This is a genomic window from Vibrio albus (assembly GCF_003144035.1).
Lineage (GTDB): Bacteria > Pseudomonadota > Gammaproteobacteria > Enterobacterales > Vibrionaceae > Vibrio > Vibrio albus.
Genome location: NZ_QFWT01000002.1, coordinates 346,029 through 403,699, shown reverse-complemented (window position 1 = coordinate 403,699; position 57,671 = coordinate 346,029). Strand labels below are relative to the sequence as shown.

Genomic DNA, 57,671 nt, shown 5'->3' with positions numbered 1-57,671 from the left:
GATAAAAAGTTACATTCTAACGCTTCATATAAAGAAAAAGTAAATATTTGCTCAGGTTTTGAAAGTGTTATTTTTACTGTACCTTCCCAGTTTTTAAAAAATGAGTTAATTAACAATTTTGAGATAGATAAAGAAAAAATAATAGTTGTTCCAAACTGTTATACACAAAATATTATCCATAATAGTTGTTCTGATATTGATAATGATAACCCTGTCTATTTGATTAATATAGGTAGGCTTGTTACATGGAAGGGGCAAGCATATCTTATTCATTTGTTACGTAAGTTGCATGATAATGGTTTTACTAATGTCTATCTGAAAATTATTGGCTATGGTCCATTAAAAGATGAATTACAAAATTTAGCCAGAAGTTTGAATATCGAATCTTTTATACACTTTTATGATGCCTTACCTCATAAAGAGGTATTTGAGGAACTTGAATCAAGCCATATCTATATTCAGTCATCAATAAAAGATCCTGACACAGAGCAGGAAGAAAGTTTTGGGATAGCTGTTCTTGAAGCATTATCTGTGCATCTGCCGGTAATTGTTTCAAATACAGGAGGTTTGCCTGAAACTGTACTAAATATAAGTGAACCACCGTATATTCAGATAGTTGATATAAAGTCTGAGCTGTATGAAGCTACCCTAAACTGTTTAAATTTAAAACGGGATAATGAAAAAATGAAGGGTTATGCTAATAAAATATTGACGACTTTTTCTAAGGATAAGCACCGGAAAACCATTCGCAATCTTTACATAAATTAATATGAAAATTCTAATAATTAATACACTGTATTCTCCCCATAAATTCGGTGGTGCCGAAGTTTCAGTCCAACTTTTGGCTGAAAGCCTAGTCTCACAAGGTCATACTGTAAAGGTATTGTCTTTATCAGAGAATAAAGAAGAAAGCTTATCATCTATTAATGGTGTTGATGTGTGTTATTTACCCTTAAAAAACATCTATTGGCCATATAGTGCAACATATCAATCTACGTGGAAAAGGTTGCTTTGGCATTTAATTGATCAGTATAATCCATTAATGTCCAGAGCAGTAGCGAAGCATCTTGATGAATTTCAACCTGATGTTGTACACACAAATAATCTTGCCGGATTTACTGTTTCTGTATGGAATGAGGTGAAAAAACGTGGGATTCGTTTGGTTCATACAGGTCGTGATTATTATTTGTTTCATCCTAATTGCACCTTGTTTAAAGGTGACCATAATATGGAAGTATCGAGCTTTTCTGTAAAAGGTTGGTCTTTTTTTAAGAAAAGACTTTCTAGAAAGATAGATGCATTTGTTGGTATTAGCAAATTTATAGCTGATCTACACCAGAAAAATGGCTATGCACCGACGGCAACCTTTCATACAATTTATAATCCGGTAAAACCCGTTCATATTGAAAAGAATATACATATTAAGAAAGAAAAAGTGATTGGATTTATTGGAAGACTATCAGTAGAGAAAGGGTTTGATGTTTTCTGTGATATTGCGGAGAAATATAAAGAACGTACCGATGTTCGATTTGTAGCTGCAGGTGAGTTTTCAGGCTCGGATACGGGCAGTAAGTTGAAAAACAGAGCTGAAAAAGTAGGGGTCAATCTGCTTGGTTTTACACCATTGGAAACTTTTCTATCACAAGTCGATGCAGTTTTATTACCGACTAAGTGGCGAGAACCCTTTGGAAGGGTGGTAGTTGAATGCTCTTCTTACGTCCCTGTATTTGTTCAACCTGTTGGTGGAATTAGTGAGCTTTTGGAATTAATTGATACTGTCTATGATACCGCTCTTTTAGAAAAGTTTATAGTAGGTGAGTTAAAGGCTAGTTCATATTGCCCTGATCCGGTGTTTAGCACTAGGTCTAATTGCCACCTCTATGAGAGAGTGTATGATGAAAATAGCTCAAAATGATTTTTTGAAAACACATCTTTTGTATCCATTTTATAGAGGACTATTTTTTTTACTTATATGGTTTATAGTATTTGATGGAATTCGAGATTCTTTAGTATTTTCACCCTACTTGTCGCTTTTAAGAGAAGCAACTATTGCTTTGGTGTTTTTTTCTTCTCTTTTTACTATTAATTTTTCATTTCGTGTAAACTATTTTTCTATATCAATTGTCTGTTTGTTCTTTATTTTTGTTTATGGGTCAGTGTACTCAGTTTCCCCGATTTATCCCAATTTGCCGTCAGTATCGAACTCAGTCACAGTATTGTATAAGCACTTTCAATTTTTTATGTTGTTATTTTCGTTTATGCATATTGAAAAGCTTACGGGGAAATCTATTGAACATTATGCAAAATTGATGGTTTACCTTTTGTTTTTTGCTTCAATTATTACACCGTTGGTTTACCTTCATCCTCCTTTCTTTTTTAAAGATAATTTTCTTCAATGGGGACGAATTGGTATAGGTTATCCAACAATGGATGCTCAGGTCTTTTGTTTTGGGATAGTAATTACATTATATCTTTTGGATTTTTCATATTTAAAAAAGAATGTGTTGGTTGGAACCTTAGTTTTAGGTGTTTTGATGCAGGTTACTGGTACCGGTTTCGCGACCCTGGCCTTTTTAATTGTTTTCTTTGTTTTTATAGATAAGAAAAATAAGTTATTAAGCTTTTCACCATTGTTTTTTATATTGTTTCTTACAGTTACGTTTGTAGTATCCAAGTTTGGTGATGAATTAAAAAAAATATTGTATTTGTTGAATGAAAAAATTGATGATCTAATGAATTTTGGTCAGGGTGTATCAACAGAGATAAGGCAAAAGCAGTTCGAGAAACTATATGATATAGTTAGTGGTTATGATGACCAGTTATTGTTGGGTATCGGTTCTAATATTTATGTGGAAAACCAATATTCATTTTTTATTATTGGGTTTGGTCTGGTTGGATTTATAGTTTTTGCTCTATATCTACTATCTATGATGTTTAGTGGATTAATGTTTATAAAGTATGATAAAGGTTTTTTTTTATTAAGTACGGTGATTTTTTCACTGGCATCATATAGCTTAGTCTCGTTCTATCTGTATCCACTTTATTCTGCATATGCCTTTATTACTTCATGTCACATAGTCCAAGTACGCAGGAGCCTAAATTTTGACAAACTTAAAAAAAACTAATGTAGTGATAGATTCCTCATGGAAGGAATTTGGGGGGATTGGTAGGTTCACAGAAGAGATTTCTAAAAGATTAATATTGTCTCGAGAATTGCTTTTTTCTAGGACCCCTGCATCTCCTATAGCAACATTGCATAATATGTTTTCATCTTATTTGAATACTAAATCAAATGAGATTTTATTTTTTACAGGATATATACCACCTTTAAGTTGTAATAACAAATATATTGTTACACTTCATGATTTAAATCATCTAGATATAGAAAGTAATGCTACTTTATTAAAAACGATATTTTACAATACGGTTATTAAGAGCGGATGTAAACGAGCTTATCGAGTTTTTACAGTGTCTGAATTTTCAAAAAACCGCATTATCGAGTGGGCAAAACTAAAAGAAGATATGGTTATAAATATCGGAAATGGTGTTGATGAGAAATTTTCTCCAGATGTTGATGCCTATAATCCCGGGTATAAATATATTCTTTGTGTTAGTAACAGAAAAGCACATAAAAATGAAACTCGTTTAATAGAAGCTTTTTCAAAGGCTAGTTTTGATGAAGATGTAAAATTAGCCTTTAGTGGCAATCCAAATTCAGAGCTTCAACATTTGATCGATGAACTGGGAGTTCAGGAAAAGGTAACATTCTTAGGTTATGTGCAAGAAGATGAATTGCCGTCAGTATATAAAGGTGCGGTAGCTCTTGCTTTTCCTTCACTATATGAGGGATTTGGTCTACCTGTAGTTGAAGCTATGGCATGTGGTACTCCTGTTCTAACTTCAAACGTAACTTCACTACCTGAGGTTGCCGGTGATGCTGCATATCTAGTTGATCCTTATTCTATAGATGAAATCAAAGATGGTTTGGAAGTCGTAGTTAATGATTCAAGCTTCAGAGAGCAAGCAATTGAAAAAGGCCTAAGACAAGCATCAAAATTTACCTGGGAAGCCGTAGTTGATCGAATCCAGGGGCAAATAGAAAAATTATCAGGTTAAGGATAAGGTATTACTTATGCGTGTAGCAATAATTCATTATTGGTTAGTTAATGTTAGAGGTGGTGAAAAGGTCATAGAATCTTTATGTGAACTCTTCCCCCAAGCTGATATTTTTACCCATGTTTACAACCCTGATAACTTTAAAAATTCGATTATCAGCCAGCATAATGTTCAAACCTCTTTTATTTCCGGGTTGCCAAAAGCTAAAACCAAATATCAGTCTTATTTGCCATTGATGCCTATGGCTTTAGAAGAACTCGATCTATCTGGGTATGATCTGGTTATTTCCAGTGAATCAGGCCCAGCAAAAGGTGTTATTGTTCCTCCTGGTGTGCCTCATATTTGCTACTGTCATTCACCAATGCGTTATGCGTGGGATATGTATCATGACTATAAGCAGAACGCGGGGTGGCTGAAAAGAAAACTGATGACTCCTCTAATGCATTATATTCGTCGTTGGGATCAGCTCAGTGCTCAACAAGTGACACACTATATTGCTAATAGTAGCTTTGTCGCAAAAAGAATATCATCCTATTATGGGAAACAAGCCGAAGTTATTCACCCTCCTGTTTCTGTAGATGATTTTGAGGTTTCTGAAAATACAGATGAATATTATCTAATGCTTGGGCAGTTGGTTGCTTATAAAAAGGCTGATCTTGCGGTGAGAGCATTTAATGAATCGGGTAAAAAACTCATTATTGTGGGAGAAGGTGAGCAACTGGATGAGCTAAGAAAACAGGCTAATTCCAATATCCAGCTATTGGGGCGACAGCCATTTTCAGAGATTAAACGTTATTTGTCTAACTGTAAGGCTCTGATTTTTCCTGGTGTCGAAGACTTTGGTATTGTACCCGTAGAAGCCATGGCATGCGGCAAGCCTGTCATTGCTTATGCGAAAGGGGGGGCTTTAGAAACCGTTGTTGATGGCAAAACCGGGTTATATTTTCATGAGCAGACGGAAAAGGCCCTAAACGAAGCTATCGAAAAGCTTGAGGATGAAGTAGAATTCACCTCACGAGAAATTCGAAACCATGCTGAGTCTTTCTCAAAGGAAATTTTTAAGCAGAATATTCAATCTGCAATTAAAAACTTTATATAAAGAACACGAGAGCTTTTGGCTAACTTGCTGATTTTTATAGTCTGTTGTTGGTCGGTGATTCTGGTCGTCAGCTTTTGCCTAGTCACGCAGTTGGATGGCACGATATTAACTATATGATTATTAAATATGATAAATATGACTCAAACTAAAGAGCTTCAGGTGGACACTAAGAAGCCAAGGAGCCACTTTTCTTCGAAGATTAATTCAACCGTGCTGGTACTTATGGATGCCCTTGCCCTTGTTTGCGCCTGGCTGCTAAACAGCATGTTTGGTAATACGGGATTCATGGCAACTTTAGACGGTTCTTCTACGATTCAGGTCATTATGCATTTTCTCATGACTGGTATCGTAATTTTGTGGTTATGGGGAAGTAAGCGGCACTATACATATCGAAAGCCTTTTTGGGATGAGCTACAAGATACGTGGTACGTAGTATCAATAACAGCATTGATAAACGTAGCGGTTCTGGCCGTTTTGGAGCAAGGTTATTCAGTTGAGGTTTGGCTTGTTTCCTGGGGATCGGCACTGGTTTTGCTTCCTTTATATCGTTTTTTTGCAAAAAAGATATTGAATGCATTTGGGTGCTGGGCCATGCCAAGTATTATCATTGGTAATGCGGCTAATGCATCTGAAGCGTATCAGGCTATTTTAAGTGAGCCGTCAACGGGTTTTGAAGTTACCGCTTTTGTCGATCCATCGGGAGTGATTCAGTCCGGCAGTATTTCAGGTATTCCCTATATTGGGAAGGCGGAATATTTCTCGAGGAGAAAAGAATTTTCAAAAGTATTTATTGCCTTAGAAAAGCACCAAAGTGAATTGCGAGAGGTGTGGTTACGTGAGTTAACAAGAAATGGTATTCGCGATATTTCTATAGTGCCGGCATTACGAGGTATACCGCTTTATGGAACCGATATCTCGCACTTTTTCAGCCATGAAATCATGATGTTACGGGTAAAAAATAACCTTTCACGTAATTCTTCACGGTTCATTAAGCGTGGTTTTGATATCTTCGCATCTTCAGTTCTCCTTATTTTATTGTCTCCTTTTTTCGCATTTATTGCTCGTAAAGTTAAGAGCGATGGTGGGTCGGCTACTTATGGGCATGAACGTATTGGGTTAAATGGTAAAAAGTTCAAATGCCTGAAATTCCGCTCAATGGTTACAAATTCGAAGGAGGTTCTTGAGGATTTATTAGCGACTGATCCTGCGGCTAAAGAAGAATGGGAACGTGAGTTCAAGCTGAAGGATGATCCGCGTGTTACTCCAATCGGCAGTTTCTTACGTAAGACGAGTTTGGATGAGTTACCTCAGTTATGGAACGTATTAAAAGGTGAGATGAGTTTAGTTGGTCCTCGTCCCGTGATCGATGAAGAGCTTGAACGCTATGCGGATGATGTTGACTATTATCTTATGGCAAAGCCAGGTATGTCCGGTTTATGGCAGGTGAGTGGACGTAGTGATACTGATTATGCAACTCGAGTGTATCTGGATAGCTGGTATGTAAAAAACTGGTCTCTGTGGTACGACATTGTTATTTTGTTCAAAACAGTGAGTGTCGTATTAAAAAAAGATGGGGCTTATTAATACCTGGTTTATGCATCTAAAAGTATGATTAGCTAGGTTTGTATTGAATGAAAAAGATACAGAATAAAACAAATTTTAACGATTAGATATTTATAATGACTACAATTCTCCCTGTTATTATGGCTGGCGGCTCTGGTAGCCGCCTTTGGCCTATGTCCAGAACTCATTTTCCTAAGCAGTTTCTTTCTCTTTCCGGAGACCGTACGATGCTGCAGGAAACCATTACTCGCCTAAGCAATATAGAGCATTTACCTCCTTCTCTCATTTGTAACGAAGAGCATAGGTTTTTAGTTGCGGAACAGTTGAGACAGGCGGAATTTTCTCATAGCGGTATTATCCTAGAGCCAGTTGGGCGCAATACTGCACCTGCAATTGCTTTGGCCGCTCTAAAATCCCGGATGGATGGTAACGATCCACTGCTACTGGTTTTAGCTGCAGATCATTTGATTAAAAATATTGAGGCGTTTACTCGTTCAGTGGAGTCGGCTCAATTATACGCTGAAAGTGGGAAGTTAGTGACTTTTGGTATTGTTCCTACTGCACCTGAAACAGGTTATGGCTATATTCGACGTGGCGATGCCATGGATGAAAATATCGCCGATGCTTTTGTAGTGGATTCTTTCGTCGAAAAGCCGGATCTAACGACAGCTCAGGAATATTTGGCATCACAAAAATATTACTGGAATAGTGGTATGTTCTTATTTAAGGCATCCCGGTACTTAGAAGAACTAGAAAAATATCAACCGGAGATTTTGTCGGCCTGTAAAGCGGCTATTGAGGATGCGAAAGAAGATCTTGAGTTTATTCGTATTGATGAGCAAGCTTTCTTCCGTTGTCCGGACGATTCTATTGATTATGCTGTAATGGAAAAAACTGGCGATGCAGTAGTCGTACCGATGGATGCCGGATGGAGTGATGTCGGTGCTTGGTCTTCCTTGTGGGAAGTGAGTGATAAAGATGAACAAGGTAATGTCATCCGTGGTGATGTGATTGCTGATGATACTCATAATTGCTATGTAGCCGCACCAGAGCGCCTGGTGGCAACAGTTGGTGTGGACGATCTGGTCATCGTAGATACTAAAGATGCACTATTGGTGGCTCATCGTGACAAAGTGCAAGACGTTAAGAACATTGTTAATAATCTTAAGCAGCAGGATAGACCTGAATTCCTAAATCACCGCGAAGTTTACCGCCCGTGGGGTAAGCATGATCATATTGCTGAAGGCTCTCGTTATCACGTTAAAAAAGTATCGGTTAAGCCTGGTGAGAAAACTGCAATGCAGGTGCACTACCATCGTTCTGAGCACTGGATTGTGGTATCGGGCACCGCAAGAATATATAAAGGTAATGAAGCCCATATTGTTGGCGAAAATGAATCTATTTATATCCCTGTAGGTGTTAAACACTGTTTCGAAAACCCGGGGAAAATACCATTAGAAGTCATTGAAGTCCGGACCGGTGGCTACTTGGGGGAAGACGATATAGTGCGTATAGATTCCACCGGCGAAGGATACTAAGGTTTTTAATAAATAGGTTTATTTAAGATGTTAATCACTACTAAAGAAATACAAACTTCAGGTGTTCAATTTGGCACCAGTGGTGCTCGTGGATTGGTCACCCAGTTTAGTTCAAATGCTTGTGCTGCATTTACTCATGCTTTTATCAGTAGCATTACAGACAAATTTGAATTTAAAAGAGTGGCTATTGCTATAGATAATAGACCAAGTAGTCCGGCAATGGCCCAGGCCTGTATTCAGGCTATTCACGATTCCGGCTTGGAAGCGGTTTATTATGGTGTTATACCAACACCAGCTCTGGCCTATTCTGCTATGCAGGATAATATCCCTTGTATTATGGTGACAGGGAGCCATATTCCTTTCGATCGTAATGGTCTTAAGTTCTATCGTCCTGATGGGGAAATAACCAAAGCAGATGAGCAAGCAATATTAAATGCTAATGTTGAATTTACTCCGGTTACTGCTTTGCCTGAACTTGAAGTAAACCCTAAGGCAGCTCAGCAGTATGTAGAGCGTTATACTAGTCTGTTTGAGACTGGCTTGTTATCAGGTAAGCGTATTGGAATTTATGAGCACTCCAGTGCGGGACGCGATCTTTATCCTGAAATATTCACTCAATTAGGGGCGGAAGTGATCTCAATTGCTCGTAGTGATGAGTTCGTTCCTATTGATACAGAAGCGGTTTCAGATGAAGATAAAGCTAAGGCTAAAGCCTGGTTGAAAGAGTACGAACTCGATTTTATTTTCTCGACAGATGGCGATGGCGACAGACCCCTGGTAGCCGATGAAAATGGTGACTGGTTACGGGGCGATATTCTTGGCCTGCTATGCGCGAAAGCGATGGGGGTTGATGCGTTAGCGATACCTGTGAGTTGTAATACGGTTATTAGTACTTCTGGTGAGTTTTCTCGTGTATCACTGACTAAGATTGGCTCTCCTTATGTGATTGCTGAGTTTGATACTCTGGCCAAAGAGTATCCGGCATTTGTTGGTTTTGAAGCGAATGGTGGGTTCTTACTGGGTAGTGACATCAGCGTTAACGGTAATACACTGAAAGCATTACCGACTCGAGATGCGGTATTACCAGCATTGATGGTATTGGTTGCAGGTCTGGAAGATGGGATTGCTCCACTGGTTAATCAGGTATCGACTCGCTTTACCGACAGTGACCGGGTCCAGAATTTTGCGACTGAAAAAAGCCGTGAAATTTTGGCTAAAGCTGAAGGGCAGGAAAGTAAGCTTCTTAAACTGTTAGGATATGAGACTGAAGTTACAGAAGTAGATACTACAGATGGTCTGCGGATGACATTAGCTAATAGCGATATTATTCATCTAAGGCCTTCAGGCAATGCCCCTGAATTGCGCTGTTATGCGGAATCTGATTCTGTGGAGAAGGCAAAGCAGTTAGTGCAAACGGTGTTGAGTAAAGTCCAGACATTGGATACTTCTTTGCTGTAGAAGAATTTATATATGCAGGTTGAACAATTGACAGTGAGTGTTGATCTGTACGTCACCCTGGCTGTTTTTGTTCTTACAACTGCAGGCTTGCTTTGGTTTCAGAGCAAGCCTGCAGTTGTTTTCGCGGTTGCATTACTGGTGCTGTATACCGGTAATATTGTTGATACTTAGCAGCTATTAGACAGTGGCGCTAATCAGGGGCTGTTGACCCTGATTTTACTGATGCTCTGCTCTCTGGCACTGGAGAAAACCCGCTTTTTACGGGTGATAGCCAGCAAGGTCATTACCTCATCATACCGAAGTTCCTGGCTGCGGTTGTATGGGCTTACGGCTATATCATCGGCGTTTTTGAATAATACGGCGATAGTCTCTACGATGCTGGCACCTATCCGTAATAACCCTCACCACCCGGCAAGCCGTTTACTGATTCCTCTTTCATATGCTGCCATTTTAGGTGGTACATTAACCCTGGTTGGTACCTCAACCAACCTGATAGTGAACAGTCTGGTGGTCGATGCCGGGTACCCCACTCTTGGCTTTTTTGACTTCTTCCCTATTGGTGCAAGTGTGACAGTGGTGTGCGGTGTTGCACTCTTTTTCTCCAGTCGGCTATTACCAGAGTATAAAAACGATACTGTCAGCGCTGAGCGGTATTTCATTGACGCCAAAGTTGACTCTGGCTCAAAAATGATAGGGAAAACCATCGAGCAGAATGGCTTACGTCACCTTGAGTCTCTGTTTCTGACCGAAGTGCTCCGAGGCGAACAATTACTCAGCCCTGTCTCTCCCAAAGAAGTGTTGCAGCCAGACGACAGGCTAATTTTTAGTGGTGACATAAAAAAGGTGATGCAGCTTAACCAGTTTGACGGGCTGGTGATGTTTGCCCATAAGAATGGGCTACCGCTGGACAACTTAACGGAAGTCGTTGTCCGGACCAACAGCAGTCTGGTCGGTAATACTCTGAAATCCTCAGGGTTCCGGGCATTATTTGATGCTGCTGTGGTTGCGGTAAAACGGCAGGGGGAGCAGGTGTCCGGCAAGCTGGGAGAAGTCGTGATTAAGCCTAGTGACTATCTGGTTCTGACGGTAGGGGAAAACTTTAAAACCCGAAAAAATGTAGCCAAAAACTTTATTGTCATCAGCGGGGTAGAGCCGGATAATATGCTATCTGGTCACCGGGAATGGTTGGTGCTGTTGGGCTTTTTCGCCGCTATCGGTTTGGCGGCCTGTGGCGTAGTCTCTCTGTTTAAGAGTATGTTTATCCTGCTGAGCCTGTTTTTGATTACCCGGTGTTTGTCTGTATCGGAACTTGTCCGGCGCTTACCTAAAGAGATCTGGCTGATCATTGCCTCGGCATTGCTACTTTCTAAGGCGCTGAGTGAGCACGGCTTAGCGGAGGTATTAGGTGTATTAGTTAGCCATAGTACTGGCCTTACTCCTTTAGTTGGATTAATCAGTATCTATATCATGACCTGGCTGCTGACCGAATTAGTCACGAATAACGCGGCGGCGGCCTTAATCTTTCCCATCGCCTTTAATCTGGCGGAAAGTTTATCGGTAAACCCGACTGCATATATTTTTGCCGTCGCCTTTGGTGCTAGTGCCAGTTTTATCAGCCCATACGGTTATCAGACTAACCTGATGGTGTTTAATACCGGTCAGTACCGGATAATGGATTTTATAAAAGTCGGTCTTCCCATCAGCATCTGTTATGGGTTGACAGTCATATCAGTGATTGTATTGTTTATCGGTCTGTAGGATCGGAGATATAAAAACTAGGAAATAACATGAAGATTACTCCTGAACGTATGACTCACCTTAAACAGCTGGAAGCTGAGTCTATCCATATTATGCGCGAAGTCGCCGCCGAGTTTGATAACCCGGTGATGCTGTACTCAGTTGGTAAAGACTCCTCGGTGATGCTGCATCTGGCGAAAAAAGCCTTTGCGCCGGGAGTGCCTCCTTTCCCACTGATGCATGTGGATACTACATGGAAGTTCAAAGAGATGATTGAATTTCGCGACCACATGGCTGAAAAACTGGGCATGAAACTGATTGTTCACCAGAATCCTGAAGGGCTGGCAATGAACATTAACCTGTTCGTACATGGTAGCTCCAAGCATACTGATATTATGAAAACTCAGGGCCTGAAGCAGGCTCTGGATAAATACGGCTTTGATGCCGCCTTTGGTGGTGCACGCCGGGATGAAGAAAAATCCCGGGCCAAAGAGCGTGTGTATTCTTTCCGTGATGAGCATCATCGCTGGGATCCGAAAAACCAGCGTCCGGAGCTGTGGAACGTGTACAACGGCCGGGTAAACAAGGGCGAAAGCATCCGGGTGTTCCCGCTTTCAAACTGGACTGAGCTGGACATCTGGCAATACATCTATCTGGAAAGCATTGAAATTCCGAGCCTGTATCTGGCGAAGAAACGCCCGGTGGTAGAGCGCGACGGTATTCTTATTATGGTCGATGACGATCGTATGGATATCAAAGAAGGTGAAGTAGTAGAAGAGAAGATGGTTCGCTTCCGTACGCTTGGCTGTTACCCGCTGACTGGTGCGGTAGAGTCAGAAGCAACGACGTTACCTGAGATCATTCAGGAAATGCTGCTGACCACCACATCAGAGCGTCAGGGGCGCGCCATTGACCACGACAGTTCCGGCTCGATGGAGAAGAAGAAACGTGAGGGATATTTCTAATACTATGAGCCCTTACGAGAAGAAACACAACGAATCGGTCAGTGATGATGTGGTCTGGCACCACAGTACGGTGACGCACGCCGATCGGGTTCAGCTTAAACAGCAAAAACCGGTTGTGCTCTGGTTTACCGGTCTGAGTGGCTCAGGTAAATCGACTATTGCCAATGCGGTAGAAAGCAAACTGCTGAGCCTTGGCAAACACAGTTATCTGCTAGATGGTGACAATGTTCGTCATGGTCTGAATAAAGATCTTGGTTTCAGCGATGAAGATCGGGTGGAAAATATCCGGCGCATTGGTGAAGTCGCGAAACTGTTTGTCGATTCTGGTGCTATTGTGCTGACGGCATTTATCTCTCCGTTTATTTCTGATCGGCAACAAGCCCGGGCTCTGGTGGAAAAAGGCGAATTTCTGGAAGTGTTTATCGACACGCCATTAGCTATCTGTGAGCAGCGGGATCCGAAAGGGCTGTATAAAAAAGCTCGTGCCGGTGAAATTAAACACTTTACGGGGATTGATTCTGCCTATGAGGCACCGGAACAACCTGAAATTCATGTGCATACTGACAACCTGTCAGTTGATGAGTGTGCGGAATTTGTGGTAGCCAGACTTGAAGCCATGGGCTACCTGACTGCGGAGGAGCGAAAGTTTCAGGAGGACAACAGTCATGCATTATGATGTCTTTAACGGCGATGCCGATGGCATTATTGCCTTGCTGCAATTGCGCCTGGCTGAGCCGAAGCCGGCAACCTTAGTCACTGGTGTTAAGCGCGATATAAAGCTGGTTGATAAAGTGGTGGTGGCTGGTGATGCGACTACAGCGACCGTGCTGGATATCTCCATGGAAAAAAACAGTGCGGCCCTGCAATCATTACTGGCGTCCGGTGTTGAGGTGTTCTACTGCGACCACCACCGGGCTGGAGATATTCCTGAATCCGAACATCTGACCGCTTTGATTGATTTGGATGCTGAGGCCTGTACCAGCCTGCTTATTAATCAGCACCTGAAAGGTCAATATGTGAACTGGGCGATAGCGGCGGCGTTCGGTGATAACCTGATTGCCACGGCAACCAAGCTGGCTCATGAACAGGGGGTTGCCGACGCGGATATTGAGTACCTAAAAGAGCTGGGAACGCTGATTAACTATAACGGTTATGGTGCAACCATTGAGGATCTGCATATTGCGCCTCAGGATTTGTATGAACAGCTGCTAGCTTACCCTGACCCGTTTATGCTGCGTGATAATCCGGACTCACCTTACTTTCTGCTGAAAAAAGGCTATGAAGCCGATTCGGCTCATATTGCTGCTTTGAAGCCTGTTGCCGATACCGACAGCAGCCAGGTATTTGAGTTGCCTTGTGAAGCGTGGGCTCGCCGGATTAGCGGGGTGTTTGGTAATCAACTGGCAAACGATGCACCAGCCAAGGCACACGCCGTGCTGACTCTGAATCAGAGCGGCGACGATTATACGGTCAGTGTTCGTGCGCCTCTGGAAAACCGCACCGGAGCTGATGAGGTATGTTCTCAGTTTCCGACCGGCGGTGGCCGAAAAGCTGCGGCAGGCATTAATGCTCTGCCCGTCGATGATAAGCAGTCGTTTACTGATACCTTGGATCGATTTTATAACTAATTAGAAAAGGAGAGGTGATAAGACAAAGCCTCTCTTTGGACAGGATATATAGACTATGTAACATTCGTCAGAACTTATTGCACAGGATATCGAAGCGTATCTGAAAGTGCATGAAAACAAAGACCTATTACGCTTTCTTACCTGTGGTAACGTGGATGATGGTAAATCGACCCTGATTGGTCGTCTTCTGTACGATAGTAAGCTGATTTATGAAGATCAGATGGCTGCGATTGAACGTGATTCCCAGAAGTTTAATACTACGGATGAAGCGTTTGATTTGGCGCTGCTGGTGGACGGCCTGCAGTCTGAGCGTGAACAAGGCATTACCATTGATGTGGCTTACCGTTATTTCTCTACGGATAAGCGTAAGTTTATTATCGCCGACACTCCGGGGCACGAGCAGTATACCCGTAATATGGTTACCGGTGCTTCTACCTGTGAACTGGCTATTGTTATGGTGGATGCCCGTCACGGTATTCAGACCCAGACCCGTCGTCACAGCTATATTTGTAGCCTATTAGGTATTAAGCACATTATTGTCGCTATCAACAAAATGGATCTGATGGGTTACAGTCAGGAAGTGTATCAGCAGATCAAAGCGGATTACCGCAAGATGGCTGAGCACTTTAACTTCAAAGATCTGCGTTTTGTGCCGATTTCAGCATTGAAAGGCGATAATGTGGTTCAGCCAAGTGAGAATATGGACTGGTACCCCGGCGCGACACTGATGAAACTGCTGGAAACGGTGAAAGTAAATCAGGATAAAGATCTGGAGCATATGCGCTTCCCTGTGCAGTATGTGAACCGTCCTAACCTGGACTTCCGTGGCTTCTGTGGTACGTTAGCTTCCGGGGTTGTTCAGGTGGGAGATGAAGTGACAGCCCTGCCTTCAGGAAAAGTATCCCGGATTAAATCTATTTACACCTACGACGCTGAACTCAGCACTGCACAGCCGGGACAGGCCATCACCATTACTCTTGATGATGAGATTGATCTCTCCCGGGGGGATATGCTGGTGCATACCGGATTTGAGCCTCAAGTCACCAATAAGGTAGCGGCTAATGTGGTTTGGATGGGTGAAGATCCGATGCGTTCGCATAAAGAGTATATCTTTAAGTTCGCGACGAAATCCTGCTTTGGTAAGATTGCTAACATTGATTATAAAGTGGATGTTAACACGCTTGAGAAGCACGCTCAGAATGCAGAGACGTTGGAACTGAATGAGATTGCTTCAGCATCAGTGACGCTGACCGATAAGGTGGCTGTCGATAAATATCAGCAATTGCCTAAGACCGGCTCTTTTATCATTATCGATCGCCATTCAAATGTGACCGTTGGAGCTGGTATGGTGGAACTGATTAACGGTGAAAGCCAATTGGAAGAACGCACTTACTCGCCGGCAGAAAAAGAACTGAATGCCTATGCAGGGCAAGATTATGAAAACCCCTTATCGAATAAGGGCTCAGGCTTAATGAGATTTTGATAAAAAGTACCGTCAATCACTCAAAAATGCAAATCAAACAAGGATCGATTTGACGATCTAAACCGGCTGTGATCATATGCTGATTTTTGCAGTAATGAACCAGCAACCATGAACGGATTAAGCCTTTTGGACCATATTTCAGTTATTCAAGATCCACGACAAGCCTGGAAAGTCGAGCATACCTTGTCGGACATAATTTTCCTGACGATTGCGGCCGTTATTGCTGGTGCCGAAGGCTGGGAAGATATTCAGGATTTTGGTGAAGATAACCTTGAGTGGCTTCAGAAGTATGGTGATTTTGACAATGGTGTTCCGGTTCATGACACCATTGCCAGGGTGATGAATCTGATTTCAGCAAAACAGCTTCAAAAGAGTTTTGCAGCTTGGATGAAAGATTGTCATGAGGCGACAGGTGGCGACGTCGTTGCCATTGACGGAAAGACGATTCGAGGGACTTACGACAAGAACAAACGTAGCGGTGCTATCCATATGGTCAGCGCTTTTAGTGCTGAAAATCAGGTGGTTCTTGGACAGGTCAAAACAGCAGAAAAGTCGAATGAGATCACCGCGATACCAGAGCTTTTGAAATTATTAGAGCTGCGTGGATGCCTTGTCAGCATTGATGCGATGGGCTGTCAGAAGGATATTGCTCAGCAAATCGTCGATAAAAGCGCGGACTATCTTTTAGCGGTAAAAGGTAATCAGAAAAAGCTCGAAGAGGCGATGGGAAAGGTATTTAACTCAAGTATGCTGAATAGCTATGAGGGTGATAAATACAGTATTCAGGAAAAAGGTCATGGTCGAACAGAGACTCGACTTGCTTTAGTCAGTCATAACCCTTCTGAATTGGGTGATATTGAGTTTGACTGGCCGGAATTAAAAACACTGGGTGTCGTTGTTTCAGTGAGACAAGAAGGTAATAAGCCAGCAGAAACGATGACAATCAGACATTACATCAGTTCTGCGGAGTTAAGTGCTCAGGAACTACTAGAGAAGTCCAGAGCGCACTGGAGCATAGAGGTTCAAATGCACTGGCGACTTGATGTAGGTATGAACGAAGATAGCTGTCGGATCCAGCGAGAACAAGCGGGTGAAAATCTGGCGGTATTCCGGCATATTGCTTTAAACTTGCTTACAGAAGAAAAAACATTTAAAGCGGGGATAAAGCGGAAGCAGAAGAAGGCGAACAGAAGTAACGCCTATCTTTCTCAAGTCCTTGCAGGGCAAGGGGCTTCGTAATCTTGCCCTGAATGCCTATGTGAGAAAACATTTCCCAGAGTGGGGGTGTTTAGAAGTGTAGTTCTTTACTTAGATCACGATATATTGAGAAGAGAGCTGTCCTAGTGGCAGCTCTCAGATTGCTGACGAACCCTACCTTTTATGGAAGGGGCTGTTTTAGGTTATTAAAAGGACAAGCATCTAAAAGCCTCACTTTTTATAGACCCGGCATTATCCTAAGCATAAACTGATCAAATAGCGGAACTGTAAAGCTTGTATCTCCATGGTTTGGCATCCAGAGCATACCTTTGTTAATCAGGTTGTTTCGTACCGGAGCAACATCGGATACTTTTTTATTCAGTACCGCTGCAATGTCTCCAGAGCGGTGTGGACCTTCGCCCAGAGTGGCCATGGCATACAGGTAATTTTTTTCTTTTGGTGTCAGCCGGTCAAAGCGGACTCTGAAAAAACTTTCATCCATAGCGGCAATGGCGAGTTCAGATGCCTCCAGAACATCTTTACTGGTGATAGGGCTCTGTTGTGCCACATCCCATGAATGTTTCCCCCATTCCTGAAGAAAGTAAGGGTATCCGCGGGTTTTTTCATAGATGATATTGATAGCATCTGCGTCAAACTCAACATCTTCATCCAAAGCCGGTTTGACCAGTGCATCTGTAGCCGCTTGTTTATCCAATGCCCCTACTTCAGGGTAGTCAAATAGCCGTTCAGCGTAAGATTTGGCATTGCCAGCCTTGCCTCGCAGCTGAGGCAACCCTGCACCTACGAGCACGACGGGTAATTTCAGTTGAGCACAGCGATGAAGTGCTGTGATTAATGCTGCAAATTGCTCCGATTTTATATATTGAAGCTCATCAATAAAAAGTGCGATTGCGGTTTGTCCGGCTTTTGCTGTTTTTCCAACCTCAACAAACAGAGTGGTTAAATCAGCTTCAAGATCACCGTTATCAGCCAGTCCCAGTTCTTCCTCATAATCAAGCCCAACTTCAATATCTCCGTAAGTGACTTTCAGGCCTTTTACAAAACCGGCTAATGCCCGTAATGAGCGAATAGCAGCTTCTTTCGATTTTTCTATTCGGCTGAGTTTTAACATTGCTAGTCTTAACTGAGGGCAAATAATCGCTGGGAGAGATCGGTTTTCCGGAGCCTCAATAAAAATCGTATGGATACGTTGCTCTTCTGTATCGCGTAGCATTTGCTCTAATAATACCGTTTTCCCTACACCACGCAGGCCAACCAATAACATGCTTTTTGCCGGGCGGTCTTTAAGAATACGGGCAATAGTGATCTTTAGCTTATCCCGTAATTCATTACGGCCTGAAAGTTCAGGTGGTGGAGTACCTGCTCCTGGTGCGTATGGGTTTAAAATAGGGTCCATCAGAGTTATACCGGAATTAGTTAAATTATCGATAATAAATAATTTTGATAACTTAACTATAAACCAACCAAAATAAGTGTCAACTGGAGAGGTTTTATCGATTTTAGATTACAGAGCGGACGCAAGCGTCCTTGAGACTACAGAAGAGAGACTAGAAGCTAGATCGCTGCGCTTCTAGAAACTATAAAGTCACATTTAACCATTGTTATTCCTGAGTAAGCCAAAATCGGGCAAATATGTCAGTAATGGTTTGGTAGGTCCCTGCCTTCGCAGGGATGACGAGAATAATGTTTGCTCCCTGCGGGAATGAATTCCGGTTTTAACAACGAAGTAAAACTAGAGACTAGACCGCTTCGCTTCTAGACGCTATAAAAGAGAGCTCTTGACGGAATTTGTTAACTAAATAGAAAAATTCTAGTCTCTAGTCTCTAGTCTCTAGTCTCTAGTCTCAGTTACTTCGAATAAAATTCCCTGTACCAGCTTACAAACTCCGCTACCCCTTCTTTCACGCTCACCTTCGGCTGATAGCCTGTCGCTTTAAACAGGTCTTCAGTATCGGCATAGGTCTGGTACACATCACCCGGCTGCATTTCACGGAAGTTTTTCTTCGCTTCGATGCCCAGTTCATCTTCGATGGCTTTAACAAAATCCATCAGGTTGATTGGCGAGCCGTGGCCGATATTATATACAGCGTAAGGAGCGGAGCTTCCGGCAGGGGTGCCGTCTTCGACCGTCCAGGTATTGTCACGCTCAGGAATCACATCCGCCACACGGACCACACCTTCGACAATATCATCTACGTGGGTGAAATCGCGCCACATATCGCCGTTGTTGTTGATGTCAATGGTGTCACCGTCCAGGATCTTCTTAGTGAAGATAAACGGAGCCATATCCGGGCGTCCCCATGAGCCGTATACCGTAAAGAAACGCAGGCCGCTGGTAGGAATGTTGTACAGGTGTGAATAGCTGTGAGCCATCAGCTCGTTGGATTTTTTCGTTGCTGCGTAAAGAGAAACAGGGTGATCGACCGAGTCGGCCGTGGAGAACGGGACTTTGGCATTCAGGCCATACACAGAACTGGAAGAGGCGTAGACTAGGTGTTTGACCTTTTCCTGTCGGCAGCCTTCCAGAATATTAAGGTGACCCACCAGATTGGAATCGGCATAGGCGTGTGGATTTTCCAGAGAGTAACGAACGCCAGCCTGAGCGGCCAGGTGAATAACCCTATCAAACTGCTCGGTGGCAAACAGTTCTGCAACCGAAGCGCGGTCAGCGATATCCAGTCTGATAAAACGGAAATCCGGATGCTCGATGCGCTTCAGGCGCGCTTCTTTCAGAGCAACATCATAGTAGTCGTTCATATTGTCGATACCCACAACGGTATCGCCTTTCGCTGTCAGCTTTTCTACGACAGCACTGCCAATAAATCCGGCCGCACCGGTCACCAGGTATTTCATGTTATCTCTCACAGTTTAATCTTGTTTTTTCGTTCTTATGCATAGCAGTCTTAAACAAGGTACGCATTCCCACGCAGGAGCATGGGAACGAGGGGGGAGTGGGATGCAAATAAAAGCCTAAACCGTTTAACCCCTCATCCCTTAAAGCGAAGCGCCCTTTATCCTGTTTTAGCAATTAATCACTGCCAAACAGATCGCGGGTATACACCTTATCCGCAACGTCTTTCAGCTCTTCCGCCATACGGTTGGAGACAATCACATCACAGGACGCTTTGAACTCTTCCAGGTCACGGTAGACTTTTGAGTTAAAGAAGTCGTCTTCTTTCAGTACTGGTTCGTATACCACCACTTCGACACCTTTCGCTTTGATGCGTTTCATAATGCCCTGAATCGAAGAGGCGCGGAAGTTATCTGAACCGGATTTCATGATCAGGCGGTAGATACCGACGCGCTTAGGCTGACGGCTGAGAATAGAATCGGCAACAAAGTCTTTACGGGTGGTGTTGGCATCCACAATGGCTCCGATAATGTTGTTCGGCACATTTTCATAGTTGGCACGCAGCTGCTTGGTATCTTTTGGCAGACAGTAACCGCCGTAACCGAAGGACGGGTTGTTATAGTGAGAGCCGATGCGCGGATCCAGGCCGACACCTTCAATAATCTGGCGGGCATTCAGACCGTGGGTTTCTGCGTAGGAGTCCAGCTCGTTAAAGTAGGCCACACGCAGAGCAAGATAGGTATTGGAGAACAGCTTAACTGCTTCCGCTTCGGTAGAGTTGGTAAACAGTACGTCAATATTTTCTTTTTGTGCGCCTTCAACCAGCAGGTCAGCGAATCTCTTCGCTCTGTCGCTGGTTTCGCCCACGATAATGCGGGAAGGGTACAGGTTGTCATACAACGCCTTACCTTCACGCAGAAATTCTGGCGAAAAGATAATATTATCGCTGTTAAACTTCTCTTTAACGCTCTTGGTGTAGCCCACAGGAATGGTAGATTTAATCACCATTACCGCATCCGGGTTAATTGCCATCACATCCTTAATTACCGCCTCTACTGAGTTGGTATTAAAGTAGTTGGTTTCAACATCGTAATCAGTTGGAGTGGCAATCACCACGAATTCTGCATCCTGATACGCCTGCTGCTTATCTAAAGTTGCAGTCAGATTCAGCTCTTTATTAGCCAGAAAATCTTCAATCTCAGTATCGACAATCGGTGACTGCTTGTTATTAATCAGGTTTACTTTTTCTTCGATAATATCTACCGCAAACACTTCATGGTGCTGTGCCAGCAGAACAGCGTTGGACAGGCCAACATAGCCGGTTCCGGCAATTGCAATTTTCATTATGAGACTCTTCTTCTGTCTGTATATTCCGTGATTATGCCCTGATTGGATGACATAAAAAATAGCAACTGACTATCAGGGATGATGGCGGTTATGGTACTGCACTTATACCGCATAGCCAAGTGACTCATTTTTAGATTATTTTTCGCTGCTCATTTATGAGACTAAATGAGTAAGGTGTCAGTGTTGCCTAAGTTAAAAAATGCGATGTTATAGCCATTGTTGACCATATTTTTCGATATGTTCCAGCAACACCGGATTTTTTATCCAGTGAGTAACCTGTCTATCGACTTTGAATAGGGCTCACGGATGATGGAGTCTTGAATTCCCTCGACAATATCGTTTCTACTTTATTTCCCCGTATCTAACTGTGATTAACTGACCTCATAAATGTGCAGGGAGGAATAGTGATGCAGGTTATTCATCATGGCGGAAAGCAGACGGTGACCGGATCGTGTCATGAACTCCGGTTGGGGAAAAGCGGAGTTCTGATTGATTGTGGTCAGTTTCAGGGGCAAGAGCGGGCTGCGACAGGCCGGTATTCACAAAAGGTGGATTTTCCAGTTGCGCATATTGAAGCTTTGCTGGTGACTCATGCCCATATCGACCATATTGGCCGGATTCCCTGGCTACTGGCGGCAGGGTTTAAAGGGCCAATCTATTGCAGTGAGGCAACCGCAGAACTGATCCCACTGATGCTGGAAGACGGGTTGAAGATTCAGGGTTTCAGCTACGGGCAGTGCCAGCAGATCCTGCAAGTGATCCGAAAACGCATCAGGCCTGTTTCTTATCGGCGTTGGCTTCGTATTTCTCTGACGGATGCTTTTGTCTATATCCGTTTTCAGCCTGCCGGGCATATTTTGGGTTCGGTTTACATAGAGATAAAGCTGCCGGATGGACAGGTGGTGGTATTTTCTGGAGATTTGGGGGCCTGCCATACGCCTCTGTTGCCGGATCCGGCTTCACCAGCACGCGCCGATTATCTATATCTGGAATCGACTTATGGCGACAGGCAACATGAAGGCGTTGCTGAGCGGGGAGAAAGGCTCAAGCGCATTATCCAACGATCATTACGCGACGGCGGCACGATTATTATTCCGGCTTTTAGTGTCGGGCGAACGCAGGAGCTGCTGTTTGATATCGAGCAGTTGATGCATACGGAGCAGCTGGATGGTGAACTGCCCATTATTATTGATTCTCCGCTGGCACATAAGGTTACTAAGCTATACCGCCGTTACCGTAAATTGTGGGCGAAAGAAGCAAAGCTGCGGGTGGGCAGTTTGCGCCGTCCGCTGGCGTTTGAGCAGTGTATCCGTATTGATGACTATCGGCAGCACAAAGCGCTGGTTAACCGGTTGGCGTCAACTGGGGAACCCGCTATTGTGATAGCGGCTTCCGGTATGTGCAACGGTGGCAGAGTAGTGGACTATCTTAAAGCATTACTGCCGGACAAACGCACCGATGTGATTTTTGCCGGATATCAGGCCTATGGCACATTAGGGCGGAAGATTCAGGAGCAGCCTTTTTCTGTTGATATTGATGGTAACCGAATCGAAGTAAACGCTCACATTCATACGATGTCCGGTTATTCCGCGCATGCGGATCAAGATGATCTGCTGCGCTTCGTCCGGGGAATTCCGGAAGCGCCTAAACAGATCCATTTGGTCCATGGGGAACCCAAAGCTCAGCGAGCATTACTGAAACGGATCGAGTGTTTAAACGGATCAATTACTTAATTGGATCAATTGTTGAAACGGAGCAAGGTAGGATAAACTATGAGTAAGCACCTGAAAAACAGTTCAGAGGAACAGATGAAAATAGATACGGCTTTTCTTAACCGTTGTATCCAGACATTAAATGAGGCTCAGACGTTATTGCAGACGGTTGAACCTGAGTCTATTCAATATGAAATGTATCGTTCTGCATGTGTCAAAGAGTTCGAGATCATTCTTGAGCAATCAGGAAAGCTGTTAAAAAAAGCACTAACTCCTTATATGCACAGTACCAGAGCGGTGAATAAACTCTTTTTTAAAGATGTTTTTCGTCAGGCTGCTCAGTATGAACTGATCACTCTGGAAGAAGCGGAACGCTGGCTGGTATATCGTGATAACCGCAACAATCTGGCTCATGATTATGGCGTTGAGTTTGCTGATAAAACCCTGTCGCTGCTTCCTGCGTTTATTAAAGATGCCCGCTTATTAGAGTGTATGTTGCGAGAGCATGAATATGATTGAGTTAAGGGAAAAAGACTTGCTTGCGATCACTGAGTTAGCGCAAAAGCACCTGGTCAAAGGGACAGAACTCTGGGCCTACGGCAGCCGGGTCAAAGGCACTGCTCTGGATACGTCTGATCTGGATCTGGTGATGTTTACCCCTGAGGGTGAAGTCAATGACCTGCCCGAGTTCCTGTCTGCACTGCAACATTCCAACATTCCTATTTTCGTCCAGATATTTGACTGGAATTATTTACCACAGGCTTTTAAAGATAACTTTCAGCTGAAAAATGAGCGCCTGCTGGTGGTGTAAGTTCCTCCCTCTCCTCACTTTATTAACGACGTTATCACCAGAAATTGGGTGCAGATTTTCATTTTTGGATAAATTTGCTATTCTCCAAGCACAATAAAGTCAGATTCACGGCTACATTTATCAGGAAGATAACCGTGATGATGAAATTATATTTTCCAGGGAAGTCGGTTTTCATTCCCGAAATCCGACCGTAATGATGAGGAATATGTCGTGCTTGAAGCCTACCGTAAACATGTCGAAGAGCGTGCTAATGAGGGTGTAGTTCCTAAACCGCTGGATGCAGATCAAACTGCGTCTCTTGTCGAATTACTTAAGAATCCGCCACAAGGTGAAGAAGAATTTATTCTCGACCTGCTGGAAAACCGTATTCCACCGGGCGTGGATGAAGCGGCCTATGTTAAAGCTGGTTTTTTGACGGCCATCACAAAAGGTGAAGCTGTTTCTCCGCTGATCAGTCGAGAAAAAGCGGCTGAACTGCTGGGTACCATGCAGGGTGGTTATAACATTGAGCCTTTAATTGCTCTTCTCGACGACGCTGAACTGGCACCTATTGCCGTTAAGGCTTTGTCACATACTCTGTTGATGTTCGATGCTTTCTACGATGTTGAAGAGAAAGCCAAAGCAGGTAATGAGCATGCACAAAAAGTACTGCAGTCATGGGCAGATGCGGAATGGTTCCTGTCTAAGCCTCAGTTGCAGGAAAAAGTGACTCTGACCGTATTCAAGGTTACGGGTGAAACCAATACCGATGACCTGTCTCCGGCTCAGGATGCATGGTCTCGCCCGGATATCCCGCTGCACGCGCTGGCGATGCTGAAAAACGAGCGTGACGGTATTGTTCCGGAACAGCCGGGTGTGATTGGTCCGGTTAAAACTATTGATGCACTAAAAGAAAAAGGTCATCAACTGGTGTATGTGGGTGATGTGGTTGGTACGGGTTCATCCCGTAAGTCCGCTACGAACTCAGTGCTTTGGTTTATGGGTGATGATATTCCTCATGTACCAAACAAACGTGCTGGTGGTTATGTTCTGGGCGGTAAGATTGCGCCTATCTTCTTTAATACCATGGAAGATGCGGGTGCGCTGCCAATCGAAGTTGATGTGACTAAACTGAATATGGGTGACGTGATTGATGTTTATCCATACGAAGGCAAAGTGACCAATCATGAAACTGGAGAAGTACTGGCTGAGTTCTCGCTGAAAACTGACGTGCTGATTGATGAAGTGCGTGCCGGTGGCCGTATTCCTCTGATTGTTGGCCGTGGTCTGACAGAGCGTGCGCGTGAATCTCTGGGACTGGAAGCATCGGACGTGTTCCGTCGTCCGGTTGCGGCTGAAGATACAGGCAAAGGCTATACGCTGGCTCAGAAGATGGTGGGTAAAGCATGTGGTGTTGCTGGCGTACGTCCGGGCACCTACTGCGAGCCGAAGATGACAACGGTCGGCTCTCAGGATACCACGGGCCCTATGACTCGTGATGAACTGAAAGACCTGGCTTGTCTTGGCTTCTCTGCGGATTTGGTCATGCAGTCTTTCTGCCACACTTCTGCTTATCCTAAGCCTGTGGATGTGAATACACACCATACTCTGCCTGATTTCATTATGAACCGTGGCGGTGTGTCACTGCGTCCGGGCGACGGCGTTATCCACTCGTGGCTGAACCGTATGCTGCTGCCTGATACCGTTGGTACTGGTGGTGACTCGCATACCCGTTTCCCTCTGGGCGTTTCATTCCCGGCTGGTTCTGGTCTGGTGGCCTTTGCCGCTGCGACGGGCGTTATGCCTCTGGATATGCCTGAGTCGATTCTTGTTCGCTTCAAAGGCGAAATGCAGCAAGGCATCACACTGCGTGATCTGGTGCATGCGATCCCTTACTTCGCGATCCAGCAGGGTCTGCTGACTGTGGAAAAAGCAGGCAAGATCAACGAATTCTCCGGCCGTATTCTGGAAATTGAAGGTGTTGAGCATCTGACTGTTGAGCAGGCGTTCGAACTGTCGGATGCTTCTGCCGAGCGTAGTGCTGCGGGCTGTACTGTGAAGTTGTCTGAAGAGTCTATCAAAGAGTACTTAAGCTCTAACATCACTATGCTGAAGTGGATGATTTCTGAAGGCTATGGCGATCGTCGTACTATCGAGCGCCGCGTTAAAGCGATGCAGGAATGGCTGGATAACCCCGCTCTGATGACGGCCGATGCTGATGCAGATTACGCGCATGTGATTGAAATCGATCTGGCGGATATCAAAGAGCCAATCCTGTGTGCGCCGAACGATCCGGATGATGCTCGTCTGCTGTCTGATGTACAGGGTACAGACATCGATGAAGTCTTTATCGGTTCTTGTATGACCAATATTGGTCACTTCCGTGCGGCAGGTAAACTGCTGGATAAGCAGAGTGCGCAGCTGAACACCCGTATGTGGGTCGCTCCACCGACTAAGATGGACCGTGACCAGCTGACCGAAGAAGGCTACTACGGTATTTATGGCCGTGCCGGGGTTCGTATCGAAACTCCGGGGTGTTCTCTGTGCATGGGGAACCAGGCTCGCGTAGCTGATGGTGCGACTGTGATCTCCACATCAACCCGTAACTTCCCGAACCGTCTGGGTACTGGTGCGAATGTCTACCTGGCTTCAGCTGAACTGGCTGCTGTGGGTGCGATTCTGGGTCATATTCCGACCAATGAGGAATATCAGGAATACGCGAAGCAGATCGATGCGACGGCTGCCGATACTTACCGCTACCTGAACTTCCATAAAATGGAAGAGTACACTGAGAAAGCGGATCAGGTGATTATGCAGGAACCGGCATAGCGCTCTGATGTATGGTTACTAATAATGAATCAGGCTCCCAATGGGAGCCTGATGTTTTTGCTTTGAACTTAGTTTTAACAATAGCTGTTTTTGTCTTACAGCAACTGTTTTAACCGATACAATTCTTCCAACGCCTGCCTTGGTGTCAGATCATCCGGGTCGATATTGCTTAGTGCTTCTTCCACTTCGCTTGGCTCCGGGATTAGGCTGAGCTGGTTAGCAACATCCACATCCGGTTTGACTGTTGTAGCGATTTGGCCTTCTGCCTGACCGATTTGTTCCAGCTGTCTTAGCTTGGCCCGGGCATTTTTGATCACGGTTTTCGGCACTCCGGCCAGTCCAGCGACTGCCAGGCCGTAAGATTTGCTTGCAGCCCCTTCCTGTACCGCATGCATAAAGGCAATGCTGTCGCCATGCTCAACGGCATCTAAGTGAACGTTCGCCAGATGAGATAGCTGATTCGGTAGTTCGGTCAGTTCAAAATAGTGAGTGGCAAACAGCGTCATGGCACCAATCTGGTTCGCCAGCCATTCGGCACTGGCCCACGCCAGAGACAGGCCATCATAAGTACTGGTGCCTCGGCCGATTTCATCCATCAGTACCAGAGAGTGTGGGGTGGCATTGTGCAGGATATTGGCGGTTTCGGTCATTTCGACCATAAAGGTTGAGCGGCCGGACGCCAGATCATCCGAAGCGCCGATTCGGGTAAAGATACGGTCTATCGAGCCAATCGTGGCTGCTTCAGCCGGAACATACGAGCCGATATGAGCCAGCAGGACGATTAGTGCTGTCTGACGCATGTAGGTGGATTTACCGCCCATATTCGGACCGGTAATGATCAGCATTTTTCGTTTCGGGTGCAGTTCTATCGGGTTAGCGATAAACGGGTCATCCATTACCTGTTCCACTACCGGGTGGCGGCCATTTTGAATGTGAATGCCCACTTCTTCTGTCAGATCCGGGCGACAGTAGTCCAGCGTATCAGCACGCTCAGCCAGGTTCTGCAGTACGTCCAGCTGCGATACGGAAGAGGCCAGATTCTGCATCTGTTCCAGATGCGGCAATAGCAGATCAAACAGGGCTTCCCACAGTTGTTTTTCCAGAGCCAGAGCCTTGGATTTTGAGTTTAGCACCTTATCTTCGTGTTCTTTCAGTTCGGGAATGATATAGCGCTCGGCATTTTTCAGGGTCTGACGACGTACGTAATGCGGCGGAACGAGGTGGCTTTGTCCGCGACTGACCTGAATATAAAACCCGTGAACATTGTTATAGCCGACTTTCAGGGTATCGATACCGTGACGGTCGCGTTCTTCTGCTTCCAGTTGTTCCAGATATTCTGTTGCGCCTTCAGCCAGATTACGCCATTCATCCAGTTCAGCATTGTAGCCTTCGGCAATGACGCCGCCATCCCGGATCACGACCGGCGGGTTTTCCTTAATTGCGTTTTCCAGTAGTTCGCATACCTCATCCATCGGCGCGGCATACTGAGCCAGCTTTTGCAGATAATCGTTAGTAAGTGGTTGCAAACCTTCAGCCAGTTCCGGTAGTTGCTGCATAGCGTGACGCAGACGCGCCATATCTCTAGGTCTGGCTGAACGGATTGCCAGACGGGCAAGGATACGTTCGATATCTCCGATCTGTTTCAGTACCGGCTGTAGATCGGTAAATATGCTCTGTTCTTTTAGTTCAGTAATCGCATCCAGACGATGATTCAGGGTGTCACGGCAGCGCATCGGCTGGTGAACCCAGCGTTTCAGCATCCGGCTGCCCATTGGGGTTGCACAGTGATCCAGTACTTCTGCCAGTGTGTTATCTGTGCCCCCGGACAGGTTCTGGGTCAGCTCCAGATTACGGCGTGTAGCCGCATCCAGAATGACGGAGTGGTCCTGACGATCAAAGGTCAGAGAACGGATATGCGGCAGGGCGGTTCGCTGGGTATCTTTTACATACTGGATCAGACAACCTGCTGCACAGAGGCCTAGGGTGGCGCTTTCCACACCGAAGCCAACCAGATCCCGGGTACCAAACTGCTGGTTCAGCTGCTGACGGGCCGTATCCAGCTCAAATTCCCACACAGGGCGACGACGGTTACCATTACGGCTGGCCATCAGATTCACGGCTTCGAAATCTTCCGGGAACAGCAGTTCTCGTGGTGAGGTGCGTTGCAGCTCTGCCTGCATGGCTTCTTCGGTCTCAGGTTCGCATAACTGGAAGCGACCGGAAGTGATGTCTAGTGTGGCATAGCCGAACTTGCCTTTTTCAGACTGATAAATCGCCGCGATCAGGTTATCGGTGCGCTCGGATAACAGGGCCTCGTCGGTGACGGTACCCGGCGTAACAATGCGCACGACTTTGCGTTCCACCGGGCCTTTGCTGGTGGCCGGGTCGCCGATCTGTTCGCAGATAGCGACAGATTCGCCCAGCTGTACCAGTTTTGCGAGATAGCCTTCAACAGCATGAAAAGGCACACCCGCCATCGGGATGGGTTCACCGGCTGACGCGCCGCGTTTAGTCAGGGAAATGTCCAGCAGTTGCGAGGCACGCTTGGCGTCATCATAAAACAGCTCATAAAAATCCCCCATACGATAAAACAGCAGAATGTCCGGGTTTTCTGCTTTCAGTTTTAAATATTGTTGCATCATCGGCGTATGCTTGGGAGTGCTTTTCACGGCGGTAACCTTTTATGACTTTATCTCTGTTTAATAGCGGCTTAGGATACGTGAATAAGACTAACGTGCAAAGGCCAAAAGTTGGCTGAAAAGGCGAATAAGAATGGAACAGTTAAAACGGTTGAGTCAGGCCACCGGTGAGCTTTTGTTGGCAGAAAAACAGATATTAGTAACAGCCGAGTCCTGTACCGGTGGTGGTGTCGCCTGTGCCGTAACCGATATCGCCGGCAGCTCTGAATGGTTTGATCGGGCATTCGTCACCTACAGCAATGACGCTAAGATGGAGATGCTGGGCGTCCGCCCGGATACGCTGGAGCAGTTCGGCGCAGTGAGCCAGCAGGTTGTCGAGCAGATGGCACAAGGGGCGCTGGCTCATTCTAACGGTACGATTTCTGTCGCGATCAGCGGGATTGCAGGTCCGGGGGGCGGCAGTGAAGACAAGCCGGTCGGTACGGTTTGGTTTGCCTGGCAGAAGGGCGAGCAGAAAGTGCAGCGGGTACATCTCTTTTCTGGTGATCGGGAAGCAGTTCGGGCGCAGGCGTGTGTAACGGCTTTGCAGGGTGTGAATAAACTGCTGAAGGATTAGGTTGTGATTCTTCGGATGGGTATCGATAAGCAGACCGAAGTCGTGTTGGTGTCGGATCCCACGCTCCCTCGTTCCCACGCTCCCGCGTGGGAATGCATACTTTACTCAAAACATGCCAAAGAATTTGAATGCGAGTGTACTGTGTGCTGCGTAAGTCAGCGATCAATCGCAAAGGTTGGCAGTGAAAGGTGCCACTTTATCGCACCCAGGCGGATCATCAGTGTAGAGATAATGCCCGACAGCAGGGCCGTGTTATTGTCGTAGCCCAAAGCGAGTGCTGTGATATGAAAAGTGCCGCCGATAATACAGGCGGTGGCATACACTTCACTACGAAGTACCATCGGGATCTGCTTGCCCAGTATGTCACGAATAATCCCGCCTCCGCAGCCGGTCAGTACACCCATAATAATGGCGACCAGATACGAATTCTGATACATCAGGGATTTTTCCACGCCGATACCGACAAATGTCGCCAGACCGATGGCATCGCACACCGGAAGCACATACCACGGCAGGCGGCGCGGCCGGCGCACCAGCCAGATGGTCAGCAGGCAGGTTACGATAATAATCCAGAGATAGGAAGTATCGGTGATCCAGAAAACCGGGGTTGCGCCTAAAGCCATGTCCCTCATGGTTCCGCCACCAATTGCGGTGACACTTCCGAGCACAATGACGCCAAAAGGATCCATTTTTAAGCGTCCGGCCAGTAATACGCCAGAGATAGCGAAGATGGCGGTACCAAACATATCAATAAAGTAAAGTAGTGACATATTTATATAACTTATCGGGCTGAACTATCTGTTAACAATGAGTCTGTTAACAATGAGTGTTGTGAGTGGTTTTCTTCAGTCTGTTTATTTTCAACGATGGAGCGGATTTCACCATCCGCCAGAGTCGTAATGAGCCGGCTGCCCGGCTGTACGTCTGAGGGATGACGGATCACCTGATTTTTATCGTCCCTGGTGATAGAGTAGCCTCGTTTCAATGTCGCCAGCGGACTGACGGCATCCAGTTTTTCTGCGGCCAGCGCAATCTGGTGCCTGCTATTGAGCAATTGTCTGTCCATGGCGTCCAGCAGTCTTTGTTTACTGCGGCTCAGAGTGAACTTTTGCTGGGTAATGACCCGAACCGGAGAATGCAGTTCAACCTGATAAGATAAGCGATCCAGCTTGCGTTGCTTAACTGTCAGATGACGCTGCATTGCCGTTTGCTGGCGGGATTCCAGATCGTCCAGCCGCTGGCTCTGTCTTTCTAATCGGTAGCTCGGATGTTGCTTTTCCAGCTTGTGCAGCAGGGTTTGCAGGGCAATATTCCTCTTCGACAGATAACCTTGCATCACGCTATGCAATTTTTCATGCCTTACGGTAATGGCCTGAAGCTTATGAGTCTGATCCCGGCTGACTAATTCCGCCGCGGCAGAGGGAGTAGGAGCCCGGACATCTGCCACAAAGTCAGCAATCGTGACATCTATTTCATGGCCGACTGCACTGATGATTGGGATCTCACTTGCCGCTATCGTTCGCGCCACAATTTCGTTGTTAAAACACCATAGGTCTTCTAAAGAGCCGCCACCCCGGCCGACAATCAGTACATCACACTCATTACGGCTGTTTGCCCGGCCAATAGCTTGTGCAATTTTAATGGCAGCTTCTTCACCTTGTACCATGGTCGGATAGATCACGACCGGAAGGGTGGGATCTCTGCGCTTAAGTACGTTCAGAATATCGTGCAGTGCGGCTCCGGTTTTGGATGTAATCAGGCCGACGCGGGTCGGATTCTCCGGCAGGGGCTGTTTCTTCGACTGGGCAAACAGACCTTCGCCAGCCAGCTGCATTTTTAGCTTTTCAAATTCCTGCTGCAGTCTTCCGTCACCTTCCGGCTGCATGGATTCGACAATAAGCTGATAATCACCACGAGGCTCGTACAAAGACAGGCGTGCCTTAACCAGTACCTGATTTCCGTTGGCGGGCTTAAAGGTTACCCGGCGATTGTTCCCTTTGAACATGGCGCATTTTACCTGTGCACGGGAATCCTTTAATGAAAAGTACCAATGGCCTGAAACCGGCGCGGAAAAATTAGACATTTCGCCGACTAACCAGACAATTCCCATCTCACTTTCGAGCAACAGACGGACTTCGGCATTCAGACGGGAAACGGTAAAAATAGCGGGATTATTCGATGCTGGCACAGAGTGTTACCGGACATAGGTATGGAAATTAGCCGCAATATAATACATATCAAGGGGTGGAATGCAAATAAAATTGAAAAAAATGTGTAGCTAACCGATTACCTTATGCGTATAATCCGACTGCAATATCAATTCAGATTCATCCTTATTATGCGAAACGATGGGGGTGGATTTTTTTCTTTATAATCCTTTGTTGAGAGATATTGCAATGCTACGAATCGCAAAAGAAGCCCTAACGTTTGATGACGTTCTTCTAGTCCCAGCACATTCTACTGTTCTTCCTAACACAGCGGATCTTCGCACCCGCCTGACGAAAAATATCACACTGAATATTCCGATGATCTCTGCATCTATGGATACAGTAACGGAAGCACGCCTTGCAATTGCTCTGGCTCAGGAAGGTGGCATCGGCTTTATCCATAAGAATATGTCCATCGAAGAGCAGGCTAAGCAGGTTCGTCTGGTGAAAATTTATGAAGCAGGAGTGGTCGCTCACCCTGTTACGGTTACACCAGAGAATACTATTGCTGACGTTCTTGAGCTGACTGAAAAGAATGGTTTTGCCGGTTACCCTGTTGTTACTGACAACAATGAGTTGGTGGGTATTATTACTGGCCGTGATGTTCGTTTTGTGACTGATCTGAGCAAAACTGTTGAAAAAGTAATGACGCCAAAAGAGCGTTTGGCAACCGTGAAAGAAGGTGCACCTCGTGAAGAAGTTCAGGAGAAAATGCACGAAGCCCGTGTTGAAAAAGTATTGGTTGTTAACGATGATTTCCAGCTTAAAGGCATGATCACGGCGAAAGATTTCCACAAAGCAGAGAAAAAACCAAACGCATGTAAAGACGAGCAAGGCCGTCTGCGTGTCGGTGCTGCTGTTGGTGCTGGTGCGGGTAACGAAGAGCGTGTTGCCGCTCTGGTTGAAGCGGGTGTTGATGTGCTGCTGATTGACTCTTCACACGGTCACTCTGAAGGCGTTCTGCAACGTATCCGTGAGACTCGTGAAGCCTATCCTGAACTGGATATCATTGGTGGTAACGTAGCAACGGCTTCTGGTGCTCAGGCACTTATCGAAGCCGGTGTCAGCGCAGTGAAAGTGGGTATCGGCCCTGGTTCTATCTGTACTACCCGTATCGTAACCGGTGTTGGTGTTCCTCAGATTACCGCTATTTCTGATGCGGCTGAAGTCGCTGATACCTATGATATTCCAGTTATTGCCGACGGTGGTATCCGTTTCTCTGGTGATATCTGTAAAGCTATCGTAGCGGGCGCATCTTGTGTGATGGTTGGCTCTATGTTCGCAGGTACTGAAGAAGCACCGGGTGAAGTTATCCTTTATCAGGGCCGTTCATACAAATCTTACCGCGGTATGGGCTCTCTGGGCGCGATGTCTCAAGGCTCTTCTGACCGTTACTTCCAGTCTGATAACGCGGCAGACAAGCTGGTTCCTGAAGGTATCGAAGGCCGTATCGCCTACAAAGGCCGCCTGAAAGAGATTGTTCACCAGCAAATGGGTGGTTTGCGTTCATCAATGGGTCTGACTGGCTCTGCGACTATTGAGACTATGCGTACTAAAGCTGAGTTCGTCCGTATCTCAGGTGCCGGTATGAAAGAGTCTCACGTGCACGATGTACAGATCACGAAAGAAGCGCCAAACTACCGTTTAGGTCAGTAAGCTAATATTTATAGAGGCTATATTTAATAGCCTCTAAAGATTTATCGTCATCCCAGCTTAGGCAGGGATCTGCTTAAAATAACCTTTGTTCTGAATGAGATTCCTGCCTGTGCAGGAATGACGAATATACGATGTTATTTGAGTAAGCAGGTGACGGAGTAACTCAATAAAGTTTTGAGAAGAGAAAATGACAAAAAATATTCATGACCAACGTATTTTGATCCTGGATTTTGGTTCTCAGTACACGCAGCTTATCGCACGCCGTATCCGTGAAATCGGTGTTTACTGTGAGCTGTGGAGCTGGGACGTTGATGAAGCGGATATCCGTGAATTTAACCCGAACGGTATTATCCTTTCCGGTGGCCCGGAAAGTGTAACGGAAGACAACTCTCCACGCGCTCCTGAGTATGTATTTAATGCCGGTGTGCCGGTATTCGGCGTATGTTACGGCATGCAGACTATGTCTGAGCAACTGGGCGGTAAAGTAGAAGCTGCGACAGACAAACGTGAATTCGGTTATGCTCAGGTAGAAGTGATTGCTGAGTGTGAACTGTTCAAGAACATTGAAGATGCGGTTGCTGAAGACGGTAATGCTCTGCTGGATGTATGGATGAGCCACGGCGATAAAGTGGTTGCTATCCCTGCTGATTTCCAGAAAGTGGCGGAAACTGACAGCTGTCCGTTTGCTGCTATGGCCAATGAAGAGAAGCGTTTCTACGGCGTACAGTTCCACCCTGAAGTGACGCACACCCGTCAGGGCATGCGTATGCTGGAAAACTTTGTGCTGAACATCTGTGGCTGTGAAAAGCTGTGGACGTCTCAGTCTATCATTGATGACGCAGTGGCCCGTATCAAAGAAAAAGTTGGGGATGACGAAGTTATTCTGGCTCTTTCCGGTGGTGTGGACTCATCTGTGGTAGCTATGCTGGTACAGCGAGCTATCGGTGATAAACTGACTTGTGTATTTGTCGATAACGGTCTGCTGCGTTTGAACGAAGCCGATCAGGTGATGGAAATGTTTGGTGATCACTTTGGTCTGAATATCATCAAAGTAGACGCAGAAGATCGCTTTATGAATGCGCTTAAGGGCGAAGCCGATCCTGAGAAGAAGCGTAAGATTATCGGCCATGAGTTTATCAATATCTTTGATGAAGAGTCGAAGAAACTGTCTAGTGCAAAATGGCTGGCACAGGGCACTATCTACCCTGATGTTATCGAGTCAGCGGCATCTAAAACCGGTAAAGCGCATGTGATCAAATCTCACCATAACGTAGGCGGTCTGCCTGACGATATGGAAATGGGTCTGGTTGAGCCACTGCGTGAACTGTTTAAAGACGAAGTACGTAAGATCGGTCTTGAGCTTGGTCTGCCTTACAACATGCTGTATCGCCATCCGTTCCCAGGTCCGGGTCTTGGTGTGCGAGTACTGGGCGAGATCAAGAAAGAGTACTGTGACTTGCTGCGTCGTGCCGATGCTATCTTTATTGAGGAGCTGCATGCTGCAGATCTTTACAATAAAGTGTCTCAGGCATTTACGGTATTCCTACCAGTACGTTCGGTTGGCGTAATGGGTGACGGCCGTAAATACGACTGGGTGGTTTCTCTGCGTGCGGTTGAGACTATCGACTTTATGACCGCTCACTGGGCGCATCTGCCATATGACTTCCTGGGTAAGGTGTCTAACCGTATCATCAACGAAGTCGATGGTATTTCCCGTGTGGTTTACGATATCTCCGGTAAGCCACCAGCGACGATTGAGTGGGAATAATAGACTGAATCCCAGCTCTGATTCCGAGCTAAATATAAATGAAAAGCCTCTTGCGAATGCAGGAGGTTTTTTTGTTTATTTTATGGTCTTAATACTCTAAAAAATATTTATTTCTTTAGCTCTAATAAAAGTTGAATCTGGTCACATAATCGACTAATATTCGCCCGCTTAAACTTTTACTGCAACTTTTTACAATAAGTTGAATATACACTAATTTGAATAGGGCTATGCCGAGATGTCGACAAAACTAGCGAACCCAGCACCTTTAGGTCTGATGGGCTTTGGTATGACTACCATCCTTCTGAATATCCACAATGCGGGATTCTTTCCGATTGATTCTATGATCCTGGCGATGGGTATTTTTTACGGCGGTCTGAGTCAGGTTATCGTTGGTATTATGTGCTTTAAGCGTGGTGATACGTTTGGTACTACGGCTTTCACTTCTTATGGTCTGTTCTGGCTGACACTGGTTGGTCTTATCGTTATGCCGAAAATGGGTCTGCCAGCAAGCCCGGCTCCGTTCATGGGGTGGTACCTGACGCTTTGGGGTATCTTTACCGGCTTTATGTTTATCGGTTCTCTGTGTTATCCAACAGCAAAACAGATCGTATTCGGTTCTCTGACAATCCTGTTTGCCCTGCTGGCTATTCGTGATTTCACCCACAACGAATTTATCGGCATGATCGCTGGTTTTGAAGGTATCTTCTGTGGTGCGAGCGCTGTGTACTTTGCGATGGCTCAGGTTTTGAATAACGAGTTTGGCCGCGAAGTTCTTCCTGTCGGTAAGCCGCGTATTGCTCGCGTTAAGCAACCTGAAGCAGCAACTGCAACAGCATAATAATTGTTGCTGATTGAAGCCGAAAATGGATAAATAAAAAGGCCTTGGTGGTTTACCAAGGCCTTTTTAATGTTCTAAGCGGGTGTTAAAAGAAAAGTCTATTTTTCTTTGTCAGATTCACCTGGCTCAGAAATTTGATACAGCGTCTGCTGATGTTCTTCACAGGTATCTTCACAGTTACACACTCGCTCAACACCTACGTTATTCAGTCCGCCACAGCTACCCTTAATGGTCTTTTTATTCAGGATCACACCAATAGCCATTAACAGTATAACGATGAGAAAAACACCGAACGTAATGAGAACTATAGTCATATCTATTGCCTGTTAGTTTACTGGACGAATAGATGATATCTTATTCAGCGCGCTTGTCATAGTCTGCTGACCAATACGGGGAGCCGTATCTTTATTGTGTGAACCGCAGCACGAACCGCCTTTCTTTTCGTGGTTATGGGAAGGGCGGGCCTGTTTTACGTCAGTCAGTTCTGTTACCGGGCTATTCAGTGCGTTGCTGACGGAAGCATTCTCCTGAAGCTGAAACACACGGATCCCGGCATTCAATAGTTTTCCCAGTGAACGTTCGCCAATATTGTGAAGAATAACGGCATCTACCTTCATTTCCTGGATGAGTTTGATTGCTTTAGATTTATCGCTACAGCTTGAATTACCTGCCGCAGGACTGTCTACCGTTTTAATTACCGTATTATCATCGTTTAAGAAGGTGAATTTTCTTGCCTTCATAAAGTGATTTGCTACGTTGTCGCGGCTATGTGGTATTACATAAATCATGATTCAGACCCCTTATCGTCTTCTGTATGGCGTTCCAGCATAATGGCATTGCCTTCCACTAAACTGGCGGCCACCTTGTAGCGTGCACTGCTAATAATATTGCCGAAAGTCTGCCTTGAAACGCCCATTTGATCCGCTGCTTCCTGCTGAGTCAGATTGTTATAGTCAGCGAGACGAATGGCCTCGAACTCTTCCGGCAACATGTCGGTTTTGGTTAACTTGCTCAGTGGTATGCCATTGGGTTTGAAGCAGCTGTGCGCTGGTCGCCCACAAATGCGACGGCATTTTTTGGGTCTGGCCATGTCATCTCCCGAATTGAATGTCGGATTCAGTATATTACTTTAATTGGCATATGCCAATTAAATATCACAACCTAAATGGAAAGGACTACCCAACGCTAATGGGGCAGCCCTTAGAAGACATGACTTATGGAAAGGAATGTTCTTTATTTCCATTCAGCCAGATGGGTGAGTAAGGACTGTTTGTAATCGACTTGCTCACGCAGAGAGCTGAGTACGTTTTCATAGCTGGCATGATCCCGGGTGGAAAGCTGGAAGAACCGGTTCTGCAGTTCGGAGAACTCTTCGACATCGTGTTTCGGTGGTTTCGAGTCCAGCTGCAGTGCTGGTTGACCTTCTTCTTTTAATCTTGGGTCAAACCGGTACAGAGGCCATAGTCCGCATTCAATCAGCAGCCGCTGTTGCTCTATCCCTTCGGCCATATCAATGCCGTGAGCAATACAGGAGGCGTAAGCGATAATAATGGACGGACCCTGATACGATTCGGCTTCCTGAATCGCTTTCATAGTCTGGTTCATATTCGCTCCCAGCGCGACCGTAGCAACATAAGCATTGCCATTAACCATTGAGGTGATACCAAGATCTTTTCCGACCATTTTCTTTCCCTGACTGGCGAACTTGGCAACGGCACCGGTTGGCGTGGCTTTGGATTGCTGACCACCGGTATTGGCATAAACCTGATTATCCAAAACGATAATATTGACGTTTTTACCGCAGGACAGGACGTGATCAAGACCGCCATAGCCGATATCATAAGCCCAGCCATCCCCGCCGATTATCCAGACGCTTTTCGCAATCAGAGCATTAGCATGCAAATGCAGTGGGTGATGTTCGGCATACAACTCTTTTAATTGTGCAATCAGTTTTCTTTGGGCCGAGATCCCTTCGACGGATGAATCACCAGAGAAGTGAACAATGGCATTGTACAGTTCCAGAGGAAGCGTCTCTTTATAGTGTTCCAGTAGCTGAAGTGCTAGCTCCCGGTCAGAATCAACGGCCATACGCATACCCAGACCGAATTCAGCATTATCCTCAAACAAAGAGTTAGACCAGGCAGGGCCTTGCCCTTCGGGGTTCTGGCTGTATGGCGTGGTTGGCAGGTTTCCTCCATAAATGGAGGAGCAGCCGGTGGCATTCGCAATCAGCATATGGTCACCGTACAACTGAGTCAGCAGCTTGATATACGGGGTTTCACCACAGCCGGAACAGGCACCAGAGAACTCAAATAAGGGCTCGAGAAGCTGACTGGTACGGGCATCCATATGTTGGATCTGAATAGGTTTCAGCTCAGGAAGATCAACAAAATAGTTAAAGTTATCGGTTTGTTCTGCGCTGATGTCGGTTCGGTCAACCATAGCCAGTGCATGGCGGCTGGTATCATCTTTCTTGTTCGGTGGACACATTTCCACACAGAGCTGACAACCGGTACAGTCCTGCGGAGAAACCTGCAGCGTATATTGTTCGCCTTTAAAATCACGGGCTTTATAGGGCACAGCTTTAAACGAGGCTGGAGCATCGTCGAAACTGTGCTCATGATGGATCACTTTGGTCCGGATTGCGGAATGAGGACAGACGACACTGCAGATATTGCACTGGGTACAGTTCTCCTCAATCCAGACCGGAATGGAGGTGGCGATATCCCGTTTTTCCCATTTGCTGGTCCCGGTCGGCCAGGCCCCGTCTACCGGGAAGGCACTGACAGGAAGGTAATCCCCTTTATGCTGCATCAACTGAGCGGTGACATTTTTCACAAACTCAGGCGCTTTAGCGGAGACAATCGGCAGTACGGTGTCTGGTACCCGGTTATCCGGTGTGATTTCCACCTGTTGCAGGGCATTCGGCGTGGCTTCGATTGCCGCATAGTTGGCGTCGACAACGGCCTGTCCTTTGCGGTTATAGGTAGTGAATACCGCTTGTTTCTGTTCTTTCAGGGCAAGGCTGTTATCAATAATGCCGGTTAACAGGAAGAAAGCCCGCTGCATAATATTGTTGATCCGGCCACGGATTCCACATTCATTGGCAACCTTGGTGGCATCTATGGTGTAGACGGTCATTTCTTTATCAATAATTTGCTGTTGATCCTGATAACTCAGGTGCTGCCAGACTTCATCTTTATTATATGGACTGTTAAACAGCAGGGTGGCTCCTTGTTTGGCGTATTGCAGCACATCGTTATGGTGAAGGAGTGAAAACTGATGACAGCCAATAAAGTCAGCTTGTTCGATCAGATACGGCTCATCAATGGATTTAGTGTCAAAGCGCAGATGAGAGGTGGTCATTGCACCGGATTTCTTGGAGTCATACAGGAAATAGCCCTGCCCATACAGATCGCTATTTTCACCAATGATCTTTATGGTGTTTTTATTGGCACCAACCGTACCATCAGAGCCTAAGCCAAAGAACATCGCGCTCAGTTTTATTGGGTCGCAGATAACAGAGGTTGCCGGCATTGGCACAGAAAGGTGAGTGACGTCATCAATAATACCCACAGTGAAGTTATGCTCCAGGTGTTGGCTCTGCATCTGAGCAAACACAGCTTCGGCATGTTTGGGGGTAAACTCTTTGGCGGATAAGCCATACCGACCACCGAACACTTGAGGCAGTCCGGTGCCGTGGGTATTTTTCCAGCCCTGATTGATTGCAGAGACCATATCCAGATACAAGGGCTCCCCGGTGGCTCCGGCTTCTTTACAGCGATCCAGAACCGCAATTCTGATGATACTTGCCGGGATTTCCCTCAGGCAGTGCCTGACAGAGAAAGGACGGTACAGGTTAACACTGAGCAGGCCGACTTTTTGTCCGTGCCGGTTTAGCGCATCTATGGCCGTTTTTACTGTGCTGGTGGCAGATCCCATCAGTACCATCAGGTCTGTGGCATCTTCATCACCATAGTATTCAAAGGGTTTGTACTCCCGGCCTGTCAGATCGGCAAATTGTTCCATCACTTCTTCTACGGTATCCGGGCAGATATCATAGAACCGGTTAACGGCTTCCCGTGCCTGGAAATAGGTATCCGGATTCTGAGAGGAGCCGCGCAGGCTGGGCGAGTCCGGGGTCAGCCTGCGCCTATAATTTTCATTGATCAGGTGAGGATTGAGCATACTTCGTAAAGTCTCATCGTCCAGGCATTTCACATGGTTGATCTCGTGTGAGGTACGGAAACCATCAAAGAAGTGGACGAACGGCACCCGGCTTTTCAGAGTCGCGGCCTGTGCGATCAGGGCAAAGTCATGGGCCTGCTGCACCGAACCGGCAGCCAGCAGAGCGAACCCGGTCTGGCGGGCTGCCATCACATCAGAATGCTCACAGAAGATCGAAAGAGCATGGGTGGCCACGGTTCGTGTAGCGACATGCAGGACAAATGGGGTTAGCTCACCGGCAATTTTATACATATTGGGCAGCATAAGAAGCAACCCTTGCGAAGAAGTAAACGAGGTTGCCAGCGCGCCTGCCGTTAAAGCCCCATGGAGTAAACCGGCTGCACCGCCTTCTGACTGCATTTCGAAAATCGTCGGGACGCTGCCCCTGAAGTTTGGCTGACCGGCGGCACTCCATTCATCACACAGTTCAGCCATGACTGAAGCCGGGGTAATGGGGTAAATGCCGATAATATCGTTACAGCGATAGGCAACAGACGCGACGGCTTCACTGCCGTCAATGATTCGGGTATTTGCTTTTACATTATCGTTTACGGTCGGGGTGCTGGGGACAGGCATATATCCTCCTTGCTCACATTACTCGTTCGAATGTCGATATAACACCAGCCCAGCTCCATTCTCTGCTTTCGCATTGGGTAGTGGCTCTATTGGCGTAAATCTGAACTATTGTGAGTCTGGGCTTATCGTTAGATCAAAGCCATGGAGTCACTCTTAATAATAGTCAAGGATGGGGGGATTTTCCCGGTCGATCCGGAAGAAGTCTTGGTGCTATTCTTCTGCTGTGCTACACTCCGCTTCGCTTAAATCGCCTTGTTCACACATGGGATTAAGCCCTGTCGTAGCACCAGGTTAAAAACACACTCTTCTGTCTTTTCCGGGCAGAGGTTTTTAGTGCTGCATTGTTAATTCTGACTCAAGGACAATGCGCTATGTATCGTATCCGTAAATCTTTTCAGTTTTCTGCTTCTCACCAGTTGCAGGGGCTGCCTGATGATCACCCTTGTACTCGCCTGCATGGTCATAACTACGAAGTGATCGTGGAGCTGGCGTCTGACACGCTGAATGAGACCGGCTTTGTGCGGGACTATCGCGATCTTTCTGCTTTTAAAACCTATATTGACGACTGTATCGATCACCGTCATCTGAATGAGGTGCTGGGTAACGACAATACCACGGCAGAACGCTTAGCGAAGCATTTCTATGAATGGTGTCTGGCTCGCTGGCCTGAAACCTGCGCGGTAGCCGTCTCTGAAACACCGAAAACCTGGGCTGAGTACCGACCATGATCCTGATATCCGAAATATTTGGTCCCACGATTCAGGGTGAAGGGGCCGCGATTGGGGTACCTACTGTTTTTGTCCGCACGGCCGGTTGTGACTTTCGTTGTCACTGGTGCGACACGCTGCACGCGGTGGACCGGTCATATCGTTCAGAGTGGCTGGAAATGACACCTCAGCAGATCATGGACAAAGTCGAGCACCTGAGTAAAGGACAGCCGTTGCTGATCACGTTATCGGGGGGAAACCCGGCTACTCAGGATCTGTCGGATCTGATTTTTCTTGGTAAAGCCAAAGGTTACCGCTTCTCTATGGAAACTCAGGGCAGTGTTTCTGCACCATGGTTTGCCGATTTGGATATGATCACCTTCAGTCCGAAACCGCCTTCAAGCGGGATGCGTTTTCGTCCCGAGCGGTTTGAAGCCTGCCTGCGCGCTGCCGGTGATATTCCTGTGAGCCTGAAGATCGTGGTAGCGTCTGATGACGATATGCTCTGGGCTGAGCAGATGAAAGAGCGTCACCCAGAGCTGCCTATGTACCTGCAGCCCTGCAACCCTTTCATTGACGACGAACCGGACCAGAATCAGTTAGCCGCCAATATGCGCAAGCTGGTGGATAGTGTGATGGAGCGGGGCTGGTATAACGTGACGGTGTTGCCGCAACTGCATGTTTATTTGTGGGGTAATGCGACTGGAGTTTAGGCCTCTGGCGGAGACGCTCAGCAAATTCAGGGAAGCTCAGGATTATCCCAGCTGGATTTTGCATGTCGAACCAAAGTCAGCTTAAGCATTACCATTTTCCTTTTTGACTTCAAGTATACGCTATCCCTCACTTCCGAAGGCTTCATTCCACTGTCATAGCCTTCAAAAAAATTGAAGTGACACGTCAAAATATTCCGGTTTTTTCTTGATTTGAAGCCCCCTAGACTCTTCTTTAACAGAAGTGATAGACGAGGGGCTCCAAATGATTACTATCAGACATTCACAAGATCGCGGCCGGTTTAATTTTGGCTGGTTAGATACCCGACACAGCTTCTCTTTTGGTGAATATTATGATCCACAGCATATGAATTTTTCCGCCTTACGGGTGATTAATGAAGATGTGATCCAACCTGGAGCTGGTTTTCCTACCCATGGGCATAGGGATATGGAAATCATCACCTATGTGTTGGATGGAGCGATTGAACATAAAGATAGTGCCGGGAATACCGAGATCCTCCCCGCTGGTGAGTTTCAGTTAATGTCAGCCGGAGACGGTATTTTACACAGTGAATATAATCCGTCCTCTAAGGATGACCTGCACCTGCTTCAGATCTGGATCCAGCCGCATACACCGGGTGGCGTTCCGGGGTATCAGCAGAAAGCGTTTGATAAGCAGCACGGTCTGACAACCATCGCGACGGAAAGTGGTGACAACGGCACACTAAAAATAAAACAGGATGCGGTGTTACATCATTTGATGCTTAAGCCCGAAATGGATCTGGACTATGAAACCAGCCGTGAGCGAAGTACCTATATTCATCAGATAACGGGTAACTTACTGGTGGATAACGTAGAAATCACGCCCGGAGATGCGGCAAAAGTGACTGAGCAAAGCAGGATTTCTCTGGTGAATAAGAGCACTGAAACGGTGACCGCTCTGGTGTTTGATTTGCCGTAGGATCAGTTTAGGGCATGTTTCATGCCTTATTCTATTCATTCTGAATTGATTAAAATTCATGCTCTATCTATGATGGTATTTCTTTAGGTGAATTGTGACTTATTGTTTTGAGAAATATCAATATGCAGAAAGGCTTATCATCAGAGCAATATTTTAAAATACTGGACGCACTGCCTGACCATGTTTTTATTTTTTCAGAACAAGGCGAATATCTGCATGTATTTGGTGGGGGTGAGAATAAGATTGGTTCCGATTGCAAAGAGTATATCGGATGCAAACTGCATGATGCCATGCCCGACGATATGGCCATGATGTTCCAGGACTCTATCAGGAAAACACTGGATACGAATCAGGTTCAGTACATGAAATATCATTTCAGTAATGAACACATGCAGACACTACCTTATGAGTTAGAAGTACACGATGAATTATGGGTGGAAGGCATTCTGCAACCCTTCACTATGGATTGCGGCACCAGAGTGGTTATCTGGACGGCAAGAAATGTGAATGACAGACACTATATGGAGGTACGGCTTCGGGAACTGTCCGAAATTGATGTGCTGACCGGAATCTTAAACCGTCGTGCTTTTATGTCGAAGCTTTCTCTCGCATTGAAATCTTATCGGAGATATCAAACTAACACCGCCTTTCTTATGCTGGATATCGATCACTTTAAAGCCATTAATGACCGGTTTGGTCATTTAGGTGGCGATGAAATTATCCAGCATGTCACGGATTTGAGTAAACTTGAGCTCAGGGATGTTGATGTAATAGGGCGTATAGGCGGCGAAGAGTTTGCTATTATCCTCGCCAATACCACTATCCAGCAAGCCAGTGATATTGCTAACCGGTTGAGACAGAGAATCGAGAGCTCGCCTTATCGCATCGATGGTCTAGAGTTTGTCACGACAGTCAGCATCGGCGTTTCACAGTTTGAACCTGATGACGATGAGTGCAAATATATCCTCACCCGTTCAGATAAAGCCATGTATCACTCGAAAAGAAACGGGCGAAATCGAGTGACAGTCTTTGATGAAGAACAGGTTAATGAGGGGGTTAACTGAGTTTAAACCTTACATTAGCCTCCTATTTAAAAGGACTATAACCGGTGTCCATTCTTTTTTATCTATCCTTTTAAGAAAAAGACAATAAAGGCTTTCCTATTGTTTTGGTTATTCAAAGGAAAGAAATGAGAATCTGGCAGAATAGATGCTTTCAACCGCCGGACGAGTTGGATGCATCCTGGCTTAGCGTTTTCAATTTCCTTAGCGGATAGAGGTAGCGTCGTTCTAGGTATAGTTAGTAACTAAAAGTTAGGAACACAATATCTAGGTTCCTACATTGGTTACTAAAAGTCAAAGCTGTGGGTAGACACCTATAGACGCCAATACACTGTAACTTGTTGATTTTACGTTATTGCAGATAAGAAAAAAGACGTCCTAAGACGTCTTTTTCTTTGGTTTGGTGGAGCTGGCGGGAGTTGAACCCGCGTCCGAAAACCATTCATCTTTGGTACTACATGCTTAGTCGATCTTTAATTTCACCACCCACCTGCGAACCGACACGCGAATGAATGACTAACCTGAATTATAATTCGCCGTTCATCTCTCAGGTGGGAGAATCCGGGCTAGCGCGTTTGGGTTTGATCTCTCGTGATTCCCCGTCTTACGTGCGGAAGCTAGGGCGAGAGAGCTCTGAGCAGGTTATTAAGCTGCTAGTGCGTAGTTTTCGTCGTTTGCGACTATTGTTTTGCGGTTTATTAACGAGGCCTACCGCACCTCGGCATGCACCTTAGACTGCAAAATTCCCGTCGAATCCTAAATCAGCCCCAGGTAAGAGGAAGCATGGTATCAGAAAAATTATCTCTGTCCAGTTTATCTCCCTCTATATGATTAAGTTTAGCGCAATTTGCCCTTCATAATACGAGCTTTATCGCGAGCCCAATCTTTTTCTTTTAAATCGGTACGCTTATCGTGCAATTTTTTACCTTTGGCGACACCAATTTTAAGCTTCACCCATGAACGGGACCAGTACAGAGATAGTGCCGTCAGGGTCATACCTTCCCGGTTAATGCGACCGAACAGGTTATCCAGTTCCCGACGAGAAAGCAGCAGTTTACGCACGCGAGTCGGGTCAGCAACCACGTGGGTTGATGCCTGCTGAAGCGGAGTAATAGTCATACCACTGATAAAAGCTTCACCGTTACGCATAAATACGTAGCTTTCGGCGATGTTAGCTTTGCCCTGGCGAAGGGATTTGACTTCCCACCCCTGCAGTTCAAGGCCCGCTTCTATCTCGTCTTCAATAAAGTATTCGTGACGGGCTTTTTTATTTAAAGCAATGGTATTGCTGCCCGCTTTGGTTTTTGATTTTTTCTTTGCCATAATGGTGCATTATACGCATTACTTGCGTGTTGAGAATCCTTATTTGTTTGGGAATGTCGTCTTTTCTGAGAGAAATCTCCGGAATTATGTTTTATCTTCTGTATACAGAGGAATGTGAGGAGTTTGAATGCCACAGATCAGGCGTTCGGCACTGGTGTCGTACAGTGCCAGACAGATGTATGATTTAGTTAATGACGTAGTTCGTTATCCTGAGTTTCTGCCAGGGTGCGCTGGTGCAGAGGTGTTAGAGCATTCTGGTGAGCGGATGCTGGCATCGGTGAATGTCTCAAAAGCGGGGATCAGTAAAACCTTTACTACTTCAAATACATTGGTAAATGGCTCCTCTATTTTAATGGAGCTGGTAGACGGACCATTTAAGCATCTTCAGGGGGGCTGGTATTTTACTGAACTGGATGATTTCGCCTGTCAGGTGGAGTTGAAGCTGGAGTTCGAATTTTCCAGTAAACTCATTGAAGCGGCTTTTGGAAGAGTGTTTAGCGAACTAACTAATAATATGGTGACCGCTTTTACCCGGCGGGCAAAGCAGGTGTACTGATGGATACGATTCAGGTTGAAGTGGTTTATGCACTGCCTCATGAGCAGAAAGTGTTTACCGAGGTCGTCGATAAAAATTCGACGGTAGAAGAAATTATCAAGCAATCCGGTGTCCTGGAGGCTTATCCGGAAATTGACCTGAAAAAAAATACGGTCGGTGTATACAGCCGTAACGTAAAGTTGAATGCAACGGTTCGGGATAAAGACAGAATAGAAATCTATAGACCGTTGCTGGCTGATCCTAAAGAGATTCGCAGAAAAAGAGCTGAACAGGCTAAAGAAGCGGGTACGGCCGATCCTGTGACAGGTGGAAAGCCCAATGCTCTTCGGAAAAACTAGTCATTTAAACAGCACAAAGGCTCGCATTGGCGAGCCTTTGTCTTAGGTAAATCAGGTTGCCGATTAGTTCAGTTGCTGAAAAAATGCATCTCCGGTATTAAAGTCACCCGCAATATTTATTAATGTATTGTGAGCATCGAAATGAACCAGCAGGTTCTTCTGTATAGGATCACTATGGCCCGGAGTATGGTGGTAAATATAGTACCAGGTATTTGGGTAACCATTTTCTACCAGCATTGGAGAACCAAGGACATAGCGAACCTGTTCTTTTGTCATGCCAAATTTCAACTGGTCAACAGCTTCCTGTTCTATATAGTTTCCCTGATTAATGTCGATTCGATAAACGAGCTTTTCTGCCACGGAACAGCCGGTCAGCATGGTGACTGCCAGCGGGATTGCAACTAACCACTTCTTAAACTGCATAGCTGATATTTCTTACATCTCTAATCTAAAACCAGGCTGATAATAAACAAGCTCAGCCGCGAAGTAAAAAGGTACTGGGTAAAAGTACTATATGTGACCACTATTTTTTAGATTAGTTGCAATGATCATCTGGTTTTCATGGGAAGATCTCTTTTTAGGCTGCCAGAAGCTCTTTTGCATTCGCCAGTGTTGTTTCTGTAATTTCACTGCCACCAAGCAGTCGGGCTAACTCTGATACGCGTTGTTCTTCATTCAGGGTATGCATCCGCGTTTCGGTTTTACCCGCTTTAGCCTGTTTGGCCACAAACAGTTGTTGATGACCGCAGCCAGCCACTTGAGGCAGGTGGGTCACGCAGAGCACTTGAGTAGATTCGCCTAACGTACGCAGCATTTTGCCCACTACAGCCGCCGTTGGTCCGCTGATACCGACATCGACTTCATCGAAAATCAGGCTTGGGGTATCTACTTTCTGTGCGGTAATCACCTGGATCGCAAGAGATATGCGGGAAAGTTCACCACCAGAGGCTACTTTGCCTATTGGTAACAGGGGTTGGCCCGGGTTAGTTGATACAGTAAATTCGATATGGTTAATGCCAAGCGGAGAGGCGTACTTGGTATCTGCTTCAACCTGGATATCAAACTGAGCTTTTTCCATGCTCAGTTCATGCATGCTTTTGCTGATCAGTTTATTCAGTTCTTTTGCGTAGCGGGTTCGTGATTTCCCCAGTTTTTCGGCAGCAGATAAGTAAATCTGATAGTTTCCCTCTACCTCTTCAGCCAGAGCATCCAGCTTTTCATCAGAGCAGTCCAGCTCTTCTATCTGCTTAAGCAGTTGCTGGTGGTGAGTATATAGCTCTTCCGGCTGAATATAATGTTTACGTGAAATCGACATGACTTTAGAGAAGCGCTCTTCCACATAAGCCATCCTTTCCGGATCCACGTCAATGCTATCCAGATAATTACGCAATTCGCTGTTGGTTTCTTCTATCTGGATAATGGCTTCATCCAGCATGGTCGGCAGTGCAGAGAGTTTAGGATCGATCTCTGCCAATTGTATTAGAGATTGGCTGGCCGCCTGCAACAAGCTAAGTGCATTAACTTCTTCACCTTCATACAGCAGTGTGATGGCTTGTTGGCAGTTCTCTGCAAGATCGCCACTGTTATTCAGGCGCTTATGCTCTTGCTCTAGCTCAGAAAATTCAGTTTCACCAATAGCCAGTTCATCCAGCTCTTTGATCTGATACTCCAGAAGTTGTTTCTGGGCTTGGTTTTCCTGACTGTTCTTTCGCAGTTCTTTGAGTTTATTGGCGGTTGAGCGCCATTGCTGGTAGCTCTTCTGAGTCTTTTCTATAAGGTTTGAATGACCAGCATACTGATCCAGCATGGACAACTGGTAGTCATTTTTCATTAGCTGATGATGGGCGTGCTGGCCATGAATGTTGATCAGCTTCTGCCCTAGAGCTTTTAACTGGGAAAGGGGAACCGGACTGCCGTTGATAAAAGCTCTGGATCGGCCTTCTTTGGTGATCAAACGGCGCAGAATGCATTCATTACCGTCCAGAAGGTCGTTATCTTCCAGCCATCGGGTTGCGTTAATATTGTTATCCAAAAGGAATGCGGCACTAACGTCGGTCTTTTCTTCTCCCGGACGCACCATACCGGCTTCTGCTCTGTCGCCAAGGCAAAGGCCAAGGGCATCAATAGCAATAGACTTACCAGCACCAGTTTCACCGGTAATGGTTGTCATTCCTTGTGACAGTTCCAGTTGCAGAGATTTAACGATCGCAAAATTATTCACACTTAAATGAGCCAGCATGATGAGCACCTGTATAATTAAACAATACTGTATAAGAAAACAGTATATACTGTTTCTTTATACAGTAAAGTTATACTGGTGTTTTTTTTATGAACAATTTATTTCTGTGAGTCCGGCCACAGGAATGATTGTGAGCCGGTTTTGAGTATCAAAAGAGCTTGCTTGACCACCCCAGTTTATTCCTGAGTACGTGGTAGTAACTGTAGTCTTCAGGATGGATCAGTCTGAGTACATTCGGACTTGGGTAAATAAGCACTTCGTCGCCGGGAGAGACAGGAAGAGAGACTTGTCCGTCACAGCTGATTTCCTGAGTGCCTCGGTTATCCGGAGAAACCAGCAATTTTATCTGCCGTTTGCTGTCGACAACTAAAGGTCGTGAAGACAGAGTGTGCGGAAACATTGGCACGATTGAAATGGCGTTAAGGCTTGGTGATAGGATAGGACCTCCACCTGACAGAGAATAAGCGGTAGAACCGGTTGGGGTCGAGATAATCAGGCCATCGGAGCGCTGAGAAAAGGCAAAGGTATCATCAATATAGACTTCAAACTCAATCATATGGGCAATTTTTCCCGGATGGAGTACGACTTCGTTCAGTGCGGAGTTCTGGCTGCGGATCTGCCCGTGGCGATACACTTCGGCTTCAAGAAGAAAGCGCTCTTCCTCTATGTAATGACCTTGCAGTACGTTTTCCAGCGAAGAGCAGAAATCTTCCGGATTCAGGTCGGTCAAAAAGCCGAGGTTACCCCGGTTAACACCTATCACTGAAATATCGAAGCGGGAAAGTACCCGTGCGGCACCGAGCATATTGCCGTCACCACCCACGACAATAGCCAGATCGGCTTTTTCGCCGATATCCAGCAGGCTGGTAAAATGTTCGGCTGGAACCTCATCTAGAATGTCTTTCAGCCTTTCGTCGACTAATACCGGGTAGCCTTTCGCGTTCAGCCAGTGAAAGAGATCTTTATGAGTTTGTACCGCTTTTTGGCTGCGCGGCTTTCCTATAACGGCGATGATATTAAACGGCTTGTTCATTCGGTTAGTCCAGTTTGAAACTTTATGCTTGAATCACAAATCTTCGTCCCCATAATAAAGGCAACAAGTTTGAATGTGCGAGTTTTTTATATCAAGTTTAGGTTAATTGTGCGTTATGCAACCGTACTGGCCTGTAAACCGATATAACAGAATGAATCTGAGGTCTGGAGATATCATGAGCAACGAAGAAATCAAGGTAAATGAAGAAGAGCTGAAAAAGCAAGAAGCGCCAGCTGAACAGGAAGCAGAAGAAGTCGAAGCGGAAGCCGTTGGTTCTGATGCTGATATCGACTGGAATGAAGAGAGCGAGCAGGAAATCGAAGAGGCCCAAATCGCCCAGTTAGAAGCGGCCCTTTTGCTAAGTGAAGCCAAAGTGAAAGAACAGCAGGATTCGGTGATCCGAGCGAAAGCGGAAGTGGAAAACATGCGTCGCCGTACCGAGCAGGAAATAGACAAAGCTCGCAAATATGCGCTGAATAAGTTTTCTGAAGAGCTGTTGCCAGTGATTGATAACCTGGAGCGTGCTATTCAGGCGGCAGATGCTGAGAACGAAGCTGTGAAACCTATTCTGGAAGGGGTGGAGCTGACACATAAAACATTTGTTGATGTGGTTGCTAAATTTGGCCTGAAAGAAATTAACCCTGAAGGTGAAGCGTTTAATCCTGAGTATCATCAGGCAATGTCGATTCAGGAAAGCCCGGAGCACGAGCCGAATACAGTGATTTTTGTGATGCAAAAAGGCTATGAACTGAATGGTCGGGTTATTCGCCCTGCAATGGTAATGGTTGCAAAATAGTTCTTAATTTTTAATTGGTTAAAGGGTCGTATCTTTCAGGTTCGGCCTTTTTTAATATCTTATAGATACGAAAGCGAAATTTTTATAACGGTTGCCCCTTGAAAACGCCTGGACAGGCCTTATCTAAAGGGCATACATGAAGCAAACTCTTGCGTTTTATTTTAAGGGGCAGGGTTGAATCTCTGTTCCACATCCCCACATAGGGGATATAGCAAAAAAGAATAGACTGAATTTCGGAGATAATCTGATGGGTAAAATCATTGGTATTGACTTAGGTACTACTAACTCTTGTGTTGCCGTGCTGGACGGTGACAAACCACGCGTAATCGAAAATGCTGAAGGTGAACGCACCACGGCATCGGTTATCGCTTATACCGATGGCGAGACACTGGTTGGTCAACCTGCAAAACGTCAGGCGGTAACTAACCCTGAAAATACGCTGTTCGCGATCAAGCGTCTTATAGGTCGTCGTTTTGAAGACGAGGAAGTTCAGCGTGACATCGAAATCATGCCATTCAAAATTGTTAAGGCTGATAACGGTGATGCTTGGGTTGAAGCTCGCGGCCAGAAAATGGCGGCTCCTCAGGTTTCAGCTGAAGTTCTGAAAAAAATGAAGAAAACAGCTGAAAACTTCTTGGGTGAAGAAGTAACTGGTGCAGTCATTACTGTTCCTGCTTACTTTAATGATGCTCAGCGTCAGGCAACAAAAGATGCTGGTCGTATCGCTGGTCTTGAAGTTAAGCGTATCATCAACGAGCCGACTGCAGCTGCTCTGGCTTATGGTCTGGACAAAGAAGGCGGCGACCGTACTATCGCGGTTTACGACCTTGGTGGTGGTACTTTCGATATCTCTATTATCGAGATTGACGAAGTTGAAGGCGAAAAAACATTTGAAGTACTGGCAACCAACGGTGATACCCACCTTGGTGGTGAAGACTTCGATAACCGTCTGATCAACTATCTGGTAGCTGAATTCAAATCAGACCAGGGTATCGATCTGAAGAACGATCCTCTGGCGATGCAGCGTGTGAAAGAAGCGGCTGAAAAAGCAAAAATCGAACTGTCTTCCGCACAACAGACAGACGTGAACCTGCCATACGTGACTGCGGATGCAACCGGTCCTAAGCACATGAACATTAAAGTGACTCGTGCGAAGCTGGAATCACTGGTAGAAGATCTGGTACAGCGTTCTCTTGACCCGCTAAAAGTCGCTCTTGCAGATGCAGACCTGTCTGTAGGTGATATCACTGACGTCATCTTGGTTGGTGGTCAGACTCGTATGCCTATGGTTCAGGCTAAAGTTGCAGAGTTCTTCGGTAAAGAAGCTCGCCACGATGTAAACCCTGATGAAGCAGTTGCTGTTGGTGCTGCGGTACAAGGTGGTGTACTGGCTGGTGACGTGAAAGACGTACTGCTGCTTGACGTGACGCCACTGTCTCTGGGTATCGAGACTATGGGCGGCGTGATGACTAAACTGGTTGAGAAGAACACAACTATCCCAACCAAAGCGAACCAGGTGTTCTCTACTGCAGAAGACAACCAAAGTGCAGTAACTATCCACGTACTGCAGGGTGAACGTAAGCAAGCGATGTACAACAAATCTCTTGGTCAGTTCAACCTTGAAGGTATTAACCCGGCTCCACGCGGTATGCCTCAGATCGAAGTAACATTCGACCTGGATGCGGATGGTATTCTGCACGTATCTGCAAAAGACAAGCAGACTGGCAAAGAGCAGAAAATCACTATTCAGGCCTCTGGTGGTCTGAACGATGATGAAATCGAAAAAATGGTACAAGAAGCAGAAGCCAATAAAGAAGCGGACAAGAAGTTCGAAGAAATGGTCACTGCCCGTAACCAGGCTGATCAGATGATTCACGGTACACGTAAGCAAATGGAAGAAGCGGGTGACGCTCTGCCGGCTGACGAGAAAGAGAAGATCGAAGCGGCGATTAAAGAGCTGGAAGAAGCGAAGAACGGCGATGACAAAGAAGCTATCGACGCAAAAGTACAGGCTCTGATTTCTGCTTCTCAGAAACTGATGGAAATCGCTCAGCAGAAAGCTCAGGCAGAACAAGCTGCAGGTGGTGCAGATGCCGGTCAACAGCAGTCTCAGGACGATGACGTGGTTGATGCTGAGTTTGAAGAAGTGAAAGACGACGACAAGAAGTAATTTCTTGTCGCTGGAAGGCATGAGTTAAACTTTAACCTCATGTTTTCTGGCTTAAAGAACATTCTTTCTGTTTACCTGCGGGCGTCAGAGTTTCTCTCTCGCCCGCATGTTTGTAGTACAGAGTCCGTCTAGATAATACTATCTGGGTTCAGGTAACCAACTGATTTCTGAGCAGTGATATTATCTAGATCGATATAAAAAATGGAGAAGCAGCGGCTTCTTTTTGGAAGAAATTGGTAGTTGAAAACATGTCAAAACGTGATTTTTACGAAATATTAGGCGTAAGCCGTGATGCATCCGAACGAGATATTAAAAAGGCGTATAAGCGTCTTGCGATGAAATTCCACCCGGACAGAAATCCGGGAGATGAGACGGCTGCGGATAAGTTTAAAGAAGTAAAAGAAGCGTATGAAATCTTAACCGATCCACAGAAAAAAGCGGCTTACGACCAGTATGGTCATGCCGCTTTTGAACAAGGTGGCGGCGGCTTCGGCGGCGGTGGCTTTGGTGGCGGCGGTGCTGATTTCGGCGATATCTTCGGCGATGTTTTTGGCGATATCTTTGGCGGCGGCCGTCGTGGTGGTGGTCATGCCCGTGCCCAGAGAGGGGCCGATTTACGTTACAACATGGATCTTACTCTTGAGGAAGCGGTTCGTGGTTGTGAGAAAGAGATCCAGGTACCAACGCTGGTTGAATGTGATGTCTGCCACGGATCAGGTGCTAAGTCAGGTTCACAGGCGGAAACGTGTCCAACCTGTCATGGTCATGGTCAGGTACAGATGCGTCAGGGATTCTTTGCGGTTCAGCAAACGTGTCCAACCTGTAATGGTAAAGGCCAGATCATTAAAGACCCATGTACGGCTTGTCATGGTCAGGGCCGTAAGCAGAAAACCAAGACTCTTAATGTGAAGATCCCTGCCGGTGTGGATACTGGTGATCGTATTCGTCTTTCCGGTGAAGGTGAAGCCGGGGAGCAGGGAGCACCTGCGGGTGATCTGTATGTTCAGGTTCATGTACGTGAGCACCAGATCTTCGAACGAGATGGCAATAACTTATACTGTGAAGTGCCGGTAAGTTTTGCTCAGGCTGCTCTGGGTGGTGAAGTTGAAGTACCGACTCTTGATGGTCGTGTCAACCTGAAAGTACCTGAAGAAACGCAGACCGGACGTATGTTCCGTATGCGCGGTAAAGGCGTTAAAGGTGTACGTGGTGGTGGTGTTGGCGATCTGATCGTGAAGCTGGTGATAGAGACGCCAGTTAAGCTAAGTTCCCGCCAGAAAGAGCTGCTGAAAGAGTTTGAAGAGAGCTGTGGTGGTGAAAAGGGATCTAAGCACAATAAACATAACCCTAAGTCAGAAGGCTTTTTCAATGGTGTGAAGAAGTTCTTCGATGATCTGACAGGCTAAGAGTCGCCATGAGCCAGCCGCGTCTGGTTTAAGATAATAGCAGTCAATAAGAGACAACAAAGCTGGCCGGGGTTTATCCCAACCGGCTTTTTTATTATGAGCAGTCAGCCCTCTACCAGCAGTGAGCCGGGGATCCCGTTCCTTTGGCATTCAGAGTCATGGTGCCGCAGTCATCGGTGGTCTGTACCCCAACAGGAGTGGCTGTGATGGTATAGGTATTAGTGCTGGTTAGCTTAAATGTATATCTGTTACTGTCTGACTCACATAACGTTGTCGGGCAGTTGGCTCCCAGCAGGCTTAAATTATAACTTCCTGCTGAGGTATAGCTTTCTTCCAGCTTTAGCTGAATCTTCACCATATCCGTAATCGCTTGTGCCCGGTGAGCCTTGAGTACATGTTTGGTATAGCTTGGGTAGGCAATGCTAGACAGGATCGTGATAATGGCAACAACAATCAGGATCTCGAGTAATGTCATTCCTTTACTGATTGTTTTGTATGGCTTGCATAAATTTATTCGAATCATTTCCAGCACTTCCCGTTCTCTTTTTTCGCTATTGTCAGTAACTGATAGCATTGCATCAAGTGTCATTTTTAGGCTGCATTGATTTGCATCAGGATTTGGGAAATGCCTCGCGGGTTTACATTTATTGAAGTATTGATCTCTCTGTTAGTGATGAGTGTGCTGCTGGCAACAGCCGCTCCTGCTTTTGAACGTCTGTATCAGTCTCATCAGGCTAAACGGCTGGCATCTGAATTTCAGGGTTTTTTTGTACAGGCTCGTTCAGAAACGGTGATGCGTAATCAGAACCTTTGGATCCATTATGCCGAGCAAGGGGATAGCCTCAATGGCTGGGTTCTGGCTTTAAGGGGGTCGGAAAGTGCTGTGACTTACGCGAACGCGGCACATAACGCCATTATGGTTAGCCGGGGAGAGGGAGAACTTCTCAGTGTCGGGTGGAATAAGATTGAACTCGACAGAGTCAATGGAAAACCGGCTGGTGCCGGAAATATTACTTTTGCTGTACAAGGGGCTCCGGAAAAGCAGCTGAAAATGATCTTTCATAATGTAACCGGGAGACTAAGAATATGCGGAGGCCATTATGGGTATGATGCCTGTTAGAAATAACAAAAAGAAAGCATTGAACCTTTACACCCGGCAACGAGGCGCGTCTCTGATTGAGTTTATGACGGCAAGTATGTTGAGCCTGATAGCCTTGGCGGCAGTCGGTTCGGTGTTTATTTCCGGTCAGAAACTGGCAGCAGAGAGAAGTAAGCAGCTACTGCTGATGCAAAACCTGTCGGATACCCTGAAGTATGTAAAAGAAGATATTAAGCGTGCCGGGTATCAGAAGAGTGGCGGAGGCAGTGCCATATTGTCCGGGGCGAGCAATGTTATACATACATGGCCAACCGGGTTGAGTTATGTGTATGAAAATCAGGGTGGACAGTTACAGGTGGTTTCCTTCAAACAGAGAGATTCCGGCGGAAAAAAGGTGGTTTCTCTGTGTGAAGATTCGACCTCTCCGGTACTGGTTATCGATAGTTGCTCCGGATATACCTCTATGTTGGATCAACATCAGATTAAACTCATGAAGTTTGAGGTGCAGACTACCCCGTTAGGCAATGGCGTCAGTTCTGCTCTGGTAACGATGACGATATCCGGTCAACTGCGCGGGGATAGCTCAGTGACCAAAACCATGTCTGCCACCATCAAACAGAGGAACTGGCAATGATCAGGCAGAAAGGGGCGATAAGTTTAGTGGTCACCAGCTTACTGATGGTTGTCTCTCTGGCACTATCTGTCGCCAGCTACCGCAGTATTTTTTTCCAGATTAAGCGGGCACAAAATGAGGTGAAATCCCGTCAGGAGCACTGGATAGCGGAAGGTGGGCTTGAGTGCCTGTATGCTCAGGCGCAGACAACGGGGATTCCGTCTGTCCCTGGTAATTGCAATCTGGAATCGGGACTGAACATTACTGTCACAAATGATGGGGCGGGAAAATACCGGGTAGATTCCAAGTATTCTCACGCCCGTATCACTAAACACCTTCAGTATGGTGGGAATTTGGGGACGGGGGCTATTCAGGCCAGTTCTGATCTTTATTTTCATGGTGGCGTGACGGTTTCTACTCCAGATCCCGGGAAGTATACAAATGATGGCTGGGAGTGTGTGGCTGTCCGTTATAAATCACGCTTTCGCCCCGGTGAGACAGTAAATAATCAAGGAGTTATACATGGTTTGTCGCCGTCGGAGAACTTTAATAGTCACAATAAGGATTGTGCATCTGAGCACTTCAGCCAAAATATGGTTAGTCAAGATAAAGAAGATTTTACCAGGGATCCGGATGTCAGCCCGTTTGAAGATTTTTTTGGTGTGAGTGCAGAGAAACATGAGGAGGTCAGAAAAAATGGGAAATTCCATACAGTAAATGGGGGAGTGGTACCCGGAAAACCAAGAAGGCTGGAAAATTGTGGGGAACAATTAACAAACCTGATTAAGAGTGGTGAAAAACATATTTGGGTGGAAGGCGGCTGTGAAATAAAAACCAGCGAATATAAAGCGTTGGTACAGGCAACTCAGGAGGCCGATGGGGTGACTATTGTGGTGCATGACGGCATTCTATCATTAATGGGTAAATCTGCCGACGCGACGAAGTCGGATCGGTTTAAAGGCGTGCTGTTCCATTTTAATCATAACTACACACCGACTAAATCTGACTGGAATGGATTAGATGCCAAGGGGGAGCTGTACCATAATAACCCTGCTATTACGGATTCCAGCTATACCGAAATTGCGGCTTACTACCAGCATGGTTCGTTCTCTTTTTCTGGTGCTCAGTATTTTGATACTCCGGGCCAGTCTTCGATTTTTAATACATCGACTAATTTCAGTTTTGACGGTGATGTGGTAAAAAAGGCCCGGCAAGCACACCGTAAACCAACATGGATCGCGGGGAGCTGGCATGATTTCTAAGCATATGACTTCCAGACAGCGGGGCGTTGGCCTGATAGAAGTTCTGCTGTCGGTAGTGCTGATTTCAGTGGGTGTGGTTGGCTTAATAAAACTACAGGCCTATATGGACAAGAAAGCTGAATTTGCCATTAAAAGCACGGAGGCACTGTACCTGGCAGAGGCAAAGCTGGAGTATTTTCTCAGCCGTTCTCAGGATGGCGCTGATGGCACCATTCAGTTTGATACTATCGGCAGTGGTAGCGAAACGACTGGCGTGTATACGTTAAACTGGACAGTCTCGGAGCCCGGTCTGACCCCTGAACTGAACAGTGCCCTAAAGGTGATTGAAATTTCTGCCAGTTGGAAGAATCGTGAGGCAGAAACAGAAAGCGTGCAGCTTAAGACCATGCTTTCTAAGTTTAGTGAGTTTGATTAGAAGGGCCTGGACTGACGACATACGACGACTCTACAGGCGCTGTATTCTTTTCTGTCTCTCCCCGCTACAATAGCCTCCCTTTTGTTATAACTTGCGGAACCTTGCTGTGATGAAGACCTTT

The 57,671-nt window shown here is 46.0% G+C and carries 49 protein-coding genes, 1 other RNA gene and 2 pseudogenes (2 of these 52 cut by a window edge); 36 read left to right on the top strand and 16 right to left on the bottom strand.

Translation table 11 applies throughout. The features are described 5' to 3' along the window. The 14 genes and pseudogenes from DI392_RS05460 to DI392_RS05395 all read left to right on the top strand — a co-directional run. Positions 1-768: the 3' portion of a glycosyltransferase family 4 protein gene (locus DI392_RS05460; protein ID WP_109318891.1), read on the top strand. 387 nt of this gene lie to the left of the window's left edge; 768 of the gene's 1,155 nt are visible here — the last part of the coding sequence; its start codon lies off the left edge, out of view; it ends in the stop codon at positions 766-768. Position 769: 1 nt separating this feature from the next. Then, positions 770-1,915: a glycosyltransferase family 4 protein gene (locus tag DI392_RS05455; RefSeq protein WP_109318890.1), complete on the top strand. Its 1,146-nt coding sequence runs from the start codon at positions 770-772 to the stop codon at positions 1,913-1,915. Continuing rightward, positions 1,893-3,125, top strand: coding sequence for a hypothetical protein (locus DI392_RS05450; protein ID WP_109318889.1), 1,233 nt, complete (start codon positions 1,893-1,895; stop codon positions 3,123-3,125). The genes DI392_RS05455 and DI392_RS05450 overlap by 23 nt, the downstream gene beginning before the upstream one ends. Next, a complete protein-coding gene (locus DI392_RS05445; RefSeq protein ID WP_109318888.1) occupies positions 3,103-4,116 on the top strand; it encodes a glycosyltransferase family 4 protein in 1,014 nt (337 codons plus the stop codon). Before DI392_RS05450 ends, DI392_RS05445 begins: the two co-directional genes overlap by 23 nt. Positions 4,117-4,132: 16 nt before the next feature. Further along, positions 4,133-5,215, top strand: a complete 1,083-nt coding sequence (locus DI392_RS05440; protein ID WP_109318887.1) for a glycosyltransferase family 4 protein — start codon at positions 4,133-4,135, stop codon at positions 5,213-5,215. A 135-nt stretch (positions 5,216-5,350) separates the two neighbouring features. Continuing rightward, a complete protein-coding gene (wbaP, locus tag DI392_RS05435; RefSeq protein WP_245883950.1) occupies positions 5,351-6,799 on the top strand; it encodes an undecaprenyl-phosphate galactose phosphotransferase WbaP in 1,449 nt (482 codons plus the stop codon). A gap of 95 nt (positions 6,800-6,894) precedes the next feature. Further along, complete coding sequence (locus tag DI392_RS05430) at positions 6,895-8,316, top strand: mannose-1-phosphate guanylyltransferase/mannose-6-phosphate isomerase (RefSeq protein ID WP_109318885.1); 1,422 nt, start codon at positions 6,895-6,897, stop codon at positions 8,314-8,316. 27 nt (positions 8,317-8,343) lie between these two features. Continuing rightward, entirely contained in the window at positions 8,344-9,774 is a 1,431-nt protein-coding gene (locus DI392_RS05425; RefSeq protein WP_109318884.1) for a phosphomannomutase, read from the top strand. 12 nt (positions 9,775-9,786) lie between these two features. Beyond that, positions 9,787-11,532: pseudogene (locus tag DI392_RS05420) on the top strand (SLC13 family permease). Positions 11,533-11,567: 35 nt separating this feature from the next. Beyond that, positions 11,568-12,476, top strand: a complete 909-nt coding sequence (gene cysD, locus DI392_RS05415; protein WP_219930881.1) for a sulfate adenylyltransferase subunit CysD — start codon at positions 11,568-11,570, stop codon at positions 12,474-12,476. A 4-nt stretch (positions 12,477-12,480) separates the two neighbouring features. Beyond that, positions 12,481-13,152: an adenylyl-sulfate kinase gene (gene cysC / locus DI392_RS05410; RefSeq protein WP_109318882.1), complete on the top strand. Its 672-nt coding sequence runs from the start codon at positions 12,481-12,483 to the stop codon at positions 13,150-13,152. Continuing rightward, positions 13,142-14,104: an acetyltransferase gene (locus tag DI392_RS05405; RefSeq protein ID WP_109318881.1), complete on the top strand. Its 963-nt coding sequence runs from the start codon at positions 13,142-13,144 to the stop codon at positions 14,102-14,104. The genes cysC and DI392_RS05405 overlap by 11 nt, the downstream gene beginning before the upstream one ends. Positions 14,105-14,180: 76 nt before the next feature. Beyond that, on the top strand, positions 14,181-15,587 hold the full coding sequence (gene cysN, locus DI392_RS05400) for a sulfate adenylyltransferase subunit CysN (protein ID WP_245883961.1): 1,407 nt from the start codon (positions 14,181-14,183) through the stop codon (positions 15,585-15,587). A 108-nt stretch (positions 15,588-15,695) separates the two neighbouring features. Further along, positions 15,696-16,826 (top strand): ISAs1 family transposase, encoded by a 1,131-nt coding sequence (locus tag DI392_RS05395; RefSeq protein WP_109318880.1) that lies wholly within the window; start codon positions 15,696-15,698, stop codon positions 16,824-16,826. Between the two features lie 196 nt (positions 16,827-17,022). Here DI392_RS05395 and DI392_RS05390 read toward each other — a convergent pair whose 3' ends face one another. The 3 genes from DI392_RS05390 to DI392_RS05380 form a co-directional block, all read right to left on the bottom strand. Beyond that, positions 17,023-18,201, bottom strand: a complete 1,179-nt coding sequence (locus DI392_RS05390) for an ATP-binding protein (RefSeq protein ID WP_109318879.1) — start codon at positions 18,199-18,201, stop codon at positions 17,023-17,025. Between the two features lie 452 nt (positions 18,202-18,653). Beyond that, on the bottom strand, positions 18,654-19,658 hold the full coding sequence (locus tag DI392_RS05385; RefSeq protein WP_109318878.1) for an NAD-dependent epimerase: 1,005 nt from the start codon (positions 19,656-19,658) through the stop codon (positions 18,654-18,656). A 175-nt stretch (positions 19,659-19,833) separates the two neighbouring features. Next, entirely contained in the window at positions 19,834-21,000 is a 1,167-nt protein-coding gene (locus tag DI392_RS05380) for a nucleotide sugar dehydrogenase (RefSeq protein ID WP_109318877.1), read from the bottom strand. Positions 21,001-21,410: 410 nt separating this feature from the next. Here DI392_RS05380 and DI392_RS05375 point away from each other — a divergent pair, with 410 nt between their 5' ends. The 4 genes from DI392_RS05375 (at position 21,411) to acnB (ending at position 26,334) form a co-directional block, all read left to right on the top strand. Then, positions 21,411-22,736 (top strand): MBL fold metallo-hydrolase RNA specificity domain-containing protein, encoded by a 1,326-nt coding sequence (locus tag DI392_RS05375; RefSeq protein ID WP_109318876.1) that lies wholly within the window; start codon positions 21,411-21,413, stop codon positions 22,734-22,736. A gap of 39 nt (positions 22,737-22,775) precedes the next feature. After that, on the top strand, positions 22,776-23,234 hold the full coding sequence (locus DI392_RS05370; protein ID WP_219930879.1) for a nucleotidyltransferase substrate binding protein: 459 nt from the start codon (positions 22,776-22,778) through the stop codon (positions 23,232-23,234). Next, a complete protein-coding gene (locus tag DI392_RS05365; RefSeq protein WP_181388363.1) occupies positions 23,227-23,526 on the top strand; it encodes a nucleotidyltransferase domain-containing protein in 300 nt (99 codons plus the stop codon). The genes DI392_RS05370 and DI392_RS05365 overlap by 8 nt, the downstream gene beginning before the upstream one ends. Positions 23,527-23,736: 210 nt before the next feature. Further along, on the top strand, positions 23,737-26,334 hold the full coding sequence (acnB, locus tag DI392_RS05360; RefSeq protein ID WP_109318874.1) for a bifunctional aconitate hydratase 2/2-methylisocitrate dehydratase: 2,598 nt from the start codon (positions 23,737-23,739) through the stop codon (positions 26,332-26,334). A gap of 95 nt (positions 26,335-26,429) precedes the next feature. Here acnB and mutS read toward each other — a convergent pair whose 3' ends face one another. After that, the gene (gene mutS / locus DI392_RS05355) at positions 26,430-29,003 is read right to left on the bottom strand and encodes a DNA mismatch repair protein MutS (protein ID WP_109318873.1); all 2,574 of its coding nucleotides are present in this window, start codon (positions 29,001-29,003) and stop codon (positions 26,430-26,432) included. A gap of 103 nt (positions 29,004-29,106) precedes the next feature. Between mutS and DI392_RS05350 the strand changes: the two genes are divergently transcribed. Continuing rightward, positions 29,107-29,589, top strand: coding sequence for a CinA family protein (locus tag DI392_RS05350; protein WP_109318872.1), 483 nt, complete (start codon positions 29,107-29,109; stop codon positions 29,587-29,589). A gap of 155 nt (positions 29,590-29,744) precedes the next feature. Here the strand turns inward: DI392_RS05350 and DI392_RS05345 are convergent, their stop codons facing one another. Both DI392_RS05345 and xseA read right to left on the bottom strand, forming a co-directional pair. Beyond that, a complete protein-coding gene (locus tag DI392_RS05345; protein ID WP_109318871.1) occupies positions 29,745-30,365 on the bottom strand; it encodes a TRIC cation channel family protein in 621 nt (206 codons plus the stop codon). Positions 30,366-30,448: 83 nt separating this feature from the next. Further along, positions 30,449-31,777 (bottom strand): annotated as a pseudogene (xseA, locus tag DI392_RS05340) (exodeoxyribonuclease VII large subunit); the annotation flags it as partial. Positions 31,778-31,985: 208 nt separating this feature from the next. On the opposite strand from xseA, the gene guaB reads away from it, so the two are divergent. From guaB to DI392_RS05325, 3 genes are all read left to right on the top strand, one after another. Continuing rightward, positions 31,986-33,452, top strand: a complete 1,467-nt coding sequence (gene guaB / locus DI392_RS05335) for an IMP dehydrogenase (RefSeq protein WP_109318869.1) — start codon at positions 31,986-31,988, stop codon at positions 33,450-33,452. Positions 33,453-33,639: 187 nt separating this feature from the next. Next, positions 33,640-35,220, top strand: a complete 1,581-nt coding sequence (guaA, locus tag DI392_RS05330) for a glutamine-hydrolyzing GMP synthase (protein WP_109318868.1) — start codon at positions 33,640-33,642, stop codon at positions 35,218-35,220. A gap of 235 nt (positions 35,221-35,455) precedes the next feature. Beyond that, positions 35,456-36,058, top strand: a complete 603-nt coding sequence (locus DI392_RS05325; protein ID WP_109318867.1) for an acetate uptake transporter — start codon at positions 35,456-35,458, stop codon at positions 36,056-36,058. A 98-nt stretch (positions 36,059-36,156) separates the two neighbouring features. Here the strand turns inward: DI392_RS05325 and nqrM are convergent, their stop codons facing one another. From nqrM to nifJ, 4 genes are all read right to left on the bottom strand, one after another. Next, positions 36,157-36,372 (bottom strand): (Na+)-NQR maturation NqrM, encoded by a 216-nt coding sequence (nqrM, locus tag DI392_RS05320; protein ID WP_109318866.1) that lies wholly within the window; start codon positions 36,370-36,372, stop codon positions 36,157-36,159. 12 nt (positions 36,373-36,384) lie between these two features. Then, positions 36,385-36,846: a NifB/NifX family molybdenum-iron cluster-binding protein gene (locus DI392_RS05315; protein ID WP_109318865.1), complete on the bottom strand. Its 462-nt coding sequence runs from the start codon at positions 36,844-36,846 to the stop codon at positions 36,385-36,387. Beyond that, positions 36,843-37,148 carry a DUF134 domain-containing protein gene (locus tag DI392_RS05310; protein WP_109318864.1) on the bottom strand — a complete coding sequence of 102 codons (306 nt, stop codon included), beginning with the start codon at positions 37,146-37,148 and terminating at the stop codon, positions 36,843-36,845. The genes DI392_RS05315 and DI392_RS05310 overlap by 4 nt, the downstream gene beginning before the upstream one ends. Positions 37,149-37,291: 143 nt before the next feature. Next, positions 37,292-40,861: a pyruvate:ferredoxin (flavodoxin) oxidoreductase gene (gene nifJ / locus DI392_RS05305; protein ID WP_109318863.1), complete on the bottom strand. Its 3,570-nt coding sequence runs from the start codon at positions 40,859-40,861 to the stop codon at positions 37,292-37,294. Positions 40,862-41,232: 371 nt separating this feature from the next. On the opposite strand from nifJ, the gene queD reads away from it, so the two are divergent. From queD to DI392_RS05285, 4 genes are all read left to right on the top strand, one after another. Next, positions 41,233-41,589, top strand: coding sequence for a 6-carboxytetrahydropterin synthase QueD (queD, locus tag DI392_RS05300; protein WP_109318862.1), 357 nt, complete (start codon positions 41,233-41,235; stop codon positions 41,587-41,589). Next, positions 41,586-42,281: a 7-carboxy-7-deazaguanine synthase QueE gene (gene queE / locus DI392_RS05295; RefSeq protein ID WP_109318861.1), complete on the top strand. Its 696-nt coding sequence runs from the start codon at positions 41,586-41,588 to the stop codon at positions 42,279-42,281. Before queD ends, queE begins: the two co-directional genes overlap by 4 nt. Before the next feature lie 262 nt (positions 42,282-42,543). After that, positions 42,544-43,239: a pirin family protein gene (locus DI392_RS05290; RefSeq protein WP_109318860.1), complete on the top strand. Its 696-nt coding sequence runs from the start codon at positions 42,544-42,546 to the stop codon at positions 43,237-43,239. 122 nt (positions 43,240-43,361) lie between these two features. Further along, positions 43,362-44,303: a sensor domain-containing diguanylate cyclase gene (locus tag DI392_RS05285; RefSeq protein ID WP_109318859.1), complete on the top strand. Its 942-nt coding sequence runs from the start codon at positions 43,362-43,364 to the stop codon at positions 44,301-44,303. Between the two features lie 398 nt (positions 44,304-44,701). On the opposite strand, the gene ssrA is transcribed toward DI392_RS05285, so the two are convergent. Both ssrA and smpB read right to left on the bottom strand, forming a co-directional pair. Continuing rightward, positions 44,702-45,069, bottom strand: a transfer-messenger RNA (tmRNA) gene (ssrA, locus tag DI392_RS05280). A 68-nt stretch (positions 45,070-45,137) separates the two neighbouring features. Beyond that, positions 45,138-45,623: an SsrA-binding protein SmpB gene (gene smpB, locus DI392_RS05275; RefSeq protein WP_109318858.1), complete on the bottom strand. Its 486-nt coding sequence runs from the start codon at positions 45,621-45,623 to the stop codon at positions 45,138-45,140. A 127-nt stretch (positions 45,624-45,750) separates the two neighbouring features. Here smpB and DI392_RS05270 point away from each other — a divergent pair, with 127 nt between their 5' ends. Both DI392_RS05270 and DI392_RS05265 read left to right on the top strand, forming a co-directional pair. Further along, positions 45,751-46,179, top strand: coding sequence for an SRPBCC family protein (locus DI392_RS05270; RefSeq protein WP_109318857.1), 429 nt, complete (start codon positions 45,751-45,753; stop codon positions 46,177-46,179). Then, positions 46,179-46,517 carry an RnfH family protein gene (locus DI392_RS05265; protein WP_109318856.1) on the top strand — a complete coding sequence of 113 codons (339 nt, stop codon included), beginning with the start codon at positions 46,179-46,181 and terminating at the stop codon, positions 46,515-46,517. The genes DI392_RS05270 and DI392_RS05265 overlap by 1 nt, the downstream gene beginning before the upstream one ends. A gap of 63 nt (positions 46,518-46,580) precedes the next feature. Here the strand turns inward: DI392_RS05265 and bamE are convergent, their stop codons facing one another. The 3 genes from bamE to nadK all read right to left on the bottom strand — a co-directional run bounded on the left by bamE (position 46,581) and on the right by nadK (position 49,789). Further along, complete coding sequence (gene bamE, locus DI392_RS05260) at positions 46,581-46,940, bottom strand: outer membrane protein assembly factor BamE (RefSeq protein ID WP_109318855.1); 360 nt, start codon at positions 46,938-46,940, stop codon at positions 46,581-46,583. 154 nt (positions 46,941-47,094) lie between these two features. Then, entirely contained in the window at positions 47,095-48,756 is a 1,662-nt protein-coding gene (recN, locus tag DI392_RS05255; protein ID WP_109318854.1) for a DNA repair protein RecN, read from the bottom strand. A gap of 148 nt (positions 48,757-48,904) precedes the next feature. Then, positions 48,905-49,789: an NAD(+) kinase gene (nadK, locus tag DI392_RS05250; protein ID WP_109318853.1), complete on the bottom strand. Its 885-nt coding sequence runs from the start codon at positions 49,787-49,789 to the stop codon at positions 48,905-48,907. A gap of 175 nt (positions 49,790-49,964) precedes the next feature. On the opposite strand from nadK, the gene grpE reads away from it, so the two are divergent. The 3 genes from grpE to dnaJ all read left to right on the top strand — a co-directional run bounded on the left by grpE (position 49,965) and on the right by dnaJ (position 54,161). Then, the gene (grpE, locus tag DI392_RS05245; RefSeq protein WP_109318852.1) at positions 49,965-50,585 is read left to right on the top strand and encodes a nucleotide exchange factor GrpE; all 621 of its coding nucleotides are present in this window, start codon (positions 49,965-49,967) and stop codon (positions 50,583-50,585) included. 247 nt (positions 50,586-50,832) lie between these two features. After that, the gene (gene dnaK / locus DI392_RS05240; protein WP_109318851.1) at positions 50,833-52,755 is read left to right on the top strand and encodes a molecular chaperone DnaK; all 1,923 of its coding nucleotides are present in this window, start codon (positions 50,833-50,835) and stop codon (positions 52,753-52,755) included. Positions 52,756-53,003: 248 nt separating this feature from the next. Further along, the gene (dnaJ, locus tag DI392_RS05235; protein WP_109318850.1) at positions 53,004-54,161 is read left to right on the top strand and encodes a molecular chaperone DnaJ; all 1,158 of its coding nucleotides are present in this window, start codon (positions 53,004-53,006) and stop codon (positions 54,159-54,161) included. A 112-nt stretch (positions 54,162-54,273) separates the two neighbouring features. Here dnaJ and DI392_RS05230 read toward each other — a convergent pair whose 3' ends face one another. Continuing rightward, the gene (locus DI392_RS05230; protein WP_425445678.1) at positions 54,274-54,750 is read right to left on the bottom strand and encodes a type IV pilin protein; all 477 of its coding nucleotides are present in this window, start codon (positions 54,748-54,750) and stop codon (positions 54,274-54,276) included. Between the two features lie 36 nt (positions 54,751-54,786). Between DI392_RS05230 and DI392_RS05225 the strand changes: the two genes are divergently transcribed. The 5 genes from DI392_RS05225 to tadA all read left to right on the top strand — a co-directional run. Next, positions 54,787-55,281 carry a GspH/FimT family pseudopilin gene (locus tag DI392_RS05225; protein WP_109318849.1) on the top strand — a complete coding sequence of 165 codons (495 nt, stop codon included), beginning with the start codon at positions 54,787-54,789 and terminating at the stop codon, positions 55,279-55,281. After that, positions 55,262-55,894, top strand: a complete 633-nt coding sequence (locus tag DI392_RS05220) for a PilW family protein (protein WP_109318848.1) — start codon at positions 55,262-55,264, stop codon at positions 55,892-55,894. Before DI392_RS05225 ends, DI392_RS05220 begins: the two co-directional genes overlap by 20 nt. Next, positions 55,891-57,135 (top strand): hypothetical protein, encoded by a 1,245-nt coding sequence (locus DI392_RS05215; protein WP_109318847.1) that lies wholly within the window; start codon positions 55,891-55,893, stop codon positions 57,133-57,135. The genes DI392_RS05220 and DI392_RS05215 overlap by 4 nt, the downstream gene beginning before the upstream one ends. Before the next feature lie 4 nt (positions 57,136-57,139). Then, the gene (locus DI392_RS05210) at positions 57,140-57,550 is read left to right on the top strand and encodes a type IV pilus modification PilV family protein (RefSeq protein ID WP_109319031.1); all 411 of its coding nucleotides are present in this window, start codon (positions 57,140-57,142) and stop codon (positions 57,548-57,550) included. A gap of 109 nt (positions 57,551-57,659) precedes the next feature. Continuing rightward, positions 57,660-57,671 carry the 5' portion of a tRNA adenosine(34) deaminase TadA gene (gene tadA / locus DI392_RS05205; RefSeq protein ID WP_109318846.1) on the top strand. It continues 501 nt past the right edge of the window, so only the first 12 of its 513 coding nucleotides appear in the window; the start codon lies at positions 57,660-57,662; the stop codon falls past the right edge of the window.

Excerpts from the sequence above, each read along its gene's own strand:
- dnaJ (WP_109318850.1), top strand. The coding sequence starts at position 53,004 with ATGTCAAAACGTGATTTTTACGAAATATTAGGCGTAAGCCGTGATGCA.
- DI392_RS05455 (WP_109318890.1), top strand. The coding sequence starts at position 770 with ATGAAAATTCTAATAATTAATACACTGTATTCTCCCCATAAATTCGGT.
- DI392_RS05385 (WP_109318878.1), bottom strand. The coding sequence starts at position 19,658 with ATGAAATACCTGGTGACCGGTGCGGCCGGATTTATTGGCAGTGCTGTC.
- bamE (WP_109318855.1), bottom strand. The coding sequence starts at position 46,940 with ATGCAGTTTAAGAAGTGGTTAGTTGCAATCCCGCTGGCAGTCACCATG.
- DI392_RS05430 (WP_109318885.1), top strand. The coding sequence starts at position 6,895 with ATGACTACAATTCTCCCTGTTATTATGGCTGGCGGCTCTGGTAGCCGC.
- DI392_RS05365 (WP_181388363.1), top strand. The coding sequence starts at position 23,227 with ATGATTGAGTTAAGGGAAAAAGACTTGCTTGCGATCACTGAGTTAGCG.
- DI392_RS05405 (WP_109318881.1), top strand. The coding sequence starts at position 13,142 with ATGCATTATGATGTCTTTAACGGCGATGCCGATGGCATTATTGCCTTG.
- DI392_RS05395 (WP_109318880.1), top strand. The coding sequence starts at position 15,696 with ATGAACGGATTAAGCCTTTTGGACCATATTTCAGTTATTCAAGATCCA.
- DI392_RS05270 (WP_109318857.1), top strand. The coding sequence starts at position 45,751 with ATGCCACAGATCAGGCGTTCGGCACTGGTGTCGTACAGTGCCAGACAG.
- DI392_RS05325 (WP_109318867.1), top strand. The coding sequence starts at position 35,456 with ATGTCGACAAAACTAGCGAACCCAGCACCTTTAGGTCTGATGGGCTTT.
- nadK (WP_109318853.1), bottom strand. The coding sequence starts at position 49,789 with ATGAACAAGCCGTTTAATATCATCGCCGTTATAGGAAAGCCGCGCAGC.
- DI392_RS05265 (WP_109318856.1), top strand. The coding sequence starts at position 46,179 with ATGGATACGATTCAGGTTGAAGTGGTTTATGCACTGCCTCATGAGCAG.
- grpE (WP_109318852.1), top strand. The coding sequence starts at position 49,965 with ATGAGCAACGAAGAAATCAAGGTAAATGAAGAAGAGCTGAAAAAGCAA.
- DI392_RS05380 (WP_109318877.1), bottom strand. The coding sequence starts at position 21,000 with ATGAAAATTGCAATTGCCGGAACCGGCTATGTTGGCCTGTCCAACGCT.
- DI392_RS05285 (WP_109318859.1), top strand. The coding sequence starts at position 43,362 with ATGCAGAAAGGCTTATCATCAGAGCAATATTTTAAAATACTGGACGCA.
- DI392_RS05390 (WP_109318879.1), bottom strand. The coding sequence starts at position 18,201 with ATGGACCCTATTTTAAACCCATACGCACCAGGAGCAGGTACTCCACCA.
- recN (WP_109318854.1), bottom strand. The coding sequence starts at position 48,756 with ATGCTGGCTCATTTAAGTGTGAATAATTTTGCGATCGTTAAATCTCTG.
- guaB (WP_109318869.1), top strand. The coding sequence starts at position 31,986 with ATGCTACGAATCGCAAAAGAAGCCCTAACGTTTGATGACGTTCTTCTA.
- guaA (WP_109318868.1), top strand. The coding sequence starts at position 33,640 with ATGACAAAAAATATTCATGACCAACGTATTTTGATCCTGGATTTTGGT.
- queD (WP_109318862.1), top strand. The coding sequence starts at position 41,233 with ATGTATCGTATCCGTAAATCTTTTCAGTTTTCTGCTTCTCACCAGTTG.
- nifJ (WP_109318863.1), bottom strand. The coding sequence starts at position 40,861 with ATGCCTGTCCCCAGCACCCCGACCGTAAACGATAATGTAAAAGCAAAT.
- DI392_RS05210 (WP_109319031.1), top strand. The coding sequence starts at position 57,140 with ATGACTTCCAGACAGCGGGGCGTTGGCCTGATAGAAGTTCTGCTGTCG.
- DI392_RS05220 (WP_109318848.1), top strand. The coding sequence starts at position 55,262 with ATGGGTATGATGCCTGTTAGAAATAACAAAAAGAAAGCATTGAACCTT.
- DI392_RS05230 (WP_425445678.1), bottom strand. The coding sequence starts at position 54,750 with ATGACACTTGATGCAATGCTATCAGTTACTGACAATAGCGAAAAAAGA.
- wbaP (WP_245883950.1), top strand. The coding sequence starts at position 5,351 with ATGACTCAAACTAAAGAGCTTCAGGTGGACACTAAGAAGCCAAGGAGC.
- queE (WP_109318861.1), top strand. The coding sequence starts at position 41,586 with ATGATCCTGATATCCGAAATATTTGGTCCCACGATTCAGGGTGAAGGG.
- DI392_RS05315 (WP_109318865.1), bottom strand. The coding sequence starts at position 36,846 with ATGATTTATGTAATACCACATAGCCGCGACAACGTAGCAAATCACTTT.
- nqrM (WP_109318866.1), bottom strand. The coding sequence starts at position 36,372 with ATGACTATAGTTCTCATTACGTTCGGTGTTTTTCTCATCGTTATACTG.
- DI392_RS05375 (WP_109318876.1), top strand. The coding sequence starts at position 21,411 with ATGCAGGTTATTCATCATGGCGGAAAGCAGACGGTGACCGGATCGTGT.
- DI392_RS05310 (WP_109318864.1), bottom strand. The coding sequence starts at position 37,148 with ATGGCCAGACCCAAAAAATGCCGTCGCATTTGTGGGCGACCAGCGCAC.
- cysC (WP_109318882.1), top strand. The coding sequence starts at position 12,481 with ATGAGCCCTTACGAGAAGAAACACAACGAATCGGTCAGTGATGATGTG.
- smpB (WP_109318858.1), bottom strand. The coding sequence starts at position 45,623 with ATGGCAAAGAAAAAATCAAAAACCAAAGCGGGCAGCAATACCATTGCT.
- DI392_RS05290 (WP_109318860.1), top strand. The coding sequence starts at position 42,544 with ATGATTACTATCAGACATTCACAAGATCGCGGCCGGTTTAATTTTGGC.
- DI392_RS05350 (WP_109318872.1), top strand. The coding sequence starts at position 29,107 with ATGGAACAGTTAAAACGGTTGAGTCAGGCCACCGGTGAGCTTTTGTTG.
- DI392_RS05370 (WP_219930879.1), top strand. The coding sequence starts at position 22,776 with ATGAGTAAGCACCTGAAAAACAGTTCAGAGGAACAGATGAAAATAGAT.
- DI392_RS05450 (WP_109318889.1), top strand. The coding sequence starts at position 1,893 with ATGATGAAAATAGCTCAAAATGATTTTTTGAAAACACATCTTTTGTAT.
- dnaK (WP_109318851.1), top strand. The coding sequence starts at position 50,833 with ATGGGTAAAATCATTGGTATTGACTTAGGTACTACTAACTCTTGTGTT.
- DI392_RS05215 (WP_109318847.1), top strand. The coding sequence starts at position 55,891 with ATGATCAGGCAGAAAGGGGCGATAAGTTTAGTGGTCACCAGCTTACTG.
- DI392_RS05440 (WP_109318887.1), top strand. The coding sequence starts at position 4,133 with ATGCGTGTAGCAATAATTCATTATTGGTTAGTTAATGTTAGAGGTGGT.
- DI392_RS05225 (WP_109318849.1), top strand. The coding sequence starts at position 54,787 with ATGCCTCGCGGGTTTACATTTATTGAAGTATTGATCTCTCTGTTAGTG.
- DI392_RS05425 (WP_109318884.1), top strand. The coding sequence starts at position 8,344 with ATGTTAATCACTACTAAAGAAATACAAACTTCAGGTGTTCAATTTGGC.